The organism is Acinetobacter sp. YH01020, assembly GCF_013420275.1.
Taxonomy (GTDB): domain Bacteria; phylum Pseudomonadota; class Gammaproteobacteria; order Pseudomonadales; family Moraxellaceae; genus Acinetobacter; species Acinetobacter amyesii.
Genome location: NZ_VOYN01000028.1, coordinates 1 through 44,896 on the forward strand (window position 1 = coordinate 1; position 44,896 = coordinate 44,896).

Below are 44,896 nucleotides of genomic sequence, written 5' to 3' on the forward strand. Positions count from 1 at the left end.
TGAGTTTGAATATACGTGAAGTCACCGACCTGAGAAGCATCGCTTCGCAAGGGTTTGGATAATCAGCAGTAAAATTACGTTTCACTAAATCATCCGCTCTTTTTTGATCATCTCGGCTACGGGTGGTGTGTTTATTCTTCCCACGCCAAACACCCTGTATACCTAGCTTCTTCATCAAGCGAACCACTGTACAGCGTGCAATAACATAACCTTCACGTTTCAGTTGTTGCCAAACTTTACGTACACCATATCGACCTGAACTTTCTTTCCAAATTCGTTTAATTTGTTCAGCATGATGCAAATCATGTAGATCTCGCTTTGCTCGATGTTCTGGGTTTTCAGCAATATCTAGTGTTCGATAATAGGTAGAAGCTGAGATCGGTAAAATCCTACAAATCGCCTCAACACCATATAACGCCTTATTGTTATGGATGAAATCCACCATTATTTGTGTGGGCGGTCGAGCTCCGCCTGGGCGAAAAAAGCGGCTGCTTTACGCAGAATTTCATTGGCACGCTTTAATTCTTTGATTTCACGTTCCATTTGCTTCATTTTTTCTTGATCAGAGATCTGTTGTACTTTGATAGGATTTTGCTCATCTAAATGCTTTTGATGCCAAGCACGAAGTGTTTCAGGAGTACAACCAATCTTAGGCGCAATAGCTGTGATCGCAGCCCAATTAGATGGATAGTCTTTTTCAGATTCAATCAATAATTGAACCGCTCTTTCTCTGATTTCAGGGGTATATTTTAATTTGGTCATCGGAACATTCTCTCAGAATACTGAGTCTCCGACAAACCCGGTACGGTTCACAATGGTTTTGGGTGCTTTTGCCAAAACAAAAGTACCTCCAGCCGAAGGCTAATCCCTTTATTCACCCCCTAGATGTAAGACTCCGTCGAATAGAATTAAAAATCATTTTTAAAATGTGAAATTACTGTTATGTGCGTAACATCAGTTAATTATTTTTAGTTGTTTCAGATGCATTATATTTTTAGGAAATTATACGATCAGCGCATTTATCTAGCCTGCTCTAAATCCTTGCATTGCGCGATAAACAAGCACTAGCAGATGTCGAATAGCTTTTAAAGAAAACGCCCCCAATATATATTCAATCGACATTGTGAATTCTTTAACCTAAAGAATTTCTTCTTCAAATATACATGGGGAGATGCGCAATTAAGTCTTAGCTTTTATCGGCATTTGGTTGAACGAGGTCTTTAAAATCGGCACTAGAAGGGGCTTGATAGATTTTAAGACCAAACTCAGGTGTGATTGCAATCAGATGGTCAAAGATATCCGATTGAATCGCTTCATAATCTTTCCATGCAATTGTTTTACTAAAAGCATAAATCTCTAAAGGTATGCCTTCACTCGTGGGTTGTAACTGACGCACCAAAATCGTTTGGTGTTGGGCAATGCCTGAATGCTGTTGTAAGTAGAATTCTACATAGGCACGAAAGGTCCCAAGATTGGTTAAACGGCGCTGATTATATTTCGATTGATTTGAAAGTTGCTGATTAAACTGAGCAAGCTCTTCATGCTTATGATCAAGATATTGATCTAGTAATAAAAATTCTTTGAGTTTGTTTTGCTCATCCTGTGTCATGAAATGAATAGAGCTTTGATCGATATAAAGCGAGCGTTTGATACGACGAACACCTGACTGAGCCATACCACGCCAGTTTTTAAAGGTATCAGTCACCAATTTATTGGTTGGAATCGTGGTAAAAGTCTTATCAAAGTTCTGCACGGTTATGGTATGTAATGACATATCAATGACATCGCCATCTGCATTAAGCGACGGCATCTCAATCCAGTCACCAATTCGCACCATATCATAAGAAGAAATTTGTACCGAAGCCACCAGTGACAAAATGGTGTTCTGAAAAACCAACATAAGCACGGCCGCCATAGCACCAAAGCCTGCGAGTAATGTAAATACATCTTTTTTCAGGAAAGTACCTAAAATCATCAGGCCACACACCAAAAAAATGATCAATTTGACCAACTGCAAATAGCCTTTAATTGGTTTGTTTCTAGATTTTGGATTACGTTGATAAATCAGATTAAAAATATTTAGTAATTCAGAAATGGCTAAAGCAATGGTCAGGAAGATAAAGGCCTGACAAGCCATTTGAACGATTGAGATAAACTTCACAGATAAATGTGGGACTGTGGTTATGCCATTTAAGATTACAATTGCTGGAACAATGTTGGCAAAGCGTTTAATCACACTATGTTCTGACAAAATTTGACTGTGGCTAAAGGCCATTTTAGACACGAGCTTACGAATACCGCGTACCACAATTTGCTTGGCGATAAAATTTGCGATAATGGCAAAAATAATAATAAGACTGAGCGAAGTCAGCATTTCTAGCCAAGGGTATTGATCTGACCAATCTTGAATATTTTTAATGAACTGAATTTTTTCCAAAATCATCCTACTCTTATTGATGTAAATGAAAGGGTTAATCATCAAACTATTGTAATTATGATGATTATATAAGCAATTTTATACTCGTAAACTTTACGGAGTTACTACATGTATAGTCCATAATGTTACTTATTGGGTGCTAAGAAATGATTTTTTGAAGGTATAACCGATATTTATGGACTGAAATGGATGAACGTTGAGCTAAAAAAAAGCTCCCAAATTGGGAGCTTCATTGGTGATTTGAAGTGCTTACCACATTAAATCATCAGGAATTACATAAGCTGCATACGGATCTTCTTCATCCGTGGTTTGCTCATTCACTTCAGAGTTATTCACAATAATAAAGCCTTCCATTTTCGCATTAATACGGTCGGCTAATTCTTTTGGTAAAAAAGCATAGTTGCTATTTTCACGTGCAATAACAAGACTACCCGCAACAAGGGCATTATAAATTTGCTGATTGATATAAAGCTTTTTGATCTTGGCATCATCGATAAATTGATAGGTCGATTCGCCATCGGTATCACGAATTTTATGCTGATTAATCATTTGCATGATGGCAGCTTTTAATTCTTTTTCTTGCAAAACTGCTTTACGATCTTGCTCTAAAGCATGATCTTTGGCCATTTTCTGCTGCTGATCTTGCTCAATTTTCGCCTTGATTTCAGCATCTTTACTTTCACCAGTACGTTTTTCATGTACGGCTTGTTTAGACAATTTTTTTGCCTTTTTATTATCGACCAGACCTGCTTTAAGCAGTTGCGCCTGTAATGCATTTTTAACCATAGTACGTTCCAACTAATCGTGTATATGTCGATAATGAAAATAGATGATCCAATATACCGCGCTCATGATTAAACTGAGTACGGCAGGAATCAAGAATGCGTTTAATTTTAAATAAGGATAAAGCCAACTGGCAAGTATGCCACCAACGATAAATCCCGCCAAAATTAATAAATGTAAGACCACACGTTTCGACTCAACCGGAAGTCCACGGGCTTTATAACCCAAAGCCAAACCTAAGTCCGTCAAAACACCAGAAAGGTGTGTGGTACGAATAATGGTACCTTTATAGTGGCTAACCATTGCATTTTGTACACCCATAGCCACACATGCCCAAAGCAAAGCGTAACGTGGAAAATAGGGCAATAGTAGCCAACATAGGACAATAAAAAAAGCCACCAAGCTTAATGGGACGCCATAACGTCGCGTTAAGCTAAAGTGACTATTTCCAAGAATAAGCCCACTATAAAATGAGCCAATCACATAACAGAGCAACACTAAAATCAAATAAATAATTGTAGCCGGCTGCCATGCAATTAAAGCCATGGCTAACATACTGACATTACCCGTCATGTGAGATACCGACTGGTGCAAGATCGTCACCAGGCCGAGTACATTAATCATTCCTGCATTCACTGCGAGAAAAAAAGCACCCAGTTGTATCCAAAGCGGTAAAGTCTGAAAAGGCATGGCCTCGCCTTAAAAAGTATCCAATATCAGGATATTATCTTAAACCACGGTCTACTGCAGCTGTAAATAATACGTCAGTCGAAGAGTTTAAAGCGGTTTCAGTTGAATCTTGAAGTACGCTAATAACCATACCAATGGCTACAACTTGCATCGCGATATCACTTGAAATACCAAACAGGCCACAAGCCACTGGAATAAGCAGCAATGAACCACCAGCAACACCTGAAGCACCACATGCAGAAACGGTAGCAACGACTGATAAAATCAACATTGTGCTGAAATCAACAGAAATGCCCAAAGTATGAACTGCTGCTAGTGTGAGGACTGTAATTGTGACCGATGCACCTGCCATATTGACAGTTGCACCTAAAGGAATCGCTACACTTGCAGTTGATTCGGGGACACCAAGACGCTTTGCAAGGTCAAGGTTTACAGGAATGTTTGCAGCTGAACTACGTGTAAAGAATGCAGTGATACCACTTTCGCGTAGGCATTGGAAAACCAATGGGAACGGGTTTGAGCGAGTCATAAATGCCACCATTAGTGGGTTAATGACCAAAGCTACAAAAAACATGGTACCGAGTAATACAGCAAGTAAGTGCGCATAACTAACAAGCGTTTTTAGACCTGAGTCGGCAAATGTAACAGCAACCAAACCAAAGATACCGACAGGTGCAAAGTTAATCACTAAACGGATTACTTTATTCACCGCATCAGCAGCATCGGATAAGAAAACTTTAGTGGTATCTGATGCATGGCGAAATGCAATACCCAAGGCAACAGCCCAAGCTAAAATTCCAATGAAATTTGCTTCTGAAATGGCTGTAACAGGGTTTGCGACAAAACTTAATAATAAGTTTTTCAATATTTCAGCAAGACTGCCTGGCGGAACAAGATTTTCTGCAGCAACATCCAAAATTAATGTAATTGGGAATAAAAGGCTTGCTACTACTGAACTTAAAGCAGCAAGGAACATACCAATAGCGTACATCAACATAATCGGTTTAATGTAAGAATTACTGCTGCCCACTTTGAAATTTGCAATGGATGACAGTACAAGTACAAAGACCAGTATCGGTGCTACGGATTTCAATGCCTTAATGAATAAATCACCAAGCAAACTTAAATAGGGTGCAACGCCCGGAGCGACGACAGCAACCAATACACCTAAAATAATGGCGATAATAATTCGGGTTACTAAACTCAAGCGTGTAAATGCTGAAAACATAGGAGAGCCTTGTCAGAATTACAATGACAAAATGATGAAAATTAGCCCTGTATTTTATACGAAAATGTGGAATGCTTAAAAAATAATTTAATTTAAAAATAAAACTTTGTTTTTTATAATCTATTTTTGTGTATTAAAATGTAAACCCTTCAAAACTCACTGTTTATCAAATTCGCATTGATTAAACAGTGAGCTAATAGGCCTTTAAATTTGGTACTCAGAACTGACTGTCGCAAGCTCAGTAACGGCTTGATAGTGGGTGAGAAAAATTTGACCACTCAAATGCGTGAGTAATTTTGAGTGCTGCAATTTGTCCATGACAGGGCCTTTGACCTCGGAAAAATGCAGTCGAATATCTAATTTTGATAATTCAGCATTTAAATCTTCCAACATTTCTAAGGCACTGAGGTCAATTGAACTGACGCTTGAGCAGTTGATAACAACATGCTCTAGATCAATATTTTCACTGACTTCATTGATCAGGAAACCTTTAAGCGTATTGGCATTTAAAAACGAGATATTTTCATCTATACGGAGCGAGAGAATATGTGGTGCGGTATAGACATGATGGCGCTGTACATTGCGGAAGTGCTGTGTGCCCTCGACTAAACCGATCACCGCAATATGTGGACGACTGATGCGCCATAACAACAGAATAAAGGTAGAAATGATGCCAATAATGAGACCTGTAGAAATATCGATACACACCACACCGAAAAAGGTCACCCACATCGCAATCCCGTCAGCTTTTGAATAACGCCATGTATCCACAAAAGGTTTAAAGTCGACTAATTTCCAAATGGAAACAATAATTGTGGCCGCCAAGATCACTAAAGGTAAGTCTTGGAAAAAACCAGTGAAGTAGAGACTGACAACGATAATCAGCAATGACGACAACACACCTGCCATCGGGGTTTTTGCACCTGCATCTGCATTAACCACTGTACGAGATAAGCTACCCGTCACTGGAAAGGCAGAGCTAACCCCAGCGCTTAGATTGGCTAAACCTAGAGCGACCAACTCTTGGTTACTGTTGAGTTGGCTTCGTTGTTGTAAGGCAGTGGCTTGGGCAATAGACAGTGACTCAACAAAACTGATCATGGCAATCATTGTTGCACCGGGCAGTAAGGTTTGTACCAGTTCCCAGTTCCAATGTGGAAAGCTTAAGGGTGGAAATCCTGAAGGAATTTCACCGACGGTTTTAATGCCGACATTTTGCAGGTCAAATAACATCACCGATGCAATTGAGATCACCACTAGTATCAATGGAAGTGCTTTACTTAGAAAGGCAGTAGAGCCGAATCGAGATTGAATTGATTGAGTGGCCAACATTTTTGGTACATAGATTAAAAATAGTATGGCCAGCACACCAAAGATGAGTGAAGCAAAGTGAGTCAAACTCAGATATTCCCACAAACTTAAAACAAACTCAGGGATGTTGTTGGCTTTTAGCGGGACATCGACGAGAAACTTAAACTGACCAAGTGCAATGAGCAGTGCCGAAGCAATAATGAAGCTTTTAATGACAGGATGACTGATCAACTGAATTAAAAAACCAAAACGTAGTACACCCAAAAGTAGAGAAATCAGTCCGACCATTAAGGCCAAAAGTGTAGCGGCTTCAATATAAACAGGCGAACCGACTTCAAATAGTGGATTGAGCGTGGCGAAGGTCATCATCGAAATGATTGCCACAGGGCCTATCGATAAGGTTGAGCTTCCACCAATGAGGGCGTAGACAATCATCGGTAAAATACTGGCATATAAACCCATGATTGGAGGTAAACCTGCCAGCATGGAATAGGCCATACCTTGAGGGACTAACATGGCAATCACGATCAGCGAAGCAAGTACATCAGATTTAAATTTCACTGGGCTGTAGTGCTGTAACCACTGCCAAGCAGGAAATTTCTGTAAGAAATGGGGTTTTAAATCTGACATAAATTTATATAAATCACAATTTCATATATATTATGCATAAAAAATGCTAAGAAGTCTTGTGCAATAAATTTTGACCGTACAATATCGCTGCTTATTTACGGGATATGTAAGAAACCATCATTTTAAATGAATTAATGAAAAGTATGAGCTGATTTAAAGCTTTGGATATTCGATATAAATATAGATATTTTGAAGAAGTTTGGAGGGTAAATTGAGATATTGAATTGCTGTCCATTGCGATAATTCATCTATAGTGGTGCAAGAACAGCATGTCTGGCTTGAAATTTTAAAATAACTGAGTGTTATTTATAAGATTAGTTGCAATACAATTGGTAAAGAGTATTGAGAACTTGAACTAAATTTGCATCTTTAATTGAATAATAAATTTGCTTTCCATCACGACGCGTGGTCACAACATCACTTTTGCGTAACATCATCAGTTGTTGTGAGAGGGTTGGCTGTTTAATATCAGTGATTTCTTCAATCTGAGACACATTCAATTCTTGCTGTGCTAGATGACATAAAATTAGTAGACGATCCGTATTTGCCAGCGACTTTAAAACGCCCACGACTAATTCGGCAGAATCACGCATAGTAGTGATTTCCAGATCGGTATTCATTGGATATGTCCATACGATTAACAACAGCTCAAGTATACGGATATCACGGCTTAATACATTGAATAAATAAGACAATTTCTATGGTTTTTTATGAAATCAAATATCATTAATTTTTATAAGTTTAAATTTAGTTAATCAGTTAAATTTATTGCTTGATTTTAGTGCAAGCTTTCACAAAATGCACATAAATATAAGACATTAGCTTAAAAAATCATGCACACTTTGAAAATAATTGTATCATCTAAAGATCGTATTCAATAAATACACAAGGGATAAATAGTCATGACAACAGATTCAGCTTTTCCAGCAACGAGTAATTTAGGTATCGCAGTATATAGTAATAACGCTGAAGCGATTGGTAATACACCTTTAGTTCGTATTAATCGTGCGATTCAGTCAGATGCAACGGTCTTGGCTAAAGTTGAAAGCCGTAACCCAGCATTTTCAGTGAAATGTCGTGTGGGTGCTGCTCTTATTGCAGATGCAGAAGAAAAAGGTTTATTAAAACCGGGTATGCATATTGTAGAACCTACAAGTGGCAATACAGGCATTGCTTTGGCATTTGTTGCAGCTGCGAAAGGTTATGCAATTACATTAACCATGCCAGCAAGTATGAGTATCGAACGCCGTAAGGTGTTAAAATCTTTTGGTGCAAATCTCATATTGACTGAACCTGCTAAAGGCATGAAAGGTGCAGTCGAAGAAGCACAGCGCCTCGTTGCCGAACATCCTGAAACGTATTATTTACCACAACAGTTTGAAAACCCTGCAAACCCTAAAATTCATGAATTGACCACTGGCCCAGAAATTTGGGAAGCAACTGGTGGTAAAGTGGATATTTTAGTATCGGGTGTAGGTACAGGTGGTACGATTTCTGGCATTTCAAGTTATTTTGAAAAAGTGAAAAATCAGCCGCTTTATTCTGTTGCGGTAGAACCGGCTGAATCTCCGATTATCGCCCAAGCGAAAAAAGGCGAAACACTGACTCCTGGGCCGCATAAAATTCAGGGGATTGGCGCTAACTTTATTCCGGGTAACTTAGATCTAGACCTTGTTGATGAAGTGATCGGTATTGAAAGTGCAGAAGCAATTGAGTGGGCACGTAAAACGGCTACTCATGACGGTATTTTAGTGGGTATCTCTAGCGGTGCTGCTATGGCTGCGGCGGCAAAACTTGCTGCACGTCCTGAGAATGCAGGCAAAACCATTGTGGTCATTTTACCGGATGGTGGTGAACGTTACCTTTCTTCCGTTTTATTTGAAGATATTAGTGCTGACTAATAATTCTGACATGAAAAAAAGCCCGTTCAATTGAATGGGCTTTTTTATTGATGATTTTGCTATTTGTACGTGTCTTAAGCCGCGTCTTGATCATCGTTTTTGGGATTTTGTTGTTTAATTTTTCGTTTAGGCGGTTAATGTCCTAACTTTCGAGCGATGTATTTAAACAGGAAGCCTAAGAGTATGCATATCGTGACAGCAGGGATAACCACTTGAGTGAGCCAAACATCAATATGATCTTGACTCCAACTTAAAATTAAAAATAAAAAAGCACACAAATATGCGCAGTTAAAGCAAATGTTCGACAGTTTGTACATGCGAAAGAGAGTAATTCGTTTGGTGGTCACGAATCTCTATCTTACTGAATAATGAGGAAAGGTGTAGTTTTAATATCAGAAAAATAAACTAATTAAATAATCATTATTCAATATTATTGATTATATTTTTGAATCTACGAAATTTTTTATACCTTAAAGAAAAGCCTTGCTGTGAGTCAGAAAAACTTGACCTTCCCATTATGGTAAAGTTTAAGCTATAAGCCAAAACAAGCACATATAATTGGGATGTTGCCATGACAGATTCGACAGAACGCAAACTTTTTGACGGCACACTTGCTATTGAAGGGATGACCTGTGCTTCTTGTGTGGCACGGGTGGAAAAAGCCTTAAAAAAAGTCGATGGCATCACTGATGCTCAAGTGAATTTAGCCACTGAAACAGCACATGTTCAGAGTGATAAAAATGTGGATTATTCTGCTGTAATTCAGGCCGTTGAAAAGGCCGGTTTTGGCGTTGCACAAAAGCAGATTGAACTTGAAATTGAAGGGATGACTTGCGCATCGTGTGTTGCACGTGTTGAAAAAGCATTAAAGACAGTTCCAGAAGTCATCGATGCACAAGTGAATTTGGCAACTGAAAAAGCCACGATTACGGCATTGGCATCTGTTGAAAATTCTGTATTGGCGAAGTCCGTAGAAAAAGCAGGCTTTCATATTGCACAGCCCAATATTGAATTAAATATTGACGGTATGACCTGTGCTTCATGTGTGGCACGGGTTGAAAAAGCTTTAAACGCTGTAGAAGGTGTCAATAAAGCAACGGTAAATTTAGCCAGTGAAAAAGCTTTTGTTCAGGCTCCCGCTTCAAAAACACAAGAATTGATCGCGGCAGTTAAAAAAGCGGGATATAGTGCGACCGTTGCTACGCAGCAACAACCCACAATGGCAGAAAAAAAAGCCGACGAAGCTCGGTTACTCAAGCGTGATTTAATCATCGCATTGGTACTCGCTGTTCCTGTTTTTATCTTGGAGATGGGATCACACATGATTCCAGCTTTTCATCATTTTATTGCGCATAATTTAGGGACACAAAATAGTTGGTATATTCAGTTTATATTAACCACTTTGGTGTTAATCCTACCCGGAAGACGCTTTTATCAGCACGGCATACCAGCACTTGCGCGACTTGCCCCGGATATGAATTCTTTGGTCGCAGTCGGGACTTTATCTGCTTATAGTTTTTCTTGTGTTGCAACATTTGCTCCGCAATTATTACCGCAAGGTACGGTTCATGTGTACTTTGAAGCAGCTGCAGTAATTGTGGCGTTGATTCTTTTGGGTCGTTTTATGGAGGCGAAAGCCAAAGGTAAAACATCGCAAGCCATTCAATACTTAGTCGGCATGCAACCCAAAACAGCACGTGTAGAGCAATCTGGAAGCTATATAGATTTGCCGATTAGTGATGTTGAAACAGGTATGTTGATTGAAATACGGCCTGGTGAACGTTGCCCAGTTGATGGTGCTGTAGTGTCTGGGAACAGTTATATTGATGAATCGATGATCAGTGGAGAGCCGATTCCGGTCGAGAAAAAAGCCGGTGATGAAGTTGTCGGTGGTACGATTAACCAAAATGGGGCATTGAAAATACAAGCCACTGCGGTAGGTCAAGATTCTGTTTTGGCACAAATTATCCATATGGTCGAACAAGCTCAGGGTTCAAAATTACCGATTCAAGCTTTGGTGGATAAAGTCACGTTATGGTTTGTACCGGTGGTGATGGCGTTGGCCTTGATCACCTTTTTAGTTTGGTATGTTGTAGGACCTGAACCGAGTTTAACCTATGCATTAGTCAATGCTGTAGCAGTTCTGATCATCGCATGTCCATGTGCAATGGGTTTGGCAACGCCAACGTCTATTATGGTCGGTACAGGGCGAGGTGCAGAGCTTGGAGTATTGTTCCGTAAAGGTGAAGCCTTACAACAACTCAAAAATACGCAAGTGGTTGCGGTCGATAAAACTGGGACATTGACGGAAGGTAAACCGAAACTGACAGATTTTGAAGTCACTGAAGCATTTGATAAAGATAGTGTATTTCAGTTATTGGCCTCCGTAGAGCAGAAATCTGAACATCCAATTGCCTATGCCATCGTACAAGCTGCGAAAGAGATGCAAGTGCAACTTTTAGAGGTTGAACAGTTTGATTCCGTGACTGGTGCTGGGATTCAGGCCGTTGTTGAAGGACAAAGCATTTATATCGGTGCAGATCATTTGATGCATAAACTTGGTTTAGATACACAAATCTTTTCATCACTGGCGGAACGCATGGGCAATGAAGGCAAAACCCCGCTCTATGTATCGATCGATCAACAGCTTGCTGCCATTGTTGCTGTTGCCGACCCGATCAAAGCTACAACCTTTACAGCCATTCAAGCTTTGCATGATTTAGGGCTGAAAGTGGCCATGATTACAGGCGATAACCGACATACTGCCACTGCCATAGCACGACAGTTGAAGATTGATCATATGATCGCTGAAGTAATGCCAGACCAAAAAGTGCAATCTGTACAACAATTGCAAAAAGAACATGGTGTTGTTTGTTTTGTCGGCGATGGCATTAATGATGCGCCTGCACTTGCGCAAGCAGATGTCGGCATGGCTATTGGTACAGGGACAGATGTGGCGATAGAGGCCGCGGACGTTGTGCTTATGTCGGGTAATTTACAAATGGTACCGACAGCGATCGCACTGAGTACTGCGACGATGAATAATATTCGCCAAAACCTATTTTGGGCATTTATTTACAATGCAGCATTGATTCCTGTCGCTGCAGGTGTGTTATATCCATTCTTTGGCATATTGCTTTCACCTATGTTCGCCGCAGGTGCAATGGCACTTTCATCGGTGTTTGTTGTGTCAAATGCCTTACGTTTAAAAGCATTTAAAGGGCCAGTTTTTCAGGAGTCTTGAGATGAATATTGGACAAGCAGCAAAAGCTTCGGGCATTTCTGCAAAAATGATCCGTTATTATGAATCGATTGGGCTGTTAAATAATGCACAGCGCACCGATGCAGGCTATCGAATTTACTCGGAAACCGATATTAAAACCTTGAGTTTCTTAAGACATGCGCGTGATTTAGGTTTTTCTTCTGAACAAATGAAAGATTTACTTGGGCTTTGGAAAAATCAAAGTCGGCAAAGTGTAGAAGTTAAAGCATTGGCGTTAAAACATATCCAGACCTTAAATCAAAAAATCGCAGACTTACAGGCCATGGTTGAGATCTTGCAACAGTCCGTCGATGGCTGTGCCGGTAATGATCAAGCCGATTGTACGATTTTAAATCAAATCGAAACGGGCATGGCTGAGTGCTGCCATACAGCAAAGATTTAAATCCGCTTGACCTTACAATCGTGGCAAGGTTTATAGTGTTGTTATTAGAAAAGAAGGATGAATATCATGAAATTTCGTATTGATAATATGACATGCGGTGGTTGTGCCCGTAGCGTAACAGCAACGATTAAAGACTTAGACGAAAATGCAACGGTCACTATTGATGTAGCTACAAAATTAGTTGACGTTGAATCTAGTGCCAGTGCAGAGCAATTGATTAGCGCTTTAACCGAAGATGGCTTCCCACCTGTGATTGCATAACCTAGATATTGTTTAATGAAAAAAAAAGCCGAACAATTGTTCGGATTTTTTATTTATAAATCAATTCTATACGGCTGAAATTTTATCTGGCGTCATCAGCGCCTGATTAATATATAGCTTGATTAAGCGTTCACGTGAACCGATTGATTTTTGATAATGCGTTGAATTGAGGAGTAGGGATGCACCATAAGTGACCGTCCAAATATAGGATAAATAATCACGAATCGACATTGCGCTTTCAAGTGATTTTAAATAATCACTGGTCATGTCCTTAATTTCAATAATACGTTCTTCACGAACACGATAGAGCTCTTCAAATAACTCTTTTAATTTACGTTCATTATTGGTTAAGCGTTCTTCAATGACATGTAATAATATAGTTCTATTAGAATTCAACATATTATAAAGCATATATTGTGAAACATAAGTTTTAATATCATGATTATATTTTTTTGAAATTTCTAATAATCGTTTTTCATTTAAGATAATCAGTTCTAAATATAATTGGTTTTTACTTTTAAAATGTTTATAAATCGTGCCTTTGGCAATATCTAGTTCACAAGCTAACTCACTTAAGGTGATGTCTTGATTATTATCTAATAGCAGGGTTTCTGCCATGGCTAAAATTTTTTCCTTGCGAAGGATAAAATTTTGTTGGCGTACTGAACTCATGATAACTGTTCCATAAACATCTTGAGGGTGAACAAGCCTAGCTTAAGCTAAATCTTGTGAATCTTACATTCCACTATGGTCTCAAATATTACATAAATTGGTTTAAAAATAAACACATTAGTAGAGTGCGTAAAACATATAAAATTCATAGCATAAAATTAATGTCAATAAAACTGAACCCTTGAGGTCATTTTTTTGAAATAAAATTCCATTTTTATTTTTTTTAATTTATTGTCTTTTCGCTTTTACAACAAAAGCAGCATTTAACAAAACGGTCTTGGTTGTTATGTTATTAATACAACCTAAATTAAACATGATTATGGGTATTATTATGTTTGGTTTTAATCAATTACCAATTGTAAATTTAGTTAACTCAATAAATTTATTTAAGTGTAATAAAATAATGCTGCTCAAATTATCAAGTGGTTATTTTCCACTTGTCGGTAAAAACACATTATCTATATCCATTTTAGATATCTATCTGAAAAAACAGATCTTTAAAAAATCCACACAAAATTGATTTGATGATTTTGTGCGGGAGCGTGCAACTTTAAAAAAGTACTTTGTCAAAGACGCTGACAAAGCCTGTAGAAAAGGAAAGTACAATGCCAATATACAATGCGCCGTTAAAGGACATGGACTTCATCTTAAATGATGTATTCAATGCAGATGAGTTCTGGCAGTCAAATGAAAACTTAGCTCATATTGATATGGCGACTGCAAACGCCATTTTAGAAGAAATGGCTAAGTTTTCTAAAAACGTTATTCTAGACTTGAACCGTACTGCAGATGAAGAAGGTGGTGCGCAGTTTAGTAATGGTGTTGTTACTACGCCTACAGGGTTTAAAGACGCTTTTAAACAATTCGCTGAAGGTGGCTGGGTTGGTTTAGGCGCTTCTGAAGAATGGGGCGGCCAAAACATGCCGAAAATGTTGACAGTACTTGCTGACGAAATGATTTGGAGTACCAATCCATCATTTATGTTGTATCCACTACTGACTGTGGGTGCAGGTATGGCGATTAATGACCGTGCTTCGCAAGAGCAAAAAGAAACCTATCTTCCAAAATTTTATACGGGTGAATGGTCAGGCACTATGTGTTTAACTGAACCACATTCAGGGACTGATTTGGGGATCATTAAAACCAAAGCAGAGCCGAATGAAGATGGTTCATTTAATATTACAGGCACGAAAATTTTCATCACCAGTGGTGAACATGATCTGTGTGAAAACATCATCCATCTTGTGTTAGCAAAAACACCAAATGCACCTGCGGGTTCACGTGGTATTTCATTGTTTATCGTTCCAAAATTCCATGTCAATGCCGATGGCTCAGTCGGTGAACGTAATGCTGTTTCAGCGGGTTCAATTGAACACAAGATGGGTATTAAAGGTTCTGCAACGTGTGTTATGAACTTTGATGGTGCCAAAGGTTATATCGTTGGTAAAGAAAACGAAGGTCTTGCGGCGATGTTTGTCATGATGAACTATGAACGTTTATCGATGGGTATCCAAGGGATTGGCGCTGCAGAATTTGCTTACCAAAATGCTGCACAGTATGCGACTGATCGTCTACAAGGTCGTTCTGCGACAGGTGTGAAATCTCCTGAAAAACCAGCAGACTCTATTTTAGTACATGGTGATGTACGTCGTATGTTGTTGAATGTACGCGCCAACAACGAAGCATCTCGTGCATTTGCTGTGTATGTTGGCCAGCAACTGGATATTACAAAATATTCAACTGACGAAGCTGCAGTGAAAAAAGCCAATGACCGCGTGGCTTTATTGACACCTATTGCAAAAGCCTACCTAACAGATACAGCCCTACAAGCTACTTTAGAAGCGCAAATGTGCTTTGGTGGTCATGGCTATATCCGTGAATGGGGTATGGAGCAATGCATTCGTGACTTACGTATTTCACAGATTTACGAAGGCACAAATGGCGTACAAGCGATTGATTTAATTGGACGCAAAACCACGAAATGTAATGGTGCATTTATTGCCGAATACATTGCTGAAATTCGTGACTTTGCTGCAACCATGGCTGATTCAAAAGTTAAATCTGCAGCATTGCAAGTTTCTGACGAAGTTGAAGCATTAACGCAATTCATTGTAGAACAATCTAAGACCACCCCAGACTTTAGCAGTTCGGTGGCAGTCGATTACCTGCACGCTGTTGGTTTACTCAGCTTCGTTTATATGTTTGCACGTATTAGCAAAGCTGCGGCTGCAAAACCAGAGAGCTTCTACCAAAACAAATTGGTACTCGCAGATTTCTATGTTGAGAAAGTTCTACCTGACCTTGCTGCCCGTGCTCAACGTATTAAAGCAGGTTCTGAACTTATCATGCAGCTATCCGAAGAATACTTCACCGCTCAATCTTAAGGTTTCATCGAAACCACTGTGAAAAACATTAAGATGGAAAATCTGAGGAACCAGTCATGGTTCCTTGGGGGTTAAAAGATTTAAAACAGGATGAAATAAGAAATGATTGTAATTGTAGATGGCGTACGTACAGCGATGGGTGGTTTTCAGGGTTCACTTTCATCTTGTACAGCCCCAGACTTAGGTGCTGCAGCGATTCAAGCTGTTGTTGCACGTGCAGGTTTAGAACCTACAGATATTGACGAAGTTATTTTTGGCTGTGTATTACCGGCTGGTCTTAAACAAGGTCCTGCACGCCAAGCGATGCGTCAAGCAGGTTTACCAGATACAACGGGTGCCACCACGATTAATAAAATCTGTGGTTCAGGCATGAAGGCGGTGATGCAAGCAGCTGATGCGATTAAAGCCGGTTCGGCCAATATTGTGGTTGCAGGTGGTATGGAGTCGATGTCAAATGCGCCATATTTACTTGAAAAAGCGCGTTCAGGCTATCGTATGGGTCATGGTAAAACCACAGACCACATGTTTCAAGAAGGCTTAGAAGATGCTGAGACAGGTTTATCGATGGGTATTCTGGCACAAGATATGGCAGATAAAAAAGGCTATACCCGTGAACAGCAAGATGCTTTTGCCATCAACTCACTCAATAAAGCCGTTGCAGCGATTCAAGGCGGTTTCTTCAAAAATGAAATCGTGCCAGTTACTGTTAAAAGCCGTAAAGGTGACGTCGTTGTTGACACAGATGAACAGCCATTAAGTGCTAAGCCTGAAAAAATCCCAACACTGCGTCCTGCATTCAAAAAAGACGGCACGATCACAGCTGCCAATGCCAGCTCAATTTCTGACGGTGCATCAGCTTTGATGGTTACATCAGAAGAAACGGCTCAAGCACGTGGTTTAACGCCACTGGCAAAAGTCGTTGCTTATGCCACAAATTCACAGCATCCGTCAGAGTTCACGATTGCTCCAGTCGGTGCTATTGAGAAAGTACTTGCACAAGCCGGTTGGGATGCACAAGAGGTCGATCTATGGGAAGTCAATGAAGCATTTGCCATGGTTACAATGCTGGCGATTGATGGATTTAACTTAGATGAAGCAAAAGTGAACATTCATGGTGGTGCTTGCTCACTTGGTCACCCACTGGGTTCATCAGGTTCACGTATTATTGTGACGCTGATTCATGCCTTAAAACGCACTGGCGGTAAAAAAGGTGTCGCAGCACTGTGTATTGGTGGCGGTGAAGCAACTGCAATTGCGGTTGAACTGATTTAATTTGCCTCAATTTATATAAGTAAGCTTTTAGATAAGTACGTTTTTAGATAAGCAATAACAAACGCTATCTCAGTTCGCTGGGATGGCGAAAAAAAGATGTTTATTTTGAGATATTTATTTTTTGAGATTTAATTATGAATGGTTTAGATCGCATTCGCTTACTCTCCCTTCGCGACAAAGTAATGTCTGCTGAAAAAGCGATTGAGTTAATTCAAGATGGTTCAGTGGTTGGTTTAAGTGGTTTTGGTGGTGCAGGTGAGGCAAAGACGGTTCCTTTAGCGCTTGCAGATCATGCAATTTCACATCCTCTTCGTATCACTTTAGCAACGGGTGCTAGTTTAGGAAATAGTATCGATGGTCGCCTCAATGCGGCGCATGCGATAGAACGTCGTTATCCGTATCAGGCAGATCCTGGTTTACGTAAAGCCATCAACGCTGGCGAGGTCATGTATATTGACCAACACTTGTCTGAAATGGCCGATAATATTCGTCATCATAATTTACCGCGCATTAATGTGGCCGTTATTGCAGCGACTGCAATTACCGAAGATGGTCAAATTATTCCGACAGGTTCATGTGGTAACTCAGCCAATTTCATTGAAATGGCAGATCATGTGATTATTGAAATTGATAACACGATTAACCCAGTGCTCGAAGGTGTACATGATATTTATGTGCCTAAAGCGCGACCAAACCGTGGGCCAATTCCACTGACTCAGGTCGGTGAACGTATTGGTACGATTGGGATCAATGTCAGCCCCGATAAGATTTCAGCTATTGTGTTGAATGATCTGCCAGATACCCAGTTTAAAATGGATGAACCTGATGCTGAAACCCTAGCGATTGCTCAGCACTTGATTGATTTCTTTGAAGGTGAAGTGGCAGCAGGGCGTTTGCCTGAAAATTTAGGCCCGCTACAGTCAGGTGTAGGTTCGATTGCCAATGCTGTATTCGCAGGTTTTGAGCATTCTAATTTCCATGATTTGGAAATGTATTCAGAAGTATTACAAGACTGTACCTTCCAGCTAATTGATTCTGGAAAAATGAATTTTGCTTCAGGCTGTTCAATGACGCTGTCTGAGCCTTGTGCACAGCACGTGATGAACAATTTTGATCAGTACAAAGACAAAATTGTGTTACGTCCACAAGAGCTATCCAATAACCCTGAAATCATTCGACGTTTAGGCATTATTGCGATTAATACGGCGCTTGAGTTTGACATTTACGGAAACGTAAATTCGACCCATGTGACGGGTACGAAAATGATGAACGGTATTGGCGGTTCAGGAGACTTTACTCGTCATGCGCACATTGCCATTTTCGTAACCAAGTCGATTGCAAAAGGTGGTGCGATTTCATCTGTGGTGCCAATGGTGAGTCATACCGACCATACTGACCACGACGTTGACATCGTGGTTACAGAGCAGGGCTTGGCAGATTTACGTGGTCTTTCACCACGTGAGCGTGCACGTAAAGTCATTGAAATCTGCGCACATCCAGATTATCGCGCAGCATTGTTGAGCTACTTTGAACGCGCATGTGAGCGTGGTGGTCAAACGCCGCATATTTTAAAAGAGGCTTTATCTTGGCATGCCACTTTTGAAGAAACTGGTTCAATGCGTCAAATCGTATAAATCTAAAGATTGAAAATTTTTAAATAAGCCCATGATCAAGTGGGCTTATTTTTTATGACAAGACTACAAATGTTTCAAAACATGACAAAAGAAAAACAGCAGCACTTGGTTTGAAACTTTTGCACAACACGAACGGTCTTAAGTTCTGTTCAAGGCTTTCTATAATGCAAAATTCATTGACAAAGAAGGTCAGTATTTTGAAAAAGATTCAATTTTTTTCTGCGATGTTGCTCGCAGTTCTCCTCACGGCATGTAAACAAAGTCCAGCGCCCGATTATGTAGGAACATGGCAAAATACCGCAGTAGATCCGCAACTTGAAAATGCGCTGATTATTAGTAAAAATGGTGAAAACTATTTCATTACCAATACTTTAAAAGATAAACAAAGTGGTAAATCTGAAAAGAAAAATCCTGTACCTGCATCTGTTGCTGAATCTGGTCTACTCGCTGTAAACTCTGGTACAGGTGCTGTTGAATTTGCGATTGACGAAAAAACTGGAAATTTAGTCGGGTCTGGATCAATTTATAAAAAAGTAAAATAGATCAATTATCTATTGATGCAAAAATATCAAAAGCAGCCTCTAAATTGGGCTGCTTTTTTAACTCTAAAGCGAATGTTTATTTGCTTTAACTCAGTTCAAAACCGAAGAGAAATCATGGATAAAATAATCCGCTTTATTTTTGATTTGCTCAATTTCGTGTTCTGAATATGCATCATACACGGCAACCACTTCAATGCCTGCTGCATTTGCAGCTTCTACACCAATGAGCGAATCTTCAAAAATTAAACATTCTTCAGGTCTTACTGCAAAATGTTCAATCGCCTGTAAATAGACTTCAGGATGCGGCTTAATATTTTTGACACTTTCACGGGTCAGGATCAGATCAAAACTATTTTCAAAATGCAGTTTTGGATAAATGTTGATATTTTTTTGATATCGATAAATATTTTGCAGGCTGGTCGTGGTGGTAATTGCCACCTGAATGCCTTGCTGAATGAGCTGTTGAACAAATAACGCTGCATGTGGTTTAAGCAAGATGATATGTTCTAAAAAATGCTGTGAAATGGCATAACGTTGCTGTTTGATTTGATCTGCTGTGTGTTGTTCAATCTTATAAGTATCTTTTAGATAGTTACAGTACATTAAGTAAGGGTCTGGTGTGTTTTTAAATAATTGCAGCTGAATGTCACGTTCACGTTGAATTAAATCCAGTTGGATGGTTTGTCTAGTTAACTGTTGAATCAAATCTGCATCGACCTGATTCCACACGCCAACAGAGTCGATAAGTGTGCCATCTAAATCAAAACAAACCAGTTTTTTTCCTTGAAGCATGTTGATATCCAAATTCGTGCTGGGTCTATTATGCGGACTGATTGGAGTGTTGAAAAGCCAAATGCAACTGAGCAGGCTAAACTGGCGTTTCATCTGCAATAAAAGTAATATTTCGTTATTGGCTTTTTGTATAATTCAGCAGATGATGCACAGCATAACTTGCAATATTTAATTAGGGATTAAATCTTTCGTGTTTGAATTGGACTGTAAACTTCTTAGCATTTTTTTTCATGTTTATAAGTACAAAAATGTGTCACAAGCTGCTGAACACTTGCAGATGAGTCAGCCTACAGTCAGTAATATTTTAAATAAAATACGACAGCATTATAACGACCCCTTATTTTTACGTATCGGCAATGAAATGGTGCCTACGGAGTTGTCGCGTCAGTTATTTCCTTTAGTCAGCGAAGCCTTGAGTAAAGTCGAAGCCATTAATAATTTTACAATTAATTTTGATCAAGCCATTTCAGATCAACAATTTACTCTAGCCATGACCGATGTTTCTCATTTGGTTTTATTGCCTAAAATCAGCCAATATCTAAAAAAACACGCGCCACAAATACGTCTAAATGTACGACCGATTACCACTGAAACCAGTTATCAAATGGCGAATGGTGAAATTGATTTGGCACTGGGTTTTTTACCGCATTTGGAAAGCGGCTTTTATCAGCAAAAACTGTTTGAGCAATATTATGTGGTGATTGCAGCTAAGGATCATCCGCGATTAAAGGGTGACACCATTACAACTGAGCAATATTTATCAGAGTCGCACATTGATATTGATGCAGGGATGGGGCACTACCATATTGAAAATGAGCTGCTTAACCTTGATTTAAAACGTGATATTTTGATGCGTTTACCTAGTTATTTAGGTGTGGGCTTAGTCGTGCAAGACACTGATGCGATTGCTACTGTGCCGTATTACTTGAGTGAAGTATTGCTTTCGCGCGGCAACTTAAAAATATTTGACGCACCGATTGCATTTCCAACCTATGGCGTGAAGCAATATTGGCATATGTCTTGCCATCATAAAACCAGCCATCAATGGCTACGTCATATGTTCCACGAGATATTGGTAAAATAATTTTTATGCATTACATAAAGCCCAAAAATGATTTTGGGCTTTTTTTTGCAATTTTTGCAGCAATTTTGTGCATGGGCTGCACCCGATTTGGTCATGCTATAGCTCAATACTATAAAAAAGTCTAATAAATAGCAGTATTACGTTTATATAAATTGGTAATACTAAATTGGCACAGCCTTTGCATTTCTACATACATCATAAAGTGATCTAGGGTTCCGATACATCTTCATGTATGACCGCGACCGAGAGTTCACGGCTTCGTTTTAATTCAAAGCAAAGCTGCACGGAGGGATAAAAGCCCGGGAGGTAAACAGTTAAGAATTAGGCAGAGGCTGCAATGAGCACAATACATTATCATGACGATAAAGCACTATGGACTGAACTTTTACCGGGTGGACACCACTGGTCAGCGCGTATTCAGCGTGGGGCAGTATTACAGCTTAAATCGCTAGGGCAAAATGCCAATGTGGCACTGTACTGTGTAAATAGTGAAGATAAGCTTGAACGCTACAACATGCCAGATAGTCTTAAGGGGCAGCACACGGCTTATTTAAGTACAGGTCATATTTTGGCGTCGGATTTAGGTCGCGCGATGATTTCGATTGTTAAAGATGACCATGGCTGGAATGATGCGTTCTGTGCGCCAAGCACCGCACAGCAAATCGAAAACCAATTCGGCAACAAAACTTTCCAAGATGCCCGTAATGATATGTACCGTAATGGCAAAGATAGCTTATTGCTTGAAATGACCAAGTTTGGCTTATCTGCAACTGACCTCAGCAGTACCTTAAATTTATTCTCTAAAGTTCAACCTGATGACAATGGCAACTTAAGTTATGTTGCTTCGGACAATACAAATCAAGTCATTGAACTGCGCTTTGAAATGGATTGCTTGGTGTTCTTATCATCAGCACCTCATGCTTTAGATAACAGCGCTGAATATGCACCTGCCGATGTTCAGCTTTCACTGTTTAAAGCACTTCCTTTAGGCGACAGCGACGTTTGCCGTGATTCTTGCCCGCAAAATCAGCGTGCATTCCAAAACAACAACCGTTACTACGCACTCAGCGCTTAATTGGGGAGAATGATCATGACAGCTTTAGCCAATTTACAAAACAGCTTAGAAAAATCAGTCCTTAACGAAGTTTGTCCTGCTGGTGAAGCATGGATGTGCGAAGTCAAAAAAGGGCAATACTTCCGTATCGTGGATTTAGAGGGCAACCAAGCGGTAGATACCTTGTTTATTTCTGCACAGAATCCTGAAGAGCGCTATAGCGCAACGGATACCTTAGCCATTAACCAACAGATTTATTTAGAAAAAGGTACAGAACTTTATACTAATTTCGGCAACAAAATTGCCACCATACATGACGACAACTGTGGCCGTCATGACACCTTAGGCGGTGCATGTTCATGTGAAAGCAACACTGTTCGCTATGCACATGACAAATTTCCAATGCACAGTTGCCGTAATAATTTCATGATTGCGTTGTCACAACATCCGATTGCAAAAAAACATGGCTTAAACGTGCGCCATATCGGCCCAAATATTAATTTCTTTATGAATGTTCCTGTGACAAGCGAGGGTCATTTAAAGTTTGATGATGGTATTTCTGCACCAGGTAAATATGTCGAAGTGAAAGCGGAAATGGATTTAATCGTCCTCATTTCCAATTGCCCACAACTGAATAACCCATGTAATGCCTATAACCCAACAAAAATTCAATTGATCATTCGTGAAGGCGAGGAGTAATACCATGTTCAATAAAGTCCTCATTGCCAACCGTGGTGCAATCGCTTGCCGTGTGATCCGTACACTGAAAAAATTAGGCATTCAGTCCGTTGCAGTGTATTCAGAAGCAGATCGTGATTCTTTGCATGTGACCTTAGCTGATGAAGCGGTATTTATTGGTGATAGTCCTGCCAGCCAAAGCTATTTAAATGTCGATAAAATTTTAGAAGTTGCAAAGCAAACAGGTGCAGAAGCGATTCATCCCGGCTATGGCTTCTTGTCTGAAAATGCAGAATTTTGTGATCTGTGTGAAGCGCAAGGCATTGTATTTTTAGGGCCAAATTCGGCGCAAATGAAATCCTTTGGCTTAAAACATACCGCGCGTCAACTCGCGATTCAAGCCAATGTACCACTTCTTCCGGGCAGTCAGCTTTTGGCAGATGAAGCTGAAGCACTGCTTGAAGCCAATCGTATTGGTTATCCTGTGATGCTGAAAAGTACCGCGGGCGGTGGCGGTATTGGTATGCGTTTGGTGTGGAGTGAAGAAGAGCTGAAAGATGCTTATTCTACAGTGTCATATCTTGCCCAAGCCAACTTTAAAGACGCAGGTTTATATTTAGAAAAATTCGTACAGAATGCCCGTCATATCGAAGTGCAGATTTTTGGTGATGGTAATGGCTTAGTCTTGGCACTTGGCGAGCGTGATTGTTCGGTACAACGTCGTAACCAAAAAGTCGTGGAAGAAACCCCAGCACCACATATCAATGATGAGCAACGTGCCTATATTCAATCTGTCGCGATTGGATTGATGAAGTCGGTGAGTTACCGTTCGGCAGGTACAGTTGAGTTTGTGATGGATACCGACACACAGGAATTCTATTTCTTAGAAGTGAATACCCGCCTGCAAGTTGAACATGGTGTGACAGAGCAAGTGTTTGGTGTAGACCTTGTGGAATGGATGGTGACTCTCGGTAGTGGGGATTGGATTGCACCAACAGCACAACTTGAATCGAAAGGTCATTCAATTCAAGTACGTTTATATGCAGAAGACCCAATTAAAAACTTCCAACCGAGTGCAGGGCTGTTGACCTATGTCGATTTTGATCCGCAGGCACGCAATGAAACTTGGGTAGAAACCGGTTCAAATGTCTCATCATTTTATGACCCGATGATTGCGAAAATCATTGTCACAGCGGATGATCGTGACTCTGCAATTGCTGCAATGACCGAAACACTCGCCAAAACATCGGTTGCAGGCATTGAAACTAATCTTGAATATCTACAAAATATTATCAACTGCGATGTATTTAAAGCCGGTACGCAAACCACACGATTCTTAAATACATTTGAGTGGAAAACCCAAAAAATTGAAGTGTTGCAATCAGGCATTCAAACTTCTGTGCAAGATGTCACAGGTCGTTTGGGCTATTGGGATGTGGGTGTGCCACCATCAGGTGCGATTGATCCGCTGTCACTTAATGTTGCGAATCAATTGTTAGGCAATGCATATAACACGGCAGGGCTTGAATGCACTTTGCAAGGCCCAAGTTTAAAATTCCACTGTGATAGCCAAATTGTATTGGCGGGTGGTGATATGCCATCAACGCTTGATGGTATGTCTGTACCAATGTGGCAAACCGTGAATGTGCGTAAAGGTCAGATTTTAAAATGTGGAAAAATCGCCACAGGTTGCCGTACCTATATCGGCATTAAAGGCGGTTTGAATGTACCTGAATATTTAGGCTCACAAGCAACCTTTACCCTTGGTCAGTTTGGTGGTCATGCTGGTCGTAATTTATTGATTGGAGATATGTTGCCAATCATGGCATTTACATCTGAACAAGTGACAGCGCTTGCGCCTGAACAAGTGCCAACGTTTAGTCATGAATGGGAAATTGCGGTGATGTACGGCCCGCATGGTGCACCAGACTTCTTTACTAAAAAAGACATTGATACCTTCTTTGCCAATACTTTTGAGATTCACTTTAACTCAAGCCGTACAGGTATTCGTTTGATTGGTCCAAAACCTGAATGGGCACGTGAGGATGGTGGTGAAGCCGGTTTGCATCCATCGAATATTCATGACAATGCTTATGCCATTGGTGCTATCGACTTTACGGGTGATATGCCGATTATTTTGGGTCCAGATGGTCCAAGTTTAGGAGGCTTTGTTTGTCCTGCCGTGGTGATTAATTCTGAGCTTTGGAAACTTGGTCAATTGAAAGCAGGAGACAAAGTCAGATTTATACCTGTGAGTTATCATCAAGCGAAACTTTTAAATGAAAAATATCATGCACAATTAGAAGCATCTGATACGCAGGCTGTAGCTTTTGACGAATCGTTCTATCCTGAACTTTCCACCTTAAAAAATGCGGTGCTTGACACTTTAAAAGGTCAGAATGGCTTGCCGGATGTGGTGTATCGTCCTGCTGGCAACAACTACATGTTGGTGGAATATGGTGAGTTGGTTTTAGATCTGAACTTACGTTTCCGTATTCATGCACTCATGCAATGGGTTGAAAAGCAAAATATCACAGGGATTATTGATCTCACACCGGGCATTCGTTCGTTACAAATCCATTTTGATTCGATCAAGCTTGATCAATTGGATTTATTGCGTTTGCTACAAATCGCTGAAGCTGAACTGCCTGATGTGACCCAAATGCAAGTACCGTCACGGACTGTGTATTTACCACTTGCTTGGGAGGATACACAAACCCAGCTAGCGACAGAGCGTTATATGCAAACCGTACGTCCAGATGCGCCATGGTGTCCTGACAATATTGAGTTTATCCGTCGTATTAATGGTTTAAAAGACAAACAAGCGGTCAAAGATGTGGTTTATGACGCGAGTTATTTGGTCATGGGTTTGGGCGATGTGTATTTAGGTGCACCTGTGGCAACACCATTAGATCCGCGTCAACGTTTAGTGACCACCAAATATAACCCTGCACGGACATGGACGCCTGAAAATGCTGTCGGTATTGGCGGTGCATATATGTGTGTCTATGGTATGGAAGGTCCGGGAGGCTATCAGTTCGTGGGTCGTACTACGCAAATGTGGTCTCGTTATCGTAAAAACCCTGACTTTGAGCAAGGTATGCCGTGGTTATTACGCTTCTTTGACCAAATTAAGTTTTATGAAGTGTCTGAAACTGAACTTATGCAAATGCGTGAGGACTTCAAAGCAGGTCGTTTAAAACTGCGTGTAGAAGAAGGTGTACTCAACCTAAAAGAATACAATGACTTCTTGACTGAAAATGCAGAATCAATCTCAGCATTTAAATCCATCCAACAAGCCAATTTTGATGAAGAACGTCGTCGTTGGCATGAAGCTGGGCTTGCAGAATATGTGTCTGAAAGTTTAGATGCTGTAACCGATGATAGTGATATTCAAATACCTGATGGTGGCTGTGCGGTAGAGTCTCACATGCCGGGCAGTATTTGGAAAATTGAATGTGCATCAGGTGATATTGTGGAAGAAGGTGCTACGCTTGCAGTGATTGAAGCAATGAAGATCGAGATTCCAATTATTGCACCTGAACGTATGCGTGTAGATGCGATTACCATTGAAAAAGGGCAAACGGTGAAAACGGGGCAAGTGTTGTTTACGTTAGCGCCAGTGTCTTAAAAAATCCTCCCTAACCCTCCTTTTTCAAAGGAGGGAATTTCCCCTCTTTATTAAAGATGGGTTAGGGGAGATTTAAGAATTACACTTTTCAATATGTTTGAAAATTCGGATGCATAGATCCTTTGCTTTTGGTGTCAGTTCCCAATCAGGATTTTCATCAAAATATTTGATGATTTCACGACAAAAATCTAGTTTATATTTAATGGTTCCTACACCTGTACCATCGGCAAAAGCAGTTTTTTCAGCAGAAGTTCTTGGATTTCGTATTTGATCATCCAATAATTTTCCTATGCCATAATCTTTATGATCAAAATAATCTAATGAATTAATTCCCTCTAGCTTTTCGATATTAAATCCTTGAGAGGTCTTCCTTTTCATATTACTGAACTTTTTCTGAGCTACATAAAGAATAGAATCTTTAGGTAAAGTATTTTCTGTTTCTTTACAGTCCAAAATAATTAAATTTTCTTTATTTAATTCCTTTCTTAATAACTTTATTTTTTCAGAATTTTTTTGTATGTCGCCATCAGCAATTAATAGCATGTCACTTGCAACTGCAGTTGCACTTTGACCACGGTCTTGCTTTAAAAATTCGATTCTTTCTTCCCGTGTTTTAGGATAATCATCATCAAAAGACCAATGAGATAAATTGCTGCCTGCATATTCCACAAACGTATAGTGATAGTTCGGCATAAATCTACGGAATTTTTTATAAAGCTCCATATCAGCTGACTCTAGTTCAGCTAAATATTTTTCCATATATTTAGTGATATAAAGCCGATCTGTAATGCCCTCTACCCAAATGGTGCAATTTGCTAAATAGACAGAAGATGGACGTACGCCTAATGAAGCAAGTAAGTCTCGATCTCTGTCACAACGGTAAATTTTAAAATCAAATTTCGTAGGATCTTCTTCTTTAGGTTGCTTTACGAACTTTTGAATCATGACTTGGTCAGATTCATCTGCCATATCTAGTAAATGGTTGGAGTGAGTAGTAAAAAAATAATAATGCGGTGTTTCATTAAGATAAAAGTTCATCAATTGACGAACCATACCTGCATGCATGTGCAGTTCTGGTTCTTCTATGAAAAAGGCATGCGTTTCTGGTTTGCCTTCTTTGTCTTTACTTTTTATATAAGCTTCATAAGTTAAGATTATCGCTTGTTGTAAGCCATCACCCAACTGTGAAATAGGGAATTGTTGATCGTTACCAATTTTAATATTTACAACATCTTGATCATGCTTAGGGATAAGTGAAACAGTCTCATTATCAAAAAAATATTGACTTAATTTTTCTTCATAATCTTTAATTAGTTCACGTTGTTCAGGTTCACCTAAAAGATGAATTTTAAGTTCATTGTATAAGCATTCACCAGTAATAATATTATTAGAGTTAAATTTATTCGTATCTGAAAAATAATCTTTTTGGGCTCGTTTAATATAAGGCTGTGTATTCTCTTGTTCTGTGACAGGACGCATACCGCGTAGGATAGGGATATAAGATTTTGATTTTTCATAAACTATATTATTTTCAAAATCATTAACATATTTCTGAATTTCAGAAACTTTATATGTAAATTCTTGTGTATATTCAATTCTCACTTTACTTAATTGATCTATTGTACGCTGATAATTCTCTTTATATCTATTTCTAGGAAAAATAGGACAGTCTATGGCATCATTTATCAATTTAAATAGTGTAGTTCGATTTTCGCCTGAGCTCATCGCCCCAAGCCAAATAGTACCTTGACTTGATTCAATGATGGATTTTAATTCAGTAAAATAATTAGATAAATTAGGAAAAGAAAAGTCTGGTATCGTATGTGTACTATTTATGAATAAGTTTCTTAAGAAACGGCTTTTACCGGCATTGTTTTTACCAATAAAAAAATTGAGCCTTTTTATCTCAATTGAATAAGGAAAATCGTTGTCAATATCGGAATTATAGCCTTCTAAATTTTCTGCCCAATAATATAATTTTTCTGTCATATAGCCCCCAAATATAGTAGCTAATTTAGCAATAAAACACTGCTTTTAAAAGATAATTTATAAATACATAAAGCAATTTTATCGTTATTGATTCAACGCTTCATTGTCCATATGCACTCTCAAAATGCGTCGCAATTCTAAAATGGCATCTGGAGACTCATGGATGGAATGTCCACCATTGAATATCTTTTCAGACACCGCGCCCTCTAAATGAGAACTTGTATAGGGAACAATGCCATCCGACATTTTACTCGGTTCAGTACTTTGCGTCTGATTCCCCATAATAGAATGATAAGGAATATCTTTATTTGGCATGATGTCAGCAGACAACAGCATAAAACGTGATTGTTGACTTAAATCTGCAGGTCCAGACTTAATCAGGCCCATAGTTGAATTTTTTGCATTCGGGAGTTCAACATTGACATCATTTAAAAAACTTAAAGGCAATACCACGATTTTTTTCGCCAAATTGGTAAACCAGCGGTCTGCATAGTCAGTACCATGATGCGGTGCGGCAATGAAAATTGCACGACTAACTGGCTTCAAGGCTTTAAAGACAAAACGATCGCGGATAATTGGATGACGTTGTAACTGTGTATTTTGTTCATAGTTCATGAGTGGAATAGCTTGAGCGGAAATATCTGCATCACTAACCAATAAACGACTGATGATGCCGCCCATACTATGTCCGATAATGACAGCATCTTGAGCCGATGGCGTATTGGGCTGAACAGTTGCAAATGCCTGTTTGAGTAAAGCATTGATTTGAAAACGACTCTCAAATATTGGCATATTGGTTGAGTAAAACACTTGCCAAACTTGGTAATGATCACGTAGTTTTTGATCACCCATAATGTTATTGGTCAGGCCGATCCAAGTTTCAGGACTGCTGGCTAATCCGTGAACCATGACAATAATCTTTTTATGGGGTTGATACGGCTCTAACATAAACACATGTGGCATGCGCAAATGTTCTTCTTTATTCAGGAGTGTCCAATAGCCAGATTGTCCTAATTTATTTTCGGCTAACCAAAGTCCATAAGGCACAGAATAATTGGCCGTTAGCGTATAGGACTGAGATTCAATTTTTGCCTTTTTAAATTGATAGGGATTAAATAATTCAACATTAAAGTCTGATTGCGGCGACAAAATTTCACTAATGCTGCTATTAGTCTTGGCAGGCTCTGCGATTGCACTGACAGATAAATACCGTGCCGTATGGATATTGGGGTTGGGTTTATTTGCATAATACTGTTCAGGATCTAGTACAAAAAGCTCCGCAGCAGACAGATCCGTGGCTTTTTTGACTAAGACAAATTCAGAGCCAATGCCTTCCTGACGATTAATGGTTTTTAAGCCTGAAAAATTAAAATTATAGCTCGATTGTAATTTATCAATGTCCGCATTTTTGATTTCAGGATAATGTCATAGTTAAAATGATAAAGCGATGAACCCAACATTAAACTTTCAGGCATTTGCTGATAGTCAAAGCGGGTGAATGATGAGGTGATCAGACGTGATAAAGCCACATTATAAAAGGTGCGGACTTGTCCCTGACGCAAATCAAATAAGCGTTCTTCTGGGGCTTGAGCGGATTTAAATAGATAGACATAGCTGTAACGCAGACTGAAATCAAAGTCTGCAAGCTGCTGATCCATACACATTTTAATTTTGCTTGAAGCTAATTTTCCGCTGTGTTGTTTTAAGCTTTTTTTGCATTGTGGATTTTGATCGGCGCTTAAAGCACGTGCCATGTACAGCTCACTTGCTGCGGCATAGACTTGAGCAATATCTAAAGTTTCATTGTTACGCATTTTGTGAATACAGTTTTCAAGCGCATTTAAACAAGATTGGTCGCTTTCATTCACCATTAACAGGATTTGATGGCTAAATGTACTGAGCTTCTGATGGGTTAATATGCTGTCTGTTTTATTATTTAGTGACGCACTGAGTTGATTTTCTTGTAATTTGACCAATTGGCATCCACTGAGCAAACTCAGGCTGATGATACACATAAAACGAGCGAGTAAATGCGTGAAAGGCATCATTGAAAAGGTCACAGGCATCTATTTTTTGTTATTTTAACCTTTATAAAATAGTAAAAATAGGGCAGGTGTTACAGCGCTCAATCCAAGAAAATTACTACGTATACATCCTTTCAAACTAAGCTAATGTTCGAATGCTGTGATACCGAAAAGTTGATTTGAGATTCAAACACTGTCACGTGTTAAATTTAATCTAATTGTGCTGCTGATTTTTTAAGGTCATGTTGAGCAGTTTGTGGTGAATGAATCGTAATTTATCCAATACTGGATTCGACAGCGTAAACGGATATGCATCATCTAAGCCCATGCTGCGGTTCAGTGCATTTAAATTAAAGGTCAAGGTCATCCAGTGTTGCAGCAATAGGTCAAAATCCTGAGCACCAATCGGGTTTTCTTTCAGTTCTAAATTATTCAAATCCGACTTATTGGTTTTGACCACCAATCCTGCATAGTAGGCTGTTTCCAGAGTGTCCATCATATGCAAATAATGCGCCCATGTTTCCGCCCAATCTTCCCAAGGATGCGTACTGGCATAGGAACTAACATAGTAATCCGCCCAATTTTGCGGCGCACCGTCATTATAATGTCGTTTCAAAGCTTCACTATAATCCTGTCGTTCATCACCAAACAGTTCCCGAAATTCATCAATCAGCTCTGGGTGTAAATGTTTAATCAAATCAAAATAATAATGACCACTTTCATGTCTAAAATGACCTAGAAGTGTACGGTAGTTTTCACCCATTTTTATACGCGTTGTTTCGCGGTAAATCACATCTGCTTCACTGGCATTCAAGGTAATAATTCCATTGGCATGACCGGTCATAACAGGTGTATTTTCTGTTGGCATCAGAAAATCAAAACGAAGTCCAAAACGGTCATCTTGGCTGCGTTTAGGACGCGGCATGGTATTGAGCTGCTGCATTAAATACAAAAAACGCCTTTTGGCATGTTCCAATCGTGCCCAGTACACAATATGGTCTGGGTTATCTAAGTTGGGAATGGTGTGCGTGAGCAGGCAAGACTCACAATAAATTTCCTCACTGTCAGCAGGCACCATCCAGTTACATATCTGATGATGCTGATAATTATGACAAGGTTTAAAGCGTTTTCCCTTTATTTCAGGATTTAACGCAAGCCACAGCGTAGTGCTGTGCTTTTCAAAACAGCCCATTTGCTTTTCAGAGGCAATATAACCCAGCGCAGTCTGACAATTGACACAGTGTGAATTGGCAAAAAAGATTTGGTTAGAACATACCGCGCAGCTGAAATATTTCATAGGCGTTGAGTGATGAATAGAATGATCAATCAGTATAAATGATGTTCAATGTTGATGAAATAAATTGAACTTCGAGTTTGTTACATGTCGGTCAATGCTCTTGTTTAAGAACAACGACCTTAATAAATGGTCCTTCATCAAATAATACATCGCAGTATTAGTGCAAATGGGGCGGTAGGAGTGCGTTTATCGCACAAATCATGAACAATAAAATCTAAAAGAAAGTTAAGAGTCCCAAAAAACGATCATTTTTCATGTTCCTCACTTGGCACAGTTTCTGCATTTCTATCGATATTACGAAATAAATATTTCGTATTACTTAAACAGGAGATGCATATGAACCGCCATCAATCTGCAACATTTCTGCATCAATTAAAGCAATTTTTTATTGAGCTACTGAGCGCCCGTGCGGGTTTCTATATTCAGCAAAAAAAATAAGGAACAACAGTGCCTAAACAAAAGCTGGCGCGTATCAGTATTACAGTACCTGAAAAAACAGTCGATGCTTTGGATCAAAAAATTGCCGATCAGCATTATGAAAGCCGTTCTCAGGCCATTGTCGACATGATCAATAAGCATCTGATTGCCGATCAGGAGCAACGAAATGAAGTGATGGTCGGCACATTTACCTTACTTTATGACGCAAGTAGTACGGCGCTACGTATTCAGCTTTTAGATTTACAGCAGCAGTTTTTAGAACAAGTAGTGAGCTCGCTGCATATTCAACTCGATGACCACAAAATTTTAGAAGTCATGATTCTGCAAGGCGTCAGTTCAGAGCTCAAAGTTATCAGTCAGCATTTTTCAGCACTTAAGAGTGTGATTAAAGGACATTTGGAGTTGATGGACGCTGTGATGCCGCCAATTCCGCAAAATGCAAAGAATTAAGGAGTTTTAAAATGGGCCAATTATATCGATCACAAGGTCATAAAGACCAAATCACAAATAAACAGCAAGCACATGCTATTGCAGCCAACCATAGACCAAATCGTGCAAAGCACAATGCTAAATCAGTCAGTAATCCGAATACACCATCGTTTTTGTACACCAATACCAAATTTAACTGTAATGCCATCGGGGAAATCGCACTATGATCAAAAAAGCCTGCTTATCTGCATCCGTTTTGACCGCCATCTTACTGGGTGGTTGTGACAATACAGCCAAAACACCTGAACCAAACGCGCAAGCAGAAGGCACAGTCAATACAAAAGCCATCACAATTGGCTATAGCGACTGGCCTGGTTTTGTCGCATGGCAAGTTGCTATTGAAAAAGGCTGGTTGAAAGAAGCCGGTGTCAATGTGGACTTTAAATGGTTTGATTATTCAGCTTCATTATCTGCATTTGCGGCTAATCAGTTGGATGCTGTTTTGGTCACTAATGGCGACAACTTAGTCACGGGTTCTGGCGGCACGAAAGGCGTCATGATTATGGCGACGGACTATTCTGCGGGTAATGATGTCATCATTGCTAAAGATGGCGTCAATAGCCTTGCCGATTTAAAAGGAAAAAGTGTCGCGACTGAAAAAGGCTTGGTTGATCATTTGCTTTTAGCGACGGCTTTGGATGATGCAAAAATTCAAGCTTCTGAAGTGAAGTTGGTCAACACCATGACCAATGAGCTGCCACAAGTATTTGCAAGTCCTGATATTGCAGCGATTGCCGTGTGGCAACCGGTCGCAAATCAAGCTTTGAAAGCTGTTGCTGGCTCTAAAATTATTTATACATCGAAAGATAAACCCGGTCTGATTTACGACACATTAACCGTCAACATGACGCATTTATCTGCCAACAAAGAAGAATGGAAAAAAATCATTCAAGTTTGGGATAAAACGGTTAAATACATCAACGACCCTGCAACGCATGCCGATGCAGTGAAAATCATGTCGACCCGTGTTGGCGTTGATCCTGCACAATATGAACAGTTTATTGGAGGGACACATTTACTGGATTTAACTGCCAATAAACAAGTCTTTAAAAAAGGAACAGGTTTTGACTCAATTTATGGCTCTAGTTACCACGTAAATAAATTTAATGTTGCTAATGGCATTTATAAAACCGAAATGGATGTCGATGGATCAATCTATCCAACATTGGTTGAAGAACTGAAATAAGTTGAAACGTAATTCAAAAAAAGCCCTGAATAGTGTAAATTCTTCGGGGCTTAACAACATCAAATTAATATCAGTGAAAAATAACGAGGTGCAGAACTCAAGCTTCTTCATCCATCGCATTGGAATAAAACTTCACACCTAATTTGATTCGGTCACGGCCTTGACTCATGCGCCAGCGGTTGGTATCGCGCAGTGAATAGACACAACCACAGTATTCCTGTTGATAAAATTCTTCTTTTTTACTGATTTCCAGCATACGCACAGCGCCGCCATTTTTACGCCAGTTATAGTCCCAATAGGTAATTCCGTCATAATGTGAAGCCGAACGATGCCCGCAGTCATTAATCTGATGCATGTTTTTCCAGCGTGAAATTCCCAGTGAACTGCTGATCAGGCTAAAGCCATGTTCTGCTGCATATAATGCTGTACGTTCAAAGCGCATATCAAAACACATGGTACAGCGGATACCTTTTTCAGGCTCATTTTCCATGCCTTTGGCGCGTTCAAACCAGTTGTCAGTGTCGTAATCACAGTCGATAAACGGAATATTGTGTTTTTCTGCAAAGCGGATATTTTCCTCTTTGCGTATTTCATATTCTTTGACTGGATGAATATTTGGATTGTAAAAAAAGATCGAAAAATCAATACCAGATTCAATTAAAGTTTCCATGACTTCGCCAGAACAGGGTGCACAGCAAGAATGCAATAAAAGCTTGTCATGACCTGTTGGGAGCGTCAGTTTCTGACGGTCAAGTTTGTTAGACATAATCATAAGCTATAAATATAAACTTTATATTTTAGCGATTCATGGACATGTCAAAGCTCGAATATGCTGATTTTTTCTAAGTTTAAGCTGAGTCAGATTCAGTACAGTGACTTAAAATTGAAACAAATTTGTAGATCTATTTATTTTATTTCACGTTCATTTGCTGATTCCATTCAATTTGAAAATCATGTGCCAATTGGTCTAATTGAGTTGCTTTCAGGTTTTTAATCAGCACTTCTTGCGCTTCAAAAAAGGCATGATCAAGCGCCCGATTGACCACCAGTTCTACCAAGCAATCTGGTGCTGAATGTTCATTGCCTATCGCAAAAATTGAAGGTTCACCGACAGCAAGGTAAATGTCATACAGCGAAATGTCATGCAGAGGTTTAATCAAACTCCAGCCGCCACCAGGACCTTTCTCAGAATCAACAAATCCATGCTTTTTTAATCCCGACATGGTTCTACGCACTACAACAGGATTTGTTTCCAGCATCTCAGCGATTTGATCGGAAGTAAAAGGCTTGTTTTCACGTGCCATGTGCAACAGAACATGTAGCATTCTTGAAAGTTTACTGTCTTTACGCATGAGGAAATAGATGATTAGGGTAATTGATATATTGTAACATTAAAAGTTTCTTATAAACATGTTAAATGATATAGGTATTAGGAATATGAATTATGAAGTTGTGATTATTGGTGGCAGTTATGCAGGACTTTCTGCTGCTTTACCTTTAGCACGTGCGCGCCGCCGTATTTTAATTATTGATGCAGGGCAACGTCGTAATCGTTTTGCCGAACATTCACATAATTTTTTGACGCAAGATGGCCGATCACCTAGAGCTATTGCAGAAGAAGCTAAAGCACAATTAGAAAAGTATTCCACGATTTCATGGCTTGCTGAAACGGTTACAGATGTAAAAGCAGTTGATGGAAAATATTCAGTTATCGCAGGTGATCAGCAAATTCAAGCTGAAAAAATAATTATTGCCACTGGCGTACGTGACGAATTGCCTCAAGTGAATGGTTTAGCCGAACGTTGGGGGCAATCTATTTATCACTGCCCATATTGTGATGGTTATGAACTGAACTTAGGTGAAATTGGCATGTTAGTGTCGGGTATGCACTCATTGCACATGGCGTTGATGTTGCCAGATTGGGGCAATACTACTTTATTTTTAAATGATGCAATTGCTGTAGATCAATTGGATGATGAGTTATTAGCGAAGCTTTCTAAACGTCAAATTCAGATCGAAACGCGTAAAATCGACCATATTGAAGGTCATTGTGACGTTGTAATGGCAGATGGTGAACGAATTAAATTGAATGGCTTATTTGTTTCTACTGTTACTCGTTTGCAATCGAACTGGATTCAGCAGTTAGGTTTAGAGATAGACTGCAATGAATATGGCGAGGCCATTAAAACTTCGCCAGCAAAAGAAACAAATGTTAAAGGAATTTATGCTTGCGGTGATGTCACACGTTCAGGTAGTTCAGTTGCTTTATCCGTAGGTGATGGAGCAATGACAGGGATTGTCGCGCATAAATCTTTTATTTTTTAAAGTGTTGGCATAGCAATTTACAAATATAGGGCAAGTATCTAAATGATAAATTTGGGTACTTGTACCTAAATATAAGAAATGAAAATCCAGTTAATCATTTGATCTTTTCTCAGTTTAAGCTGAGTTTAATTCACTTAGAATAATAAATAGCCATAATCTAAAAGTGGACATACTTATCAATCAGCTTCATTTTTACATCAAAAAATCAGCAAAATTCTGATATGAATACGCAAACAATAAAATCATAAGATATTGTTTATACAATAATTAATTGAATATTATTCTTTGGGGTGATCAGTTTTAAAGTGCGCTCATTGAGCTAAATTGAAATAAATTCATCTTATAAAATTACCAAACATGAATTTCACTCACTTTGTATTGAGGTTAAATCATTTTTATTCATCTTAAGATTCACGTATAAATTACTCCATACAGAAATTTTGATTATTTTAATTTTAGGGTAGTGAATCTCCATGAGTAATAAATTTGCATGTTCAATCAAACGTATCCGCTTTGATGAAAACTATAAACCAGCAGACAATACACGTCTAACAACGAACTTTGCCAATTTGGCGCGCGGTGAGCACCGTGAAGAAAACTTACGCCGTACATTGGCAATGATTAATAACCGCTTCAATACTTTGGCCAGCTGTGACAACCCAAATGCTGACCGTTATTCACTTGAAATTGACATCATTTCGGCTGAACTCGATGTGGAAGGCAATGGTCAAACTTTCCCATTTATTGAAACTTTAAAGAGCACCATCATCGACCATAAAACCAATGAACGCATTGAAGGCATGATTGGCAACAGTTTTTCATCGTATGTACGTGACTATGACTTCAGTGTGGTATTACCGGCACTCGGCTGTAAGTTCAATGAAAAACCTGAAGATTTTGGTGATTTACATGGCAAGCTATATCAACACTTGATCAATTCAGAGGTATTTAAAGCTGAATTTAAGAAACAACCTGTCATCTGTTTAAGTGTTTCAACGACAAAAACCTATTACCGTACTGCAAATGTGCATCCGATCTTAGGTGTGGAATACACTAATGATGACTATTCACGTACCGATGACTATTTTGCAAAAATGGGCTTAAGCGTTCGTTACTTCAAACCTGAAAATGCGACTGCGCCATTGGCATTTTATTCAGCAAATAACTTGCTGAGCGACTATACAGATTTCGAACTGATCAGCGCGATCAGCACCATGGAAAGCTTCCAAAAAATCTACCGTCCTGAAATTTACAATACCAATGCGGCAGCAGGTTTAGTGTATCAACCAAGCTTAAGCTTTGGCGATTACTCATTAACCCGTATTGTGTATGACCGTGTTGAACGTGGTCAGTTGGCGGTTAAACAGGGCAAATGGACGGAAGAGAACTTTATCCAGCCATATAAAGACATTCTGAATGAGTGGGCTGCTAATTTTAGTATTGAAAATGCAGACGCAGCTTAATTTTAAATCACGCAAATAGATGAAATACGGGTGAGTTAAAACACTCGTTTTAAAGAAAATAGAGATAGAAGATCGAATATGGCCATTTTACTCCCAACTTCAACTGCTGGCAGCTTACCTAAACCATCTTGGCTGGCTGAACCTGAAAAATTGTGGTCAGCATGGAAACTTGAAGGCGAAGAATTATTAAATGCAAAACGTGATGCGTTGAAATTATCTTTGCATGAACAAATCCATGCAGGCATTGATATTGTCAGTGATGGTGAACAAACCCGTCAGCATTTTGTGACCACATTTATTGAACATCTTGAAGGTGTAGATTTCGAAAAGCGTGAAACGATGCGTATTCGTAATCGTTACGATGCAAGTGTCCCGTCTGTGGTCGGTGAAGTTTCTCGTAAGAAAGCAGTTTTTGTGGATGATGCAAAATTCTTACGCAGCCAAACCAATCAGCCGATCAAATGGGCTTTGCCTGGCCCAATGACGATGATTGATACTTTGTATGATGGTCACTACAAAAGCCGTGAAAAATTAGCTTGGGAATTTGCTAAAATCCTCAATCAAGAAGCTTTAGAGCTTGAGGCTGCTGGTGTAGATATCATTCAATTTGATGAGCCAGCGTTTAACGTATTTTTTGATGAAGTCAATGACTGGGGTATTGCGACTTTAGAGCGCGCGCTTGAAGGTCTGAAATGTGAAACAGCTGTTCACATTTGCTATGGTTATGGCATTAAAGCCAATACCGATTGGAAACAAACCTTGGGTAATGAATGGCGCCAATACGAAGAATCATTCCCGAAACTGCAGCAATCGAAGCTGGATATCATCTCACTTGAATGCCAAAACTCTCGTGTACCCATGGATTTAATTGAACTCATCCGCGGTAAAAAAGTGATGGTTGGCGCAATTGATGTAGCAACCAATCGAGTAGAAACAACAGAAGAAGTAGCCAATACATTACGCAAAGCATTGCAATTTGTAGATGCCGACAAGCTATATCCTTCAACGAACTGCGGTATGGCACCTTTACCTCGCCAAGTGGCGCAAGGCAAACTAAATGCGCTAAGCGCAGGCGCTGCCATTATTCGCCAAGAATTGACCGCATAAATTCGAGCTGACTCAATTTCATGTAAGGGCAATAAGGAAATTAAATTTGCTATTGTCCAAACCTGAGAAAGAGATAAGCCATATAGACCATTGAGATTGAAGAGATGATTGAAGCAACTGATTTTAGAAATGCAATGTCTTTATTGACGACTGCAGTCAACGTGATTACGACTGAGGGTGAAGCAGGCATGCATGGATTTACAGCATCAGCCGTATGCAGTGTGACAGATACACCGCCAACTTTGCTGGTTTGTATGAATCAATCATCTCGTTCTCATGCGCATTTTCTTGAAAATAAAGTTCTTTCTGTCAATGTTTTAGGCGCACAGCATGAGCAAATTTCCAATGCTTTTGCTTCAAGCAAATTCAATTCGGAAGAGCGTTTTAAATTGGGTTCTTGGACTGTATTAGAAACAGGTTCACCGATATTAAAAGATGCTTTGGTCAGTTTTGACTGTCAGATTGAACAGATTCAAGAAGTGGGTACGCACAGTGTGTTTATGTGCCGTGTGGTTGCAATCAAGCAAAGTCAGCAGGAGGAAAGCTTGGTATATTTCAACCGCGCTTATCATGCTGTGGGTCAAGTGGAGTTGGCTTAAACCAGTCAGACTTCTTCAATACATCACTTTAAAAGTATCTATTTCGTGGAACTCATTACTTTCTTAATTATTGGCGCATTTGCAGGTTTTGCTGCGGGGCTGTTTGGCGTTGGCGGCGGTACTATCATTGTGCCTTTGCTCTATATTGTTTTTAGCCAAATGGGCTATAGTCCCGATGTGATTATGCATTTGGCGCTCGGCACATCTTTGGCTACGATTGTTGTGACATCGATCAGCTCCTTGATGGCGCACAATAAAAATGGTGCTGTGATTTGGCCTGTATTTAAAAATTTAGCTCCGTCTATGGCGATTGGCTGTTTTGCAGGCGCAGGGATTGCAGGCTGGCTGTCAGGTTTACATCTGCAAATGATTGTCGGCGTGTTTTTACTTTGGGTGGCTTATACCATGTTTATGGGAGCAAAAAAGCCAGTCGATCCAAATAAAACACTACCATCTACAGCTAAACAAATTGCAGCAGGTTCGGGTATCGGCGTTGCATCGGCCATCTTCGGGATTGGCGGCGGCAGTATTACGGTGCCGTATTTAACGGCAAATGGCGTGGTGATGCAAAAAGCGGTCGGGACGTCTGCGGCGTGCGGTTTACCCATTGCCATTGCGGGTGCATTAGGCTTTATGTTCTTTGGCATGCAGCAGCAAGTTGAAATTCCAAATACCATTGGCTTTATTCATATCTATGCCTTTTTTGGCATTAGTGTGATGAGTTTCTTCACTGCTAAATATGGTGCGAAAACTGCGCATGCGCTTTCACCAGCAGTACTGAAAAAATGTTTCGCGGTGCTGTTGTGTATTGTTGGATGCTTTTTTCTAGTGAAAGGCATTTTATAGAAGCCGACTGATCACAGTTAATTCATTCGAAACGTATGCTCTAGTGTGCAACAGCAAGCTAGAGCATTTTTATCTATAGCAATTTAAGTCTTTAAAATTTCAGAGATATTATTTAAAAACTACATTTCAAAACTGACATTTCAAAGCTCTGTGCTTTTAGAAAAAACATTGATAATCACAATGCCCAATAAAATAAAGCCCAAACCAATCATGGCAGGTAGGTCTAAATTTTGTTTAAACACAACCCAGCCCACGCATGAAATAAGCACAATGCCTGCAGCGGACCACATGGCGTAGGCCAATCCCATAGGAATCGATTTAAAGGTCAAACCTAAAAAGAAGAGCGCAATGGCATAGCCCAACACGGTAAAAATAATCGGCACAAGTTCAGTAAAGCCATTACTGGCTTTTAAGGCGGATGTAGCAATCACTTCGGCAATGATTGCAATGAGCAAATATATAAACGACATTGATTTCCTATAGACATTCTATTGCATGGTGCAAGAGGTGCTGTTTTTCATTTCGTAACCAATCTGTACTTTCTGTCGTGGTATCAGTGCGACGCTGAAATGCATAATGTGGAACATAAATATCCACCTCGAACATCAGCTGTACTGCTTGACCATTAATAATGACGTTTTGCATCAAATGTGTTTCATCAATAACTTTAAAATCATCAAATTTAAACACTTGATTTTGCTGAGAGGAAGTCGTTGTATAGTACTTATGCAGACCATCTACAGCGATTGATACTTCAAAGCTTTCAATCAACTTTTCATACATAGTAGGTGCAGATGATATGTTGATGCTGGCAACTGTTTGCTGATCTGTAGGTAAACGGCTCAGTGCGAAGGCCACATGCTTATCACAAATAATTAAACCGCCATCCATCTGCAAGGGTTGATGACTTTCTACATCGAGGGCTGACTGCAACCGCAGGCCTAAAAATAGCCCTTCATGAACTTGTTGACGCCAGTCTTCAACATAGGCATTGCTTGGAGAGAATTCTAAAATACAGTTGCCAATCGCATGCAGTTTTGCAGGTTCTGGCCATTGCACATGATTTTGATAATTTGAGTGTGCTTTAACGTCCCAAGATAATAATTGCTGTTCAGCATCCCAAAGAGTGTTGCCAATCCAGCCTTGACGCTCATTCACTGGCGTATTTTCTTGGCTTTTTAAACGTAGATCGATGGTGAAACTACGTGATTGAAACCAATACACAATGGTTTTTTCATCCGTTAAACCATTTGAAAAACTGATACTTTTACGACGAAATGCACCATACAAATAGTCTGGAATAGGACCTGAAATCTCTTGGCTGGCTGGAAGCTGTGCTAAAGCCTGAAATAAATTCATGCGTTTGCTCCTTGTACTTCTGTATTTTCATCCATACCAAATGAGGACAAAGGCACAGCATTTCTTAGACTCAGCTCTCCTGAAGCGATACGTTTTTTAAGATAACTAAAGGTTTGCGCGGTTTGATTAAATAAATGTTCACCACCAATTAAGGGCTGATATTTAGGCGCTTCAGTTGAATGTACTGGCTCAATGATCGTGTCGTAATTACAGGCGCAGAATAAGGGGAAAGAGTAGCGTTCTTCACAGACTTTTTTAACACGGTGTTTGGTGGCCAAATATTTGCCATTCGACAAAATTTCTATCATGTCACCAATATTCATCACCAAGGTATTTTCAATCAATGGAATATCCATCCATTCACCTTGTTTATTGAGTACCTGCAAACCTGGTGCAGTCGGTAAGAGCAGTGTAAAGCACTCATAATCTGTATGCGCGCCAATACCTTCGGCATCTTTCACTTCAGGGTTATACGGATAATGGATTAGACGCAGCTGGCTGGTCGGATGGGTAATTTTACGATCAAAAAAATGCTCATCTACATTCAATGCTAAAGCAAAGGCCTGAAAAATTTCTTCGCTGATACTGCGTAAATGGTGGTAATAATCACTGACCGTACTTTTAAATGTGGCATCATCTGGCCATAACGTAGGGCCAAGCAAAGGAAATGCTGTCGCTTCGCCGTGATAATCATAATTGACGTCATAGGCTTCTTTTAAGTCGTAGCTGTTGCCTGCAAATTGTTCTTCACCAATTGGCACATAGCCACTATGATTTTTCGACAGTCCAATATAGTGTTGCATTTTACTTGCGGTATCTTGTTGAAAATAACGCTTTGCCACCTGAATCAGTGATGTCGCAAAATCAAAATTGAACTGATCACCCTTTAAATATAGAAAACCAACATCTTTACAGGCTTGATCCAATGCAGAGGCTACTTCTAAGCGTTCTGACAGTACCGTACTTTGCATTTTCGATATATCAACAAGTGGCAAAACATAAGATTCATTCATCTTCAATTCCTATAATGTTGGCCGTCCAACGCTGTAGTACATCATTTAGGCCGTCCTAAAGATGAAGAGGGATTAATCCAGTTATTTTTGCGTACTGACTTGAGTCATACGTGGAATTTTCGGTAGGTTTTCCATCGCTGGGTCGAGCTCGTCTTCCTGCGCATGTACCAAGAAATCCACCCGTTCGCGCAGTTGTTTAAATTCAGGACTTAGCATGAGTTCAGGATTACGAGGACGGGGTAAATCGACCTCAATAATTTCTTTAATTTCACCAGGATTGGCTTTGAGCGCCACAATACGATCCGCCAATAAAATGGCTTCATCCATATCGTGGGTCACAAAAATGATGGTGATATCAATGTTTTGCCAAAGATCCATTAAATGTTTTTGCATTTTTTGGCGGGTATGCGGGTCAAGCGCGCCAAAAGGCTCATCCATCAATAATATTTTGGGTTCATTGACCAATGCGCGGGCAATGGCAACGCGCTGTTTCATCCCGCCAGACAGCTGATGCGGGTACTGATCTTGGTATTTTTCTAGACCAATAATATCAATCCATTCACGGGCGCTGGATTCGGCCGAAGCATTGCTGGCACCTTTCATTAAAGGGCCAAACATTACATTTTCTTTGACCGTTTTCCATGGAAAAAGCGTGTAGCCTTGAAACACCATGCCACGCTCAGGGCTTGGGCCTTTAATGACTTGGCCATCGACCAGCAATTCACCGCTACTGTAAGGATCAAGCCCAGCCACAATTCGGCTAAAGGTCGATTTACCGCAACCCGATGGGCCAATCACGCAGATAAATTCACGTTTATGAATCTTTAAATCCAACTGATTTAAAATAGTGCGTTCAGTTTTGCCGTGCTTAAAACTTTGTGTGAGTTTTTTTGCTTCTAAAATGACAGGGCGTGCATAAATTGCATCGAAATAAGTGGTGGCATTAAACTCTGTGCTGTTCATTATTTTGCTCCTGCTTTCCATTTAAATAGATGTTGTCCGAGTTTCATTAGCACCACATCGCATACCAAACCAATCACCCCAATGATGAGGATCGCGGCATAGACATTGTCAAAATTTTGGTAACGCGCTTGTTGGGTGATAAACCACGTAATCCCAGAGGTTGTGCCAATCAGTTCAGAGACAATAAGATAGGTCCAAGCCCAACCCAGCAATACACGCAAGTCGCGGTAAATGTCGGGAAGCGCCGCTGGAATCACCACATGAAATAAACTTTTTAATTTATTGGTACCCAGCGTAAAACCTGCTTCGATCAGGCCCCGGTCAACCATCCGTATGGTATTGGCAATAATTAGAATTTGCTGAAATAGCGTACCAATCACAATAATGGCGATTTTAGGTGCATCATTAATGCCTAAAATCGCAACGGCTAAGGCACCAAAAGCAGGGGCGGGCAAGTAGCGAAAAAACTCAACAAAGGGTTCGGTCAGTTGTGATATTTTTTGAGAAAAACCGCAAAGAATACCTAGCGGAATACCGATGAGAGAGGCAATAAAAAAAGCGCTGAACACAATTTTAATACTGTGCCATAAGCTTTGATGAAACCATGGGGCATCAGGTTGGGCAGGTGGAGTTATAAAAGCCGTAACTAATGCTTTTGCTACTTCGTGCGGTGCAGGTAAATAGATTGGATTGACCAGTTTACCTTGAGGTGGTGCTAAACCTGCATTGACCGCAGATTGCGCTTCGGCATAAAACACCGCTTTGTCTACACGGCTATCGACTTGCAAATACGGCACACTGCCAGACTGAGTAATTTGCACCTGTGGATGCCATAAAAATGGCAAATAACTCACTGCACACCAAATAAGCACAGGAATTAAAAATGATCCGAAGCCGAGCAATAGCTTGCTTTTCGGACTGAGCTCTCTTGCGACATAACCCATACTGACCAAGCCCCAATATTACTTTTTTAATAAAACGTAATACCGTTAAGCAATTAGAATGCCAAAGGCGTGTATGTCGGTAAGCGTCCGCTGAACCCCATGCCTATTTTTTAATTCGGTTCAGGTTTCCAGCGGTGTGGTAGCAATTCTTCAATCTGAGTCACTTTATGTGTCGGCAACCTTTTCAGCACATCACTTAAATAGG

The 44,896-nt window shown here is 39.8% G+C and carries 38 protein-coding genes, 2 pseudogenes, 1 riboswitch and 1 other annotated feature; of the genes and pseudogenes, 20 read left to right on the forward strand and 20 right to left on the reverse strand.

Annotated elements, in window-relative coordinates:
* The 7 genes and pseudogenes from FTT85_RS11300 to FTT85_RS11330 all read right to left on the reverse strand — a co-directional run.
* Positions 1-762: pseudogene (locus FTT85_RS11300) on the reverse strand (IS3 family transposase); the annotation flags it as partial.
* Positions 371-487: a sequence feature (AL1L pseudoknot), on the reverse strand. (Overlaps the previous pseudogene by 117 nt.)
* 424 nt (positions 763-1,186) lie before the next feature.
* Positions 1,187-2,443, reverse strand: coding sequence for a mechanosensitive ion channel family protein (locus FTT85_RS11305; protein ID WP_373886889.1), 1,257 nt, complete (start codon positions 2,441-2,443; stop codon positions 1,187-1,189).
* Between the two features lie 243 nt (positions 2,444-2,686).
* Positions 2,687-3,223 (reverse strand): DUF2058 domain-containing protein, encoded by a 537-nt coding sequence (locus FTT85_RS11310; RefSeq protein WP_168377529.1) that lies wholly within the window; start codon positions 3,221-3,223, stop codon positions 2,687-2,689.
* Positions 3,224-3,235: 12 nt separating this feature from the next.
* Positions 3,236-3,910: a YoaK family protein gene (locus FTT85_RS11315; protein ID WP_180183574.1), complete on the reverse strand. Its 675-nt coding sequence runs from the start codon at positions 3,908-3,910 to the stop codon at positions 3,236-3,238.
* Between the two features lie 34 nt (positions 3,911-3,944).
* Positions 3,945-5,138 carry a serine/threonine transporter SstT gene (sstT, locus tag FTT85_RS11320; protein ID WP_180144509.1) on the reverse strand — a complete coding sequence of 398 codons (1,194 nt, stop codon included), beginning with the start codon at positions 5,136-5,138 and terminating at the stop codon, positions 3,945-3,947.
* 204 nt (positions 5,139-5,342) lie between these two features.
* On the reverse strand, positions 5,343-7,079 hold the full coding sequence (locus FTT85_RS11325; protein ID WP_180183575.1) for a SulP family inorganic anion transporter: 1,737 nt from the start codon (positions 7,077-7,079) through the stop codon (positions 5,343-5,345).
* A 314-nt stretch (positions 7,080-7,393) separates the two neighbouring features.
* A complete protein-coding gene (locus tag FTT85_RS11330; protein ID WP_180183576.1) occupies positions 7,394-7,699 on the reverse strand; it encodes a helix-turn-helix transcriptional regulator in 306 nt (101 codons plus the stop codon).
* Between the two features lie 282 nt (positions 7,700-7,981).
* Here FTT85_RS11330 and cysK point away from each other — a divergent pair, with 282 nt between their 5' ends.
* The 4 genes from cysK to FTT85_RS11350 all read left to right on the forward strand — a co-directional run bounded on the left by cysK (position 7,982) and on the right by FTT85_RS11350 (position 12,906).
* Positions 7,982-8,980: a cysteine synthase A gene (gene cysK / locus FTT85_RS11335; RefSeq protein WP_180183577.1), complete on the forward strand. Its 999-nt coding sequence runs from the start codon at positions 7,982-7,984 to the stop codon at positions 8,978-8,980.
* Between the two features lie 571 nt (positions 8,981-9,551).
* Positions 9,552-12,224 carry a heavy metal translocating P-type ATPase gene (locus FTT85_RS11340; protein ID WP_180183578.1) on the forward strand — a complete coding sequence of 891 codons (2,673 nt, stop codon included), beginning with the start codon at positions 9,552-9,554 and terminating at the stop codon, positions 12,222-12,224.
* A gap of 1 nt (position 12,225) precedes the next feature.
* Positions 12,226-12,645 (forward strand): Cu(I)-responsive transcriptional regulator, encoded by a 420-nt coding sequence (cueR, locus tag FTT85_RS11345; protein WP_180183579.1) that lies wholly within the window; start codon positions 12,226-12,228, stop codon positions 12,643-12,645.
* 66 nt (positions 12,646-12,711) lie between these two features.
* Positions 12,712-12,906 carry a heavy-metal-associated domain-containing protein gene (locus FTT85_RS11350; RefSeq protein WP_078190942.1) on the forward strand — a complete coding sequence of 65 codons (195 nt, stop codon included), beginning with the start codon at positions 12,712-12,714 and terminating at the stop codon, positions 12,904-12,906.
* Positions 12,907-12,972: 66 nt separating this feature from the next.
* On the opposite strand, the gene FTT85_RS11355 is transcribed toward FTT85_RS11350, so the two are convergent.
* On the reverse strand, positions 12,973-13,578 hold the full coding sequence (locus FTT85_RS11355; RefSeq protein ID WP_078190941.1) for a TetR/AcrR family transcriptional regulator: 606 nt from the start codon (positions 13,576-13,578) through the stop codon (positions 12,973-12,975).
* Between the two features lie 605 nt (positions 13,579-14,183).
* Between FTT85_RS11355 and FTT85_RS11360 the strand changes: the two genes are divergently transcribed.
* The 4 genes from FTT85_RS11360 (at position 14,184) to FTT85_RS11375 (ending at position 19,410) form a co-directional block, all read left to right on the forward strand.
* Positions 14,184-15,962: an acyl-CoA dehydrogenase C-terminal domain-containing protein gene (locus FTT85_RS11360; RefSeq protein WP_111884373.1), complete on the forward strand. Its 1,779-nt coding sequence runs from the start codon at positions 14,184-14,186 to the stop codon at positions 15,960-15,962.
* 102 nt (positions 15,963-16,064) lie between these two features.
* Positions 16,065-17,234, forward strand: coding sequence for a thiolase family protein (locus FTT85_RS11365; RefSeq protein WP_180183580.1), 1,170 nt, complete (start codon positions 16,065-16,067; stop codon positions 17,232-17,234).
* 134 nt (positions 17,235-17,368) lie between these two features.
* Complete coding sequence (locus FTT85_RS11370) at positions 17,369-18,868, forward strand: succinate CoA transferase (RefSeq protein ID WP_180183581.1); 1,500 nt, start codon at positions 17,369-17,371, stop codon at positions 18,866-18,868.
* Positions 18,869-19,092: 224 nt separating this feature from the next.
* The gene (locus tag FTT85_RS11375) at positions 19,093-19,410 is read left to right on the forward strand and encodes a hypothetical protein (protein ID WP_373886890.1); all 318 of its coding nucleotides are present in this window, start codon (positions 19,093-19,095) and stop codon (positions 19,408-19,410) included.
* Positions 19,411-19,500: 90 nt separating this feature from the next.
* Here the strand turns inward: FTT85_RS11375 and FTT85_RS11380 are convergent, their stop codons facing one another.
* Positions 19,501-20,202: an HAD family phosphatase gene (locus FTT85_RS11380; RefSeq protein ID WP_180183582.1), complete on the reverse strand. Its 702-nt coding sequence runs from the start codon at positions 20,200-20,202 to the stop codon at positions 19,501-19,503.
* A 190-nt stretch (positions 20,203-20,392) separates the two neighbouring features.
* Between FTT85_RS11380 and FTT85_RS11385 the strand changes: the two genes are divergently transcribed.
* The 4 genes from FTT85_RS11385 (at position 20,393) to uca (ending at position 26,649) form a co-directional block, all read left to right on the forward strand.
* The gene (locus FTT85_RS11385; protein ID WP_168377518.1) at positions 20,393-21,286 is read left to right on the forward strand and encodes a LysR substrate-binding domain-containing protein; all 894 of its coding nucleotides are present in this window, start codon (positions 20,393-20,395) and stop codon (positions 21,284-21,286) included.
* A 196-nt stretch (positions 21,287-21,482) separates the two neighbouring features.
* A riboswitch (guanidine-I (ykkC/yxkD leader) is annotated at positions 21,483-21,594 on the forward strand.
* Positions 21,595-21,623: 29 nt separating this feature from the next.
* Positions 21,624-22,361 (forward strand): urea amidolyase associated protein UAAP1, encoded by a 738-nt coding sequence (locus FTT85_RS11390; protein WP_180183583.1) that lies wholly within the window; start codon positions 21,624-21,626, stop codon positions 22,359-22,361.
* A gap of 15 nt (positions 22,362-22,376) precedes the next feature.
* Positions 22,377-23,039, forward strand: coding sequence for an urea amidolyase associated protein UAAP2 (locus FTT85_RS11395; protein WP_180183584.1), 663 nt, complete (start codon positions 22,377-22,379; stop codon positions 23,037-23,039).
* Positions 23,040-23,043: 4 nt separating this feature from the next.
* Positions 23,044-26,649, forward strand: a complete 3,606-nt coding sequence (gene uca, locus FTT85_RS11400) for an urea carboxylase (RefSeq protein WP_180109109.1) — start codon at positions 23,044-23,046, stop codon at positions 26,647-26,649.
* A 72-nt stretch (positions 26,650-26,721) separates the two neighbouring features.
* Here uca and FTT85_RS11405 read toward each other — a convergent pair whose 3' ends face one another.
* From FTT85_RS11405 to FTT85_RS11415, 3 genes and pseudogenes are all read right to left on the reverse strand, one after another.
* Positions 26,722-28,638, reverse strand: coding sequence for an AAA family ATPase (locus tag FTT85_RS11405; RefSeq protein ID WP_180082426.1), 1,917 nt, complete (start codon positions 28,636-28,638; stop codon positions 26,722-26,724).
* 84 nt (positions 28,639-28,722) lie between these two features.
* A pseudogene (locus tag FTT85_RS11410) lies at positions 28,723-30,686 on the reverse strand (lipase family alpha/beta hydrolase).
* Positions 30,687-30,876: 190 nt separating this feature from the next.
* On the reverse strand, positions 30,877-31,959 hold the full coding sequence (locus FTT85_RS11415) for a putative zinc-binding metallopeptidase (RefSeq protein ID WP_180059581.1): 1,083 nt from the start codon (positions 31,957-31,959) through the stop codon (positions 30,877-30,879).
* Positions 31,960-32,406: 447 nt separating this feature from the next.
* Between FTT85_RS11415 and FTT85_RS11420 the strand changes: the two genes are divergently transcribed.
* Genes FTT85_RS11420 through FTT85_RS11430 form a run of 3 tightly spaced genes read left to right on the forward strand, consistent with a single transcriptional unit; the run spans position 32,407 to position 34,072 of the window.
* Complete coding sequence (locus FTT85_RS11420; protein ID WP_180008844.1) at positions 32,407-32,847, forward strand: ribbon-helix-helix protein, CopG family; 441 nt, start codon at positions 32,407-32,409, stop codon at positions 32,845-32,847.
* Between the two features lie 11 nt (positions 32,848-32,858).
* Positions 32,859-33,053 carry a hypothetical protein gene (locus tag FTT85_RS11425; RefSeq protein ID WP_180008842.1) on the forward strand — a complete coding sequence of 65 codons (195 nt, stop codon included), beginning with the start codon at positions 32,859-32,861 and terminating at the stop codon, positions 33,051-33,053.
* Positions 33,050-34,072, forward strand: a complete 1,023-nt coding sequence (locus FTT85_RS11430) for an ABC transporter substrate-binding protein (RefSeq protein ID WP_180183585.1) — start codon at positions 33,050-33,052, stop codon at positions 34,070-34,072. The genes FTT85_RS11425 and FTT85_RS11430 overlap by 4 nt, the downstream gene beginning before the upstream one ends.
* A 97-nt stretch (positions 34,073-34,169) precedes the next feature.
* On the opposite strand, the gene FTT85_RS11435 is transcribed toward FTT85_RS11430, so the two are convergent.
* Positions 34,170-34,838: an epoxyqueuosine reductase QueH gene (locus tag FTT85_RS11435; protein ID WP_180088339.1), complete on the reverse strand. Its 669-nt coding sequence runs from the start codon at positions 34,836-34,838 to the stop codon at positions 34,170-34,172.
* Positions 34,839-34,983: 145 nt separating this feature from the next.
* Positions 34,984-35,424, reverse strand: coding sequence for an Rrf2 family transcriptional regulator (locus tag FTT85_RS11440; RefSeq protein WP_180041507.1), 441 nt, complete (start codon positions 35,422-35,424; stop codon positions 34,984-34,986).
* Between the two features lie 85 nt (positions 35,425-35,509).
* Here FTT85_RS11440 and FTT85_RS11445 point away from each other — a divergent pair, with 85 nt between their 5' ends.
* The 5 genes from FTT85_RS11445 (at position 35,510) to FTT85_RS11465 (ending at position 40,412) form a co-directional block, all read left to right on the forward strand.
* Positions 35,510-36,397, forward strand: a complete 888-nt coding sequence (locus tag FTT85_RS11445; RefSeq protein WP_180183586.1) for an NAD(P)/FAD-dependent oxidoreductase — start codon at positions 35,510-35,512, stop codon at positions 36,395-36,397.
* Between the two features lie 473 nt (positions 36,398-36,870).
* Positions 36,871-37,860 carry a putative oxygenase MesX gene (locus tag FTT85_RS11450; RefSeq protein ID WP_180183587.1) on the forward strand — a complete coding sequence of 330 codons (990 nt, stop codon included), beginning with the start codon at positions 36,871-36,873 and terminating at the stop codon, positions 37,858-37,860.
* A 78-nt stretch (positions 37,861-37,938) separates the two neighbouring features.
* Positions 37,939-38,967, forward strand: a complete 1,029-nt coding sequence (locus FTT85_RS11455) for a methionine synthase (protein ID WP_180183588.1) — start codon at positions 37,939-37,941, stop codon at positions 38,965-38,967.
* A gap of 104 nt (positions 38,968-39,071) precedes the next feature.
* Positions 39,072-39,566, forward strand: a complete 495-nt coding sequence (locus tag FTT85_RS11460) for a flavin reductase (RefSeq protein WP_180023652.1) — start codon at positions 39,072-39,074, stop codon at positions 39,564-39,566.
* A 45-nt stretch (positions 39,567-39,611) separates the two neighbouring features.
* On the forward strand, positions 39,612-40,412 hold the full coding sequence (locus tag FTT85_RS11465) for a sulfite exporter TauE/SafE family protein (RefSeq protein ID WP_180183589.1): 801 nt from the start codon (positions 39,612-39,614) through the stop codon (positions 40,410-40,412).
* Between the two features lie 140 nt (positions 40,413-40,552).
* Here the strand turns inward: FTT85_RS11465 and FTT85_RS11470 are convergent, their stop codons facing one another.
* From FTT85_RS11470 to FTT85_RS11495, 6 genes are all read right to left on the reverse strand, one after another.
* The gene (locus tag FTT85_RS11470) at positions 40,553-40,882 is read right to left on the reverse strand and encodes a multidrug efflux SMR transporter (protein WP_120363699.1); all 330 of its coding nucleotides are present in this window, start codon (positions 40,880-40,882) and stop codon (positions 40,553-40,555) included.
* 7 nt (positions 40,883-40,889) lie between these two features.
* Positions 40,890-41,771, reverse strand: a complete 882-nt coding sequence (locus FTT85_RS11475; RefSeq protein ID WP_180183590.1) for a hypothetical protein — start codon at positions 41,769-41,771, stop codon at positions 40,890-40,892.
* On the reverse strand, positions 41,768-42,784 hold the full coding sequence (locus FTT85_RS11480) for an isopenicillin N synthase family oxygenase (RefSeq protein ID WP_180183591.1): 1,017 nt from the start codon (positions 42,782-42,784) through the stop codon (positions 41,768-41,770). Before FTT85_RS11480 ends, FTT85_RS11475 begins: the two co-directional genes overlap by 4 nt.
* 81 nt (positions 42,785-42,865) lie before the next feature.
* The gene (locus FTT85_RS11485; protein ID WP_180183592.1) at positions 42,866-43,747 is read right to left on the reverse strand and encodes an ABC transporter ATP-binding protein; all 882 of its coding nucleotides are present in this window, start codon (positions 43,745-43,747) and stop codon (positions 42,866-42,868) included.
* Positions 43,747-44,691, reverse strand: a complete 945-nt coding sequence (locus FTT85_RS11490) for an ABC transporter permease (RefSeq protein ID WP_180183593.1) — start codon at positions 44,689-44,691, stop codon at positions 43,747-43,749. Before FTT85_RS11490 ends, FTT85_RS11485 begins: the two co-directional genes overlap by 1 nt.
* A gap of 110 nt (positions 44,692-44,801) precedes the next feature.
* On the reverse strand, positions 44,802-44,896 hold a 95-nt coding region (locus FTT85_RS11495), incomplete at its 5' end, for a transposase domain-containing protein (protein WP_178867550.1).

Coding starts and splice junctions, on each gene's coding strand:
- FTT85_RS11305 (WP_373886889.1), bottom strand. CDS start 2,443: ATGATTTTGGAAAAAATTCAGTTCATTAAAAATATTCAAGATTGGTCA.
- FTT85_RS11310 (WP_168377529.1), bottom strand. CDS start 3,223: ATGGTTAAAAATGCATTACAGGCGCAACTGCTTAAAGCAGGTCTGGTC.
- FTT85_RS11315 (WP_180183574.1), bottom strand. CDS start 3,910: ATGCCTTTTCAGACTTTACCGCTTTGGATACAACTGGGTGCTTTTTTT.
- sstT (WP_180144509.1), bottom strand. CDS start 5,138: ATGTTTTCAGCATTTACACGCTTGAGTTTAGTAACCCGAATTATTATC.
- FTT85_RS11325 (WP_180183575.1), bottom strand. CDS start 7,079: ATGTCAGATTTAAAACCCCATTTCTTACAGAAATTTCCTGCTTGGCAG.
- FTT85_RS11330 (WP_180183576.1), bottom strand. CDS start 7,699: ATGAATACCGATCTGGAAATCACTACTATGCGTGATTCTGCCGAATTA.
- cysK (WP_180183577.1), top strand. CDS start 7,982: ATGACAACAGATTCAGCTTTTCCAGCAACGAGTAATTTAGGTATCGCA.
- FTT85_RS11340 (WP_180183578.1), top strand. CDS start 9,552: ATGACAGATTCGACAGAACGCAAACTTTTTGACGGCACACTTGCTATT.
- cueR (WP_180183579.1), top strand. CDS start 12,226: ATGAATATTGGACAAGCAGCAAAAGCTTCGGGCATTTCTGCAAAAATG.
- FTT85_RS11350 (WP_078190942.1), top strand. CDS start 12,712: ATGAAATTTCGTATTGATAATATGACATGCGGTGGTTGTGCCCGTAGC.
- FTT85_RS11355 (WP_078190941.1), bottom strand. CDS start 13,578: ATGAGTTCAGTACGCCAACAAAATTTTATCCTTCGCAAGGAAAAAATT.
- FTT85_RS11360 (WP_111884373.1), top strand. CDS start 14,184: ATGCCAATATACAATGCGCCGTTAAAGGACATGGACTTCATCTTAAAT.
- FTT85_RS11365 (WP_180183580.1), top strand. CDS start 16,065: ATGATTGTAATTGTAGATGGCGTACGTACAGCGATGGGTGGTTTTCAG.
- FTT85_RS11370 (WP_180183581.1), top strand. CDS start 17,369: ATGAATGGTTTAGATCGCATTCGCTTACTCTCCCTTCGCGACAAAGTA.
- FTT85_RS11375 (WP_373886890.1), top strand. CDS start 19,093: ATGTTGCTCGCAGTTCTCCTCACGGCATGTAAACAAAGTCCAGCGCCC.
- FTT85_RS11380 (WP_180183582.1), bottom strand. CDS start 20,202: ATGCTTCAAGGAAAAAAACTGGTTTGTTTTGATTTAGATGGCACACTT.
- FTT85_RS11390 (WP_180183583.1), top strand. CDS start 21,624: ATGAGCACAATACATTATCATGACGATAAAGCACTATGGACTGAACTT.
- FTT85_RS11395 (WP_180183584.1), top strand. CDS start 22,377: ATGACAGCTTTAGCCAATTTACAAAACAGCTTAGAAAAATCAGTCCTT.
- uca (WP_180109109.1), top strand. CDS start 23,044: ATGTTCAATAAAGTCCTCATTGCCAACCGTGGTGCAATCGCTTGCCGT.
- FTT85_RS11405 (WP_180082426.1), bottom strand. CDS start 28,638: ATGACAGAAAAATTATATTATTGGGCAGAAAATTTAGAAGGCTATAAT.
- FTT85_RS11415 (WP_180059581.1), bottom strand. CDS start 31,959: ATGAAATATTTCAGCTGCGCGGTATGTTCTAACCAAATCTTTTTTGCC.
- FTT85_RS11425 (WP_180008842.1), top strand. CDS start 32,859: ATGGGCCAATTATATCGATCACAAGGTCATAAAGACCAAATCACAAAT.
- FTT85_RS11430 (WP_180183585.1), top strand. CDS start 33,050: ATGATCAAAAAAGCCTGCTTATCTGCATCCGTTTTGACCGCCATCTTA.
- FTT85_RS11435 (WP_180088339.1), bottom strand. CDS start 34,838: ATGTCTAACAAACTTGACCGTCAGAAACTGACGCTCCCAACAGGTCAT.
- FTT85_RS11440 (WP_180041507.1), bottom strand. CDS start 35,424: ATGCGTAAAGACAGTAAACTTTCAAGAATGCTACATGTTCTGTTGCAC.
- FTT85_RS11445 (WP_180183586.1), top strand. CDS start 35,510: ATGAATTATGAAGTTGTGATTATTGGTGGCAGTTATGCAGGACTTTCT.
- FTT85_RS11450 (WP_180183587.1), top strand. CDS start 36,871: ATGAGTAATAAATTTGCATGTTCAATCAAACGTATCCGCTTTGATGAA.
- FTT85_RS11455 (WP_180183588.1), top strand. CDS start 37,939: ATGGCCATTTTACTCCCAACTTCAACTGCTGGCAGCTTACCTAAACCA.
- FTT85_RS11460 (WP_180023652.1), top strand. CDS start 39,072: ATGATTGAAGCAACTGATTTTAGAAATGCAATGTCTTTATTGACGACT.
- FTT85_RS11470 (WP_120363699.1), bottom strand. CDS start 40,882: ATGTCGTTTATATATTTGCTCATTGCAATCATTGCCGAAGTGATTGCT.
- FTT85_RS11475 (WP_180183590.1), bottom strand. CDS start 41,771: ATGAATTTATTTCAGGCTTTAGCACAGCTTCCAGCCAGCCAAGAGATT.
- FTT85_RS11480 (WP_180183591.1), bottom strand. CDS start 42,784: ATGAATGAATCTTATGTTTTGCCACTTGTTGATATATCGAAAATGCAA.
- FTT85_RS11485 (WP_180183592.1), bottom strand. CDS start 43,747: ATGAACAGCACAGAGTTTAATGCCACCACTTATTTCGATGCAATTTAT.
- FTT85_RS11490 (WP_180183593.1), bottom strand. CDS start 44,691: ATGGGTTATGTCGCAAGAGAGCTCAGTCCGAAAAGCAAGCTATTGCTC.